Source organism: Hymenobacter cavernae, assembly GCF_014641455.1.
GTDB lineage: Bacteria > Bacteroidota > Bacteroidia > Cytophagales > Hymenobacteraceae > Hymenobacter > Hymenobacter cavernae.
This window is the reverse complement of sequence record NZ_BMHT01000002.1, coordinates 567,619-625,289: the sequence shown is the minus strand read 5'-3', so window position 1 is coordinate 625,289 and position 57,671 is coordinate 567,619. Positions and strand designations below refer to the sequence as shown.

Sequence of the window (57,671 nt, the reverse complement as noted above, 5' to 3'; positions counted from 1 at the left end):
CGGGGTACTTCGAGGAGCCCACGATGGACGGGAAGAACTCGTCGCGTTGCAGAAACTGGAGGTCGGCGCCCACGTTGGTGCGAAAGCGCAGGCCCGTAACAGGCTCCAGCTCAGCGTAGAAGGTGGCCGTGCCCCGGTTGCGATTGTTCTTGAGATTGGGTCGCAAGGCAGCCGTCACCGGGTTTTCCTCGCCGTAGTTATCGGCACTCGTAAACTCGTAGAAGCTGCCGTCGGGGTTACGGGCCGGGGCCACGGGCGGCGCTTGCACCGCGAGCTGAATGACACCGGAAAACTCGTTGTTTTCGTTGTTCAGCGGCCGCTCATCCTGGTGGGTGAGGGCTAGGGTGTTGCCAATCTTGAGGGCTTTGCTGAGCTGCACTTCCCCGTTGGCCCGCAGCGTAAAACGCTGAAACGTAGAGCCGATGATGGTACCGTCCTGCTGGAAATAGCCGGCGCTAACGGCATAGCGCGCTTTCTCGCTGCCGCCCGTGGCCGATATGGCGTAGTTCTGAATTTTAGCAGGCCGAAAAATCTCGCCCAGCCAGTCGGTGCCCTCCCCCAGCGACTCGGGGTTGGCATACTTCGGAATCAAAGCCAGGCCGCCGGCGGTGCGGGCTTCGTTGTTGAGCTGGGCAAACTGCTGGGCGTTGAGCAGCGGAATCTGCCGCCACACGTTCTGCGTGCCGCGGTACACGTCCAGGTTCACGGTTGCCACGCCGGCTTTGCCTCGTTTTGTGGTAATAATAACGACGCCATTGGCAGCGCGCAGCCCGTAGATGGCCGTGGCGGAGGCATCTTTCAGCACGTCAATGCTCTCAATATCATTGGGATTGATGGTGCTCAGCTCATTGCCGGTTGCCACGCCGTTAGCATCCACGGCCGTGGGCAGCGGAAAGCCATCTACCACGAAAAGCGGGCTATTGTTGCCGGCCGACGTGATGCCCCGCACCCGCACGGACGTACCGCCCGTGCCACCGGGCGCCCCCGAGTTGGACACAATCTGTACCCCGGCCGCTCGCCCCTGAATGGCCTGGGCTGCATCAGGTACTGGCTGCGCGGTAATTTCCCGGGCCGAAACCGACGCCACGGCACCCGTTACGCTCTGGCGTTCCTGCGTGCCGTAGCCCACCACCACTACTTCCTTCAGCGCCTGGGTGTCTTCAGTCAGGGTTATGTTGAGCGTGGTTGTGGCGTTTGTCACGGGCACCTCACGCCGCGTATAGCCTACCGAGCTAAAAACCAGCGTACTACCCTCGGGAGCAGTCAGGCTGAAGTTGCCGCTGCCGTCGGTGCTGGTACCTTGAGTACTGCCCTTCACGACCACCGTAACGCCCGGCAGCCCCTCCCCCGATTTTTGCGTCACCCGCCCCGAAACCCGCACATCCGCGACGTTCGTCAGGCTGGCTGTTGCGGGCAGGATTCGGGTGCGCGGCTCCACCACAATCGATGTCGCATACGTTTGCGAGCTACTTACGCTAAGCAGCACCGCACTTCCCAGAAGAAGTTGTGTGTAAGAAGTTGAAAGCATAGAGTTTAGGATTGAAGTGGGACAGCATGTAGAGAAACGACAGTGTAAGAGAGAATTAGCAGCAAAAGCCAGCCTAGCTCCCAAGGGGCGGCATTACGGGACCAAAAGCAGAAATCGGTAATTGATGAGCAGTAGCGCGGAAATCGGTTCCACGACGAAGCAGAGGCGAGTTCTGCCTAGTACTTTATCTATAGCCGGCAGCACTATGCTGCGGAGGAAAGGAACCGGACATCAACGGCGCAGTGATTCAACTCCTTGTTTTTCAGGAGTTATCCATGCTTTCAGAATGATGTAGCTGGCAACTAAAACGCACTAGCTCCTGATAGGCAGATCTGGTGCGGCAAACAGGTTGTGCGGGGCCCTACAAGAGGAAATAATGCGTAAACCAATCTTTACTGACGTTCCTTCCGAGGATTGAACCCCGCAACGCCGTAGCTAACTATGGAAGGTAATCTGACCCATCAGCTGTTGAGCCGAGAGCCGCTAAGGTGCTTGTCCTGGCTTTACCTGGTATGTAAACCTAGGTGGTGTATGCCGTGGGACTATATAGACGCCCTGCAAAAAGCTAATAAGCAAGCGGCTAATGCAGAGCAGGAAGCAGTGGACTGAGCAAACAGGAAGTGGTGTTCAGCGCGGCAACGCAGGTATTGCGTATTGTTTACGCAATAAATGTAGAGGATTTTTTCTAATACGTGTATCTTACGCAATAAAAATTTTTGGCCCATGAACACCACGGAAGAGGTTTTGGACTTTGTGCACCACGGACACGAGCGCTACCTACCGCATTTATCCATCGACTGCGTCATTTTTGGCTACCATGAGCACCAGTTGAAAATCCTGCTCATCCGCCACCATCAGCACGATAGATGGAGCCTGCCGGGTGGCTACATTGGGCGACACGAAACCCTGACCGAAGCAGCTAATCGGATTCTGGCCGAGAAAACGCAGCTCAGCAATCTGTTTCTGGAGCAGTTCTATGTGTTTGGCGACAGCCCCACCCGCATGAACAGGATTGAAACCCAGCAAACCCACAACACGACCTACGCCAAAGTGGGCGTAACGATTGGCGAAAACCACTGGCTTTCGGAGCGCACGCTCTCCATCGGCTACTACGCCTTAGTAGATTACCTGAACGTGGTCGTAAAGCCTGAGTATCTGGTAGATGAGTATTGCTGGTGGGACGCCTCCGAGCTGCCGGAGCTGGAATACGACCACAACGAAATCATCAGCAAAGCCTTCCTGACACTGCGCGCCCAGATTTATCAGCAGCCCGTGGGCTACAACCTGCTGCCCAAGAAGTTCACGCTCCCCGAGATTCACGCCCTGTATGAATCCATTCTGGACCGGCAGTTTGACCGCCGGAATTTTCGCAAGAAGCTGCTCGCCCTCGGCATGATCCGGCAGTTGCCGGAACAGCGGAAGATCGGTCCGCACCGCTCGCCCTTCCTGTATGAGTTTGATCTGGAGGGCTACCGCAGAGCGGTGGAAGATCTGTCGGTACGCGCTTTTTAACCTAGGTATTCACCTCACCCCCAGCTCCTCTCCTCAGGAGAGGGGAGCCAGCCGAATTGTTTATTACACATTACAATCACTAAAATAAACCTTTAAACTCCGTTAGGCTCCCCTCTCCTGGGGAGAGGGGCCGAGGGTGAGGTCCACGCGCCAGGGGCAGGAGCGCTACTCCATCTTCACCGAAACCGCACTGCCCGAATACTGCACCGTTTTGCCCGGCGCGGCACCTAGGTTCCAGGCGACGGGCCTGGCCTGACTCACCCATACCACGTTGAATGTGCGCCGGGTCATCATGCCGGGGAAAGAGCCTTTCCGCTCGCCGATGGTCAGCGTTTTGGCTTTCTCATCGTAGGTCAGCGGGATGGTAGCGAAGGCGCCTTTCTCGTAGTTATAGTTCACATTCTCATCCTCATACAGCGTGAACTGCCCATCCTTGCCGGTGTAAACGTAGAGTGTAATCGGGTCGGTGGGCTTCTCGGTGGTGTATTGGATGGCGGGGCCGAAGGGCAGAATGGAGCCTTCGCGCACGTACAGCGGCATGCGTTCCAGCGGCGCATCGGCCGTGATGGTCTGGCCGCCCTTCTGGTACTGGCCCGAGTAGAAGTCGAACCAGCCGGTGCCCGCGGGCAGGTAGAGCGAGCGGCTGCGGGCGTGGTAGTCCGTCACCGGGTTCACCAGCAAGCTAGGTCCGAACAGGAACTGATTGCTGATGTTGCGCACGGCCGCGTCCTGCCCGAAATCCATCACCAGCCCGCGCATGATGGTGCCGTTCTGGTGGTGCGTTTGCCCGGCCAGCGAGTAGATGTAGGGCATCAGGCGGTAGCGCAGCTGGTCGTAGTAGAGCATGCTCTGGTAGGCCGGGCTGCCTTCGGGCGCAATGTTAAACATCTCACGGTAAGGAAATTGGCCGTGCACCCGAAACAGCGGGCAGAACGCGCCATACTGGTACCAGCGCGTGTTCAGCTCACGCCATTCTTCCTGATCCGAGGTCACCATGGGAGTTTTCTCATAGCGATGCTCCACGGCAAAGCCGCCGATGTCGGAGGTCCAGTACGGAATACCGGACATGGAGAAGTTCAGCCCGGCCGGAATCTGGTTCTTGAAGTCTTCCCAGCGCGAGCCAATATCGCCGCTCCAGATGGCCGCCGCGTAGCGCTGCGAACCCGCGTAGCCCGAGCGCGTGAGCAGAAACACCCGCTGATCGGGCCGGGTGCCGCGCTGGCCTTCGTAGATGCCTTTCGCATTTTGCAGCGGAAATCCGTTGAAGTACAGCGTGGAGGAACCTAGGTAGGTCGGCGTCATCAACTCCTTGCGCGTCTGTACGTTGGTATTGGAGTAGATGTCGGGCTCGGAAGCGTCCATCCACCACGCGTCGATGCCTTTGCTGAAGAGCTTGGTGTTGATCAGGTTCCAGAACGCCTGCCGGGCCTGCGGGTTGAAGGCGTCGTAAAAAGTAGACGTGTAGCCCTGGGCAATCCAGTCGCGGGTGCGGTTGGCGATGTTGCGCTTGTAGAGGTAGCCTTTGGTCAGGAAGTCATTGTAGGCCGGAATGCCCTCGTAAAACTTCGGCCACACCGAAATCATGAAGTGCAGGTTCTGCTCATGCAGGGTTTTGATCATGCCTTCCGGGTTAGCGAAGCGGACGGGGTCAAACTCCTGGCTGCCCCACTCCGCCTGCTTCCAATACGACCAGTCGAGCACGATATTATCAATGGGAATCTGGCGCTTGCGAAACTCGGCGGCCGTGGTCAGTAGCTCGTCCTGCGTTTTGTACCGCTCCCGGCTCTGCCAGAAGCCCATGGCCCACTTCGGCGCGATGGGTGCCGGCCCCGTGATGGTGCGGTAGCCGCTGATTACCTCGTCGGACGAGCTGCCCTGCACGAAGTAGTAGTTCAGGTCGCGGCCCGCTTCGGAGCGAAATCCATACTGCTGCTGACTGGCACCCACCAACGGGCTCAGCCACTTCAAACCTAGGTACGACTCGCCGCCGTCGGGGTCCCATTCGAGCTTGAGGCTGTACTTGCGGCCTTTCTCCATCGGGAGTGGCACCACCGATGTGCCGGGGTTCCAGGCCTGGCGCCACTTGTTAACTACTTCTTTCCCATCAATGTAGAGTTTGGCGTAGCCGGCATTCTTGAGCAGAAAGTGGTGCAGCCCCGTCGTTTCCGACTCAATGCTGCCTTCCCAGGTTCCCAGCACATCACCTAGCTTCACGGTGGCCGGGAAGTTCTTCTGATCTTCCAGAAACTCGTAGTTAATCACCGACTCCGGGCGCTGCACTACGACTTGGCCGGGGTTCTTCTTATTGACGTAGGTAGCCGTCAGCCAGCCTTGCTCGCCAGTTTTGGCGTAAAGCTTCAGCGTGGCAAGCGGCTCATAATCACGCGTATCGCCGACTTTCGTAATAGAATAATTATCCCAGAGCACGCCGTAGTTTTTGCTCGACAGCAGAAACGGCACCCCCACGTCGGTGTTGTTCTGAGCCAGCTCAACCTGTTGGCCTTTGTAGTTCATCACTCCGTTCTGGTGCTGACCTAGGCCGTACAGCGCCTCATCGGCGGGCGACTCGAACAGCTGCTCTACCGCATACAGCGGCTGTCCATCAGCGACGGTGCGCGTGAAGGTTTTGCCCCCAAAGCTAGGTTCGCGCAAGAGCACCTGGCCTTTGGCATCGGTGAAGGTAATGGCGCCGGTTTGCAGCGAAATGGTAGCCGTGAGCGTGGCGGTGCTGACAACCGCCTCACCTTTCCTGCTCTTATACTGCCACTTAGCGGAAGTCGGCGCTTGTTCCACCGCCATCAGGCTTTTCATGGTCGATACGGTATCGAGCGGGCTGGCCTGCACGTGCAGGATCTTTTTCCCAACGACTTGCAGCCGGATCGTGCGGGCTTTCTGCTCCTCGGCCGGTGGCAGATGAATCAGGATACCGTCACCTAGCTTTTCTACCCTCGCCCGTTGTGCCTGGGCCTGAGTAGCGGCCGCTAAAGCAAACAGACCCACAATAACACTACTACCCGTCCGGTATCGTTTCAACATAGGATTGCAAACGTTGGCTAGCGGCAAAGGAAACCATTTTCGCCAAACAACTGCTGGTAATGCTGTTACCTCGTAGCTTCCGTTGCAAACCAGATAGGCCGCGAGCCCCAGCGGGGCGGCACCCGTCCTTGGAACCTAGGTGTCGCCCCGCTGGGGCCAGGTTATGTTACTGCCTTGATTTTTAACACTATATTCCCTGCTAGGGCTTAATTCATCTACGGCAATTTGGGCTACTTAATGGCTTTGTAGACCTCCTGCGCCAGAATGGCGTCGCCTTCCGAGGTGGGGTGAATGCCATCGGGGGCCAGGTCGTCGTGGCCGAGCATGGGCGTGTAGAGGTCAATGACCTGCACGTGCGTCTTCTTCGCAACTGCTTCTATCAGCGGAATTATCTCATTCTTAATGATTTCTGGATTGATACTGAAATTCGTCCGGTACGCTGGCATGGGCTTGCAGATGTAAACCTTCGGGTGCGACGGCAGCTTCTTGAACGACTTCACAAAAGCCACATAGTCCTTCTTGAACTCGGTTTTGTGCTGCCAGTTCTGCGGCTTCGAGTCGTTGGTACCTAGCTTGATTACCACGATGTTAGGCTGCCATTGCAACACCTGCTGGTACTTAGCTTCTTTCCAGTATGGCCGGTCGCCCTGCTTCAGCAGCGTGCGGCCACTCACGCCGTAGTTCTGCACCTCGTAGGTGTCGCCGAGTAGCGCTTGCAGCTGCACAGGGTAGGTTCTGCCGTCCTTCAGCCCGTAGCCTTCGGTGATGCTGTTGCCGACGCACGCCACTTTGATTTTGGACTGGGCAAAACCTAGGTCGGCCACGAGGGCTAGCAGAAGGCTTAGAAGCCAGGTTTTTAGAACGTACGGGCGCATGGCTGTGGTGAGAGGTGAGGTAGTAATGTAGCAAAACTAGTTTGCTCAACGTTAAATACTCACCATCTCACCCTCACCATTTCACCTCTCACCACCGCCATGCCACTCCACCGCTTATTAGACCAGAAGCTGAGCAAGATTTATGAGCCTTCGTCGCGGATCGACGACGTTTTCAAGGGCTACGACATCACCTTTCTCACCAATGAGTTAGGCGAGCCCATGACCCTGTTTTTTGGGAAGAGACGCCCCGATGGCGCTATCGCCGGCGAGCGGTATACACGCACCATCAAGCGCCAGCCAGGCAGCATGGCCGTGGCGCACAGCCACTGGGATTTGCAGGGCAAAGTCACGCGGGGCTAGGTGCCGGCCGGGGCTCGCTGAAAATTCGGTTGACTTACTGCGTAGGATAACCTACTATAGCTCAACGCTAAAGCTAGCCCCGGAGCGGTTCCGCCGCCAAGCTCTCGTTCTATCCGCACACTTCTTTTAGCCCCTCTCCTATGACTGCCCTCGAAACGTACGTTGAGCGTATTCCCACGACCATCTACCCCGATTCGGAGCTGGCTTCCGTTGCCGTCGCACGCGACATCGTGCAGCTCATGCAACAGCGCCAGGCGGAAGGTCGGCCGTGCGTGCTAGGTCTGGCCACGGGCTCCACGCCCACGCGCCTCTACGAAGAGCTGGTGCGCCTGCACCAGGAGGAAGGCGTTAGCTTTCAGAACGTTATTACGTTCAACCTCGACGAATACTACCCGATGGCGCCCGATTCGCTGCAAAGCTACGTGCGCTTCATGCACGAGTATTTGTTCGACCACATCGACATCAGGCCGGAGAACGTGCACATTCCCGACGGAACCGTGTCGGCCGGCGAAGTAGCCGACTTTGGGCGGCGCTACGAGCAGCAGATTGTGGCGGTTGGCGGCATCGATTTGCAGATTCTAGGTATCGGGCGCACCGGCCACATTGGCTTCAACGAGCCGGGCTCGGGGCCGGCCTCGCGCACCCGCCTCATCACCCTCGACCAGATTACGCGCACCGATGCGGCCTCCGACTTTTTCGGGGAGGAAAACGTGCCGCGCCGCGCCATCACGATGGGCGTGGGCACCATTCTGGAAGCCCGCGCAATCGTGCTGCTCGCCTGGGGCGAGGGCAAAGCGGCCGTGGTGAAACGTATGGTGGAAGGCGCCATGACCGATTCAGTGCCAGCTACTTACCTGCAAAAACACCCGCATGTGCGCGTGATTCTGGACGAAGCCGCCGCTGCCGAGCTGACGCAGCGCAAAACGCCCTGGCTGGCCAGCTTGCCCTGCGCCTGGCAGAATGAAGCCCTGGAGCGCAAGGCCGTGACGTGGCTGGCCCGCCACGTCGAGAAGCCCATTCTGAAGCTCACGGAAGAAGACTACAACGAGCACGGACTATCGGCGCTCCTGGCAGAGGCAGGCTCGGCTTACGAAATCAACATCAAGATTTTCAACCAGTTGCAGCACACCATCACGGGTTGGCCGGGTGGCAAGCCCAATGCCGATGACACCCACCGGCCGGAGCGGGCTAGCCCCTTCCCGAAGCGGGTGCTGATCTTCAGCCCTCACCCCGACGACGATGTAATCAGCATGGGCGGCACGCTGCTGCGGCTCGTCGACCAAGGGCACGACGTGCATGTGGCGTACCAGACCTCGGGCAACATTGCCGTGTTTGATGACGAGGCCATCCGGTTCGCGGAGTTTGCGTCTTCCTATGAGCAAGCCTTTCAGCTTCAGGGCGCTCCGACGGAGTCGTTGTATCAGCGTGTGGTTGAGTCGTTGCAGCAGAAGGCGCCGGGGCAGGTCGATTCGCCTGATGTGCAGCTTATTAAGGGGCTGATTCGGCAGGGCGAAGCTAGGTCTGCCTGTCGCTATGCCGGCCTCCCAGACGACCACGCCCATTTTATGAACCTCCCCTTTTATGAGACAGGCCGCGTGCGCAAAAAGCCACTGGGCGAGGAAGATATTAAGCTGACGATGGAGCTGCTCAATCAGCTTCAGCCCCATCAGATTTACGCCGCCGGCGACCTGAGCGACCCGCACGGCACGCACCGCGTATGCCTGGCAGCCATCATGCAGGCCGTGCAGCGCCTGAAAGCGCAAGACACTGATTGGCTGAAGGATTGCTGGGTGTGGCTCTACCGCGGGGCGTGGCAGGAATGGGGCATCGAGCAGATCGAAATGGCCGTGCCGCTCTCCCCGCAGGAGCTGACGCGCAAGCGCCGCGCCATCTTCAAGCACCAGTCGCAGAAGGATCGCCCGCTGTTTCCCGGCGCCGACCAGCGCGAGTTCTGGCAGCGCGCCGAGGAGCGCAACCGCACCACCGCCCGCCTCTACGACCACCTAGGTCTGCCGGAGTACGAAGCCATCGAAGCCTTCGTGCGCTGGCAGTATTAGGTGAGATGGTGAGCTAGTGAGGTGGTGAGATGGTGATTCCATGCTCTACTTGCGTAGATAGCATCTAAAACTCACCATTTCACCACCTCACTAGCTCACCACTCCGTGCGTTACCTGCTTACCAACTGCACTATCTACACCGGCAATAGTGTGCTGCACAACCACTCCGTGCTGGTTAATGGATCTACGATTGAAAGCGTGCTGCCGGCCGTGGCCGAGCCGGCCGAAATACCCCGCCACGACTGCCGGGGCGGCATTTTAAGTCCGGGCTTCATTGATTTGCAGCTGTATGGCGGGGGCGGCAGCCTCTTCTCCGTCGACCCATCGACGGCAGCTTTGGCGAGCATTCGGGCGCATACGCTACGACACGGTACCACGAGCTTTCTACCCACCATGCCCACCAACTCGGCGGCGATGATGCAAGCGGCCATAGCGGCAGTCCGAGAAGCACAGCCCACGATGCCGGGTCTGCTCGGCCTGCATCTGGAAGGGCCATATATCAACCCCATCAAGAAAGGCGCGCACCAGGAGGAGTTTATTCAAACTCCAACGTCTGAGGCGATTAGTGAGCTACTGACCGAGGCCAAGGGGATTCTGCGCATGATGACCCTAGCTCCGGAAGTGACGCCGCCTGAGGTGATAACGTTGCTGCGCGCGGCCGGCGTGGTGCGCTCGGCTGGCCACTCCAATGCCACCTACGAGCAAGGCAGCGAAGCCTTTCGGCTGGGTTTCAACGCCGCCACGCACTTATTCAACGCCATGTCGCAGCTCGGCAGTCGGGAACCCGGCCTAGTGGGCGCCATCTACGACGCGGATTCGGCCCGCGCCAGCATCATTGCCGATGGTGTGCACTGCGCCTTCGCGGCCGTACGCATTAGCAAGAAAGTAATGGGTGAGCGGCTGTACCTGATTACGGATGCCGTCGACAGCTCAACAGAAGGCGCGTACCGCTTTCGTCGCCAAGAGAACTACTTCGTGGATGAGCAGGGCACGCTCGCCGGCTCGGCGCTGACCATGCCCCAGGCAGTGCGCAACTGCGTGGAGCATGTTGGTATTCCGTTGGCGGAGAGCTTGCGCATGGCCACGCTGTACCCGGCCCAGGTGCTAGGTCTCGACGACGACCTAGGTCAGATTCACCCTGGGTATCAGGCTGATCTGTGTTTGATGAATGAGCAGTTTGAAGTGCAGGCGACGGTGCTGAAAGGCGAGTTGAACTGGTACTGAGCAGGGTGTAGCGCGAAGCCTGTGCTTCGCATATCGTTGAACGATAATCGTTGCTACCAACCTAGGTGCAAGTCGTTCAACGATACGCGAAGCGGGAGCTTCGCGCTACACTCTAACTGCATTGAGCTTACTATGCTTGTTGCTGTAGCTGAAGTAGATAGCCAGCCCAATAATCAGCCAGCCGAAGAACAGGATCCAGTTGCTGATACCGAGCTGGGTCATCAGGTACAGGTTGGTGAGCAGACCTAGCACCGGCAGCAACGACAAGCGCTTGGTGAACGACACCACCGCCAGCCCCACGCAGAACAGCAGGAACACGATCATTGGAATGAGGTGCCGAAACTGGTCGTAGTGGCCGCTGGTCAGGGCTTGCCAGAACTCATTGATTGCTGGTCGATTATAGTTCAGCAGCAGCACGCCGCCTACCAGCAGGATCAGGGGCACCAGAAAGCGCCCATTCACGTACGGCACCTTGAAGCGGGCATCCGACCGGCCATACGGGTCGATAACGAGGATGCCGCCGCACACCAGCGCGAAGGCGAACAGCGTGCCGATGCTAGTCAGGTCGATAACGAGGTCCATGTTGAGCAGCAAGGCCGGCACGCCCACGAAGAAGCCCGTGACGATGGTGCTGAACGAGGGCGTGTGAAACTTCGGGTGCACCCTGGCAAACACGGGCGGCAGCAATCCGTCGCGGCTCATCGTCAGCCAGATGCGCGGCTGACCGATTTGGAACACGAGCAGCACCGACGTCATGGCGAATACGGCCGACACGGCCACCACGCCCGCCAGCCAATCGACGCCCACTTTCTTGAACACGAACGACAGCGGGTCGCCGACACCTAGCTCTTTGTAGCTCACCATGCCGGTGAGTACCAGCGTGATAATGACGTATAGCACGGTGCAAATCACCAGGGCGTAAATCATGGCGCGGGGCAGGTCGCGCTGCGGATTCTTGCATTCCTCGGCCGTGGTGCTGATGGCGTCGAAGCCGATGTAGGCGAAGAACACGGCCGACACGCCTTTGAGCACTCCCCCTACACCATTGGGAGCGAAAGGCGTCCAGTTGGCTGATTTCACGTAGAAAGCGCCCACCGCAATAACGACGGCTACTACGGCTAGCTTCAACAAAACCAGCAGGTTAGAAGCGGTTTTCGATTCTTTGATGCCGATGTACACCAGGGCCGTGACGAGCACCGTAATGCAGAACGCGGGCAGGTCGCAGACCAGCTTGAAGTCGCCGAACAGCGCCGGGGCGCTGTTCCAGACGCGGTAGGCGTCGAGTTGCGCCGGTGAAGCTTCCGATAGCGGCTGCCGCGCCTGCATCATATCGAGCACCTCGTGGTAGCCTTTGTAGGCGCTTTGGGTACCTAGGGTCAGATAATCAGGAATATGCAGCCCGATGCCGTCGAGCAAGCCAGTGAAGTAGTCGGACCAGGAAATAGCCACCACGATGTTGCCGACGGCATATTCCATGATGAGCGCCCAGCCGATAATCCAGGCAACCAGCTCGCCGAAGGAAGCATAGGCATACGTATAAGCCGAGCCGCTGACGGGAATGGTAGCCGCGAACTGCGCGTAGCACAAGGCTGAAAACGCGCAGGCCACGGCCGTGAATACGAATAGCAGCGACACGGCCGGTCCGCCGTCGTGGGAGGCGTTGCCAATGGTGCTGAAGATACCCGCGCCGATAACGGCCGCAATGCCGAGGGCCGTAAGGTCGCGCACGGTGAGGTGTCGGGCCAGGCCTGCGTGCCCGTGACCATCGGCATCGGCGGGCGGGTTGGACTGAAGCTGAGCAATGCTTTTACGGCGAAATAAGGTGCTGGCGCGCGAGGGAGGCAGTGGAGTAGACAACGTAGTAATAGGTTTTGCGAGGGCAAAAGATACAGAATAATGCGCCGCGGCTGCATCATGGGCCCTGTAGGAACGCGCCACTGCGCGTTCAACGCGTGTCTTCTTGCGCTGGGATAATCGGGCTGCACTGCTTCTTGCCCGCGTAAATTCACCCAACCTAGGTTGCGCAGCGCCGAACGCGCCGCGGTGCATCTCAACATTTTTTCGGAGCCGTGTGGAATTCCGGCAGGAGCGGCATCTACCTGTAAACGCTCTAACCCGCCGCTGCTTATGCCTAGCTTTTCCGTTCCCAATCCTTGCGCCCAGTCATGGGCCCACATGATACCGGCAACGCACGGCCGCTACTGCGGCGCCTGCGAAAAAGTAGTCATCGATTTCAGCCAGATGACTGACGATGAGTTGACTGACTTCCTAGCCGCTCGCTCCTCGGAGCGCGTGTGTGGGCGGTTCCGGCCGGACCAGCTGCGTCAGCCGCAGCCCGCTCCGATGGCAGTTCCGCCTTCCTGGGCCCGGTGGCTGGCCGCGGCAGCAGTCGTGCTGAGCAGCTGCGAGATGCCGCCGCCCCTGGTTGGAGAACTGAACGTGCAGCAAGCTCCTCCGAGTTCAGAATTCTTCATCGTGCGCGGCCACGTAACCGACCGGGACACCCACGAACCGCTCGCAAAAGCCTACATCACCTGCCTGCAAGACACCACGCATCAGGTGCGCTCCGAACCCGATGGCAGCTTCGAGCTGCTGCTGCCTATGCAGCTGATGGGCAGCAAGCTAATGGTTGAAGTAGATAATACATATTATTCATCCTATATAGTAACCAGCGCTCCAAAATTAGAGGTCACCTTAGGCCCGCAACTCATGGGCGCCATTCTAGAAGACAGCTCAGATGCTGATGCTGAGTCATCTTCCGCACAGCAACATATGCTCATACTCGGAACACCATCGGTAAAGAATTAACACCTGCTATAACTCGCTATACTTCACAAGCTTCCTGCCTCCTCTCCTATGCCGCACCCTAGCTTTTCCGTACCTAGCCCCTGCACGCAATCGTGGGACGCCATGACCCCGACGGCGCACGGCCGACACTGCGCCGCCTGCGCGAAAGTGGTAGTAGACTTTACCCGCTTCACCGATGCTGAGCTGCTGGCATGGCTGCGGCAGCAAGCGGGGCAATCGGCGTGCGGGCGATTTCGCGCTGATCAGCTTGGGCGTGCGCTGCGGCCGGCAGCATTTGCCACGCAGCCGAAGCGTTGGCGCACTTGGCTGGCGGCGGTAGTGGCGGTTTGGGGTTTGCGGGAGGCAGCGGCAACGGCAGCCAAGGCGCAGGTGCCTACGGAGCAGCGCGAACCGGAAGGAACACCTATTTCGATAGCCGACTGGGCCAGAAAGCCGGTGGTAATCCGCGGCGTGGTGTCGGATTCTACCTCACATGAGCTGCTGCCGGGCGTTACGGTTCTGCTCGGTGGTACCAACCTAGGGGCTTCTACTGATACAGCCGGGCAGTTCGAACTGGTTATTCCGGCTGAGGCTTGGGCGGCTTCTAAGAAGCAGCTGACAGTGACCACAATTGGCTTTGTAAAAAAAGAAATACCATTATCCACTTCGCCTACACAGTCGTTTTCTGTTGCACTGGCAGCAGATGTAATGGGGTTGATGGGTGAGGTAGTAATAATTGACATAGACCGGCCCTGGTATAATCCGCGCAATTTATGGCAACGTTTGAAACGACCCTTTCGTCATTAACCTACTCCGCCCCGGTCGGACGCTTGGGGCGTCCGACCGGTTGCCGCCGGCACACGCCAGGCGCCTGATGATCGTTCTAAAGCCTCGTTCAACGGCAACCAGTCGGACGCCTAGGGCGTCGGACCGGCAGGCGTCTTCGCTCACCTACTTCCTCGATTTCACCTATGCCGCAACCTAGCTTTTCCATCCCGACGCCCTGCGCCCAGCCCTGGGACGCCATGACGCCTACCGCCATCGGGCGGCACTGCGCCGTGTGCGCCACCGAAGTCGTGGATTTCTCGCGCATGAGTGAGGCTGAAATCCTGGCGTTTCTGGCGCAGCCCCGCAGCAAGTCGGTGTGCGCCAATGCCCACGCCGCGCAGCTTCGGCCGGCGCAGCCTACTTCGCCGGTGGCACGCTGGTCGCGGTGGGTGCTGGCAGGACTGGCGTTCCTAGGTCTGCGGACGGAAACCACGCTAGCGGCAACGCCGCCGGTGCCGGTGGTCAGCCTGGAGCTAGCCGATGCCTCCAGGTATTTGATAAGCAGCACGCCAGCTCAGAAATCAGTAGTGCTGCAAGGCCGCGTGCTCGACGACTCAACCGGCCTAGGCGTGCCGGGTGCCTGGATTTTCATCGACAACACCAAGTACGGCGCCGTCACCGACGACGAAGGCCGCTTCTCACTCACACTGCCCGCTTCCTGGAAATCGGTGCAGAAAGGCAAGGTGAGCCTGCGGGTGCAGGCCAGCCCCTTCGAGTTCAAGCCGCGCACCGTTGCCGTGACGGTGCGGCCACGGCGGCAGCCGGCGCCACTGACGGTGCGGCTGCTGTCAGTGCCGGGGCGCGGGCAGATTATGGGCCGAATCAAGCAGGCAGGTCCGCCAATTGCGCCGCCGAAGTCGTAGAAGACAGGTATTCACCCCTAGCCTCTACTTCCCATGCGTGTTCCTTACCAGCAGCTCCAGCAGGAGTTCAAGCGCGTGCTGCTCAACCTAGGTTTTTCGGAAAAGAAAGCCGAGCGGTGCGCCACCATCTTCGCCCAAAACAGCCTCGACGGCGTGTACACCCACGGCCTGAACCGCTTCCCGACGTTTGTCGGTCATGTGCAGAAAGGTCTCGTCGACCCGCAGGCCGAGCCGGAATGCATCGAGCGCAACGGCCTCGTGGAGCGCTGGGACGGCAACCTAGGTCCGGGCATGGACAATGCCAGCCGGTGCATGGCGCGGGCCATCGAGCTGGCTGAGCAGCAGGGCATTGGCTGCGTCACCATCCGCAATACCAACCACTGGATGCGCGGCGGCACCTACGGCTGGCAGGCGGCCGAAGCGGGCTGCATCGGCATTTGCTTCACCAATACCATTGCCAACGTCACCCCCTGGGGCGGAACCGATGCGCGGCTGGGCAACAACCCGCTGGTGCTGGCCGTGCCACGCGCCGAAGGACCGATTGTGCTCGACATGGCTATTTCGCAGTACTCCTACGGCAAGCTTTCCTCCTACGCCACTGCCCACGAGCAGCTGCCCGTGCCCGGCGGCTACGACCAGGAAGGCAAGCTGACGACCGACCCCGCCACAGTGCTGGAATCGCAGCGCGGCCTGCCTATTGGTTTCTGGAAAGGCTCGGGTCTTTCTTTGCTGCTCGACGTGCTGCTGACGGCCCTGAGCGGTGGCCGTTCCACGGCCGAGATTACCAAAAGCGGGCAGGAATCCGGCGTGTCGCAATGCTTTATTGCCATCAAGCAGCCGCAGATCCACGCCGATCTGATCGAGGAAATTCTGCGCTACACCAAGAGCAGTCCGCCCGTGCCCGGCGAGGCAGTTTTTTACCCTGGTGAGAAGTCGCTGGCTACGCGCAAAGAGAACTTAGCGCAGGGTGTGCCGGTGCAGGACGACATTTGGGAGCAGGTGCTGAAGCTGTAGCGCAGTTGTATAACAAATTTTATATATAAACTAATACAAGACAAGCCTCGGGCTAGTGGTAGATTTTGACTCTACTTGTACAGTTGTATAAAGTGGTATTCTAAAGATACATTAGTTATCAGCTATGCCCTCTAAAAGGTATTTTTCCATCGCCTTGTTCTTTCTGCTCCTGTACGTTCTCACTACCATAGGTGTGCTGGTTGGTGTACCAGAATGGGGACACCAAGTCTGTACTGTAATTTTTGCAGGTGCTATGTTCTTAGGTGTTAGAAAGAAGAAGCAAGAACAAGCTTCCTCGTGATAGAGCCGTTCCTACTTGCCACTGTAGCCCATACCCGATTTGCTTAGGTGCTTCTACAGGCAATGCACGCAGGAGTGCGGAACGTATCTATTCTCTGGCAATAATCTACTTCGGTCACACAGCCACTATCAATTCTTCTATGGGTGCTAAACATGTCTGCTTTACTTGTCGGCAAGCCTTCAACGTGCCTTATGGTGCCGTTGGCCCGGTTAAGTGTCCACGCTGTGCAGGAGCTTTAACCATCTTGCCGCATCGCTTTCGTCCACCTAAGAAGCGAGAAGACGAGAAATGGAACGCTGCACAATACTTGGTGGAGCAGGGGTTCTGTTATGAGCATATCTCCCCAGCAGCAGAGCTCACGAAGCGCTCTGAAGCGCAGGCCAACTATGTGCCCTATCCAGAGAATCTACGGGAGGCTCGAGAGTTCGTCCAGCAGTACCGTGCCTTTGCCAAGAAGCCATAAAAGCAGACGGTATTTGCCACCTTTCCACCATGATGTCTCACTATCTCCTCTACAGAAGGTTGTAGCCTTTATTAAACGTCCTTCTTTAACTCCCCTAAAGGCCACAAACAGGCGCTCAGATTACCCACGCTTTTCACGCGTCGCAAGCGGGCGCAGTTCTCTCCGGGAGGGCTGCGCCCGTTCGTCGTTTTGGCAGGTTTCCGAACCGCTCAAAACCTAGGTCTGACCCGTTGTGCAGGCGAGAACAATATTAATTTATTGAGAATATATAGGCTTATGCGGAAACATAGAATACCTTCCGCCCGTCTTACTGCTCTGAATATCTGTCACAACCGCTTCACCACACTACCTAGCTATGATTCCAACGCCTACTTTCTCCTTCCAAGCAGCCCGTTCTTTTTGCCAGTTTGCGCACGTTCTGAGCGCAGGTGCATTCGTGCTGTTGGCGGGTGCCGCACACGCCCAAGCGCCGACCATCGTTGGCCTTTCGCCGGCGCGCAATGCCCGCTCGGCTCCGCGCGCTACCAACGTAGCGGTGAGCTTCAGCCAGGCTTTGAGCAACAACGCGGGTACCCTAGGTGCCCTGAAGGTTTTTAGTCTGCAAAGCGGCGGCAAGAAAGCGGGCACGGCCACGGTGAGCGGCAACACGCTCAGCTTCAACCCGAATATCGATTTTAAGCCCGGCGAGATGGTGTCGGCTACCGTCACTTCTGCCGCCCAGGGCACGAGCGGCGCGGCAGTTCCGGCGCACGTTTTTCAGTTTACCACGGCCACCAGTCCCAGCTCGGGAACGTTGGGTAGTGGCCCGGATGTAAACCTAGGTCATCCCTCCCAGGATGTAAGCCTGGGTGATGTCGACGGCGACGGCGACCTGGATTTATTGTCGGATTTCGGCACCTCGGCTCCTATTCCGGGCAACGTCAGCATCCGCCTGAACGATGGCAACGGCAACTTCTCGGGCAACCAGGAAGTGTTGGTTGGCACCAACCCGACAGCGGCCACCCTGGCCGACGTGGACAATGACGGCGACATGGACTTGCTCACGGCCAACAACGTAAATTCCAGCGTGAGCAGCACCGTGAGCGTGCGCCTGAACAACGGAACGGGTAGCTTCACGGCCCTCCCCGACGTGTCGGTGGGCACCTTCCCCAACGACCTAGCGGTGGGCGACCTGGATGGTGATGGCGACCTGGACTTCCTCACGGCCAACGGTGGTTCGAGCAGCACCAGAACAGTGAGTGTACGCCTCAATGATGGCGCCGGCAATTTCAGCGGCACCCAGCAAGTGATGGTAAGCGCCACTGCTTCCTCCGTGGTGGCCCGCGATGTAGATGGTGACGGTGACTTAGACATTCTCACCGCCAACGGCAATCATACCGTGAGTGTGCGCCTGAACAATGGCAATGCCAGCTTCAGCGGCAGCCAGGAGGTAGCCGTCAGCGGCTCTTACCAGGTGGCGACGGGCGATATTGATGCCGACGGCGACCTGGATTTTGTGACGGCCACGTTCGCCACGGGCGGCTCCATAAGCATCCGCCGGAATGATGGCGCGGGCAACTTCTCGGGTAACCAGGAAATAACCGCTTCCAGCGTTATCAACGTGGCGCTGAGCGACATGGATGGTGACAGTGACCTAGACCTTGTCACGGCTGACTACGGCCAAAATACGGTGAGCGTGCGCCTGAATGACGGCACCGGCACCTTTGGCAGCGCCCAAACGGTAGCCGTCGGGACGAACCCATACGACCTGGCCGTAGGCGACGTAAACGGCGACGGCAGTCTGGACATCCTGACGAAGCCGGTAAGCGGGCAGACGATTAACGTGCGTCTGAATCAGCCTATTAGCAATGCGTTAGCGGTGAGCTTCTTCGCACCTGCCCGCAATGCCCGCTCGGCCCCGCGCAGCACCGATGTCGTCGCAACCTTCAACCAGCCACTGAGCAACACCACCGGCACCCTAGGTTCCCTGAAGGTGTTCAGCGCCCAGGCCGGCGGTCGGAAAGCGGGCACATCGATTGTGAACGGCGGCATTCTGGCTTTCAACCCGACTGCTGACTTCAAGCCGGGCGAAACCGTGTTTTCCACCCTTACCACGGCCGCCCAAAGCGGCAGCGGCACGAGCCTGCCGAAGCCACAAGTCTTTCAATTTACTACGGCCACCAGCCGCAGCGCCGGCACGTTCGGCTCCGGTCCGGATGTAGCGGTGGGCGGCGCGCCTTCCAGCGTCGCGGCGGGTGATGTGGATGGCGACGGCGACCTGGATCTGCTCACGGCCCACGGCACGGGTGTAAGCGTGCGCCTCAACGATGGGGCCGGTAGTTTCACAGGCAATCAGGAACTTACCTTAACTGGTGGCGCGCCGCCGGTCATTGTGCTGGGCGACGTAGATGGCGACGGCGACCTGGATTTTGCGACCACCAACACCACCAGCAACTCGACCGCCAGCGTGAGCATCCGCCTCAATAATGGTGCGGGTACCTTTGGTGCAGCGGGCCCGGATGTGCCGACTGGCATCCGCTTCGGTAGCGGCAGCAACAACCTAGCTTTGCGGGACATCGACGGCGACGGTGACCTGGATTTGCTTGCTGCCTACCTGCTTAGCACCACGGGCAGCGACGGTGCAGTGGGCGTGTTCCGGAACAATGGCAGCGCCACCTTCACCCCGAGCCAGGCAATTTCCATCGGCAGTTCCCCTGCTGGAATAGGCGTAGGCGACATCGACAACGACGGCGACCTGGATCTGCTCGCCAGCAGCGCCAGCGCGGTGAACGTGCGCCTCAACGATGGCACCGGCACGTTCGCCACCACCGGCGAGCAGGTGTTTGGCAACCGCGCAGCGCTGCTCGGCGACTTGAATACGGATGGTTATCTGGACTTTATCACCTTCGACAACTCCAATAATCCCGGGCTTCGCCTGAACAATGGCAACGGCACCTTTAGCGTGTTCAGCGCCCTTTCGCGCCTGACCGGTATAACGGACCTAGCCCTGGGCGACGTAGACGGCGACGGCGACCTGGACCTGGTAGACGTACGGCCAGAGGCCAACGGCGCGGATGTCTACCTCAACAATGGCAACCTCTCCTTCACCGCTAAGCCGTTTTTACCCGTGGGCCTGGCACCTACCGGCGTCGCTCTCGGTGATGTGGATGCCGACGGCACCCTGGATCTGCTCGCGGCTGCCTACGGCAGCCGGGCCGCTAGTGTGCGCCTGAACAAAGTGATACTGGCCACTGCGCCAACGCAACTCACCGACGCAGTGAGTCTGTACCCAAACCCGGCGCACGGCAGCGTGCGCCTGCTGCTACCCGCCGAGCTGGCCAAGCAGCACCTGCAAGTGCGCGTAATAAATACTCTCGGGCAGGTGGTACTGACGCAAAACCTAGGTTCTCAAGCCGCGCCGGGGCTGCCGCTGCCGGGGCTGGCCGCTGGCCTTTACAGCTTGCAACTTTTTACTGCCCAAGGACTTATAACCAAGCGCCTGCTGGTTAACTAAGTACCTGCTCAGGAACTCTTGCTTGGCTTCTTACTTATTGCAAGGCCCAACCTAGGTTCAGTCTTTCCTTCTCCGGTTCGGGGGCGGGCAAGGCCCAACCTAGGTTAGCGGGCTTTAATCTGACTAAGCCCCGATGAAGCCTGCCGACTTATCGTTGGCTGCTCATCAGATAGGACTAATCATAATTAATATAACTATAATAATTAATAATAGTACGTAAGCAATTTATACTTTATGTTTGATCGTGGATTTTCTCTATAGCAATTCTGCTTTAAAACGGCGGTGGAGGTTGCCGCTAACCAACCTCGACGGTGTCACAACACCCACCAACCTAGGTTTCATTGCTTTTCTCCCTTACCCATCCTTACCCTAATTTTTTATGGATCAAACCAATACTCCGGGCTCCGTGAGTGCGCCTGGTAGTGGACCGCGCCGGCTCTTACGGGGCGGGCTGGTGCTGGCACTTTTGGCCCAGGCCGGTGCCGCCAGCGCGCAGGCGCCCACGGTTGTCTTTCTGACGCCGGGCCGCAACGCCCGCTCGGCGCCGCGCACGACCAATGTGCAGGCTACCTTCGACCAAGCGCTGGGCAACAATGCCTCTACCCAGCAGGCGCTGAAGGTGTTCAGCCAGCAGGCCGGCGGCAAAAAAGCCGGCGTGGCCACGGTCAGTGGTAACACGCTCAGCTTCAACCCCAACACCGATTTCAGAGCCGGTGAAACGGTGTTCACGACCTTTACCTCGGCAGCGCAAAATGCCGCCGGTGTTGGTGCCGTGCCGTACGTGGCGCGGTTCACCACGGCTACCACCCCGAGCCCCGGCACCTTCTCGGGCAGCACCGACCTAGGTGTGGGCCCCAGTCCGCAGCACGTGACCCTGGGCGACATCGATGGCGACGGCGACCTGGACCTGCTCACGGCCAACTACTCGGCTACCAGCAACAGCCCCGGCACCGTGAGCGTGCGCCTGAACAGCGGCAACGGCACCTACAGCGGCGGCACAGAAGTAAGCGTGGGCATCGGTCCGTATCAGGTGGTACTCGGCGACATTGACTCCGACGGCGACCTGGACCTGCTCACGGCCAATGCCAACTCTGGCACGGTCGGCAACGTGAGCGTGCGCCTGAACAATGGCAGCGGCACCTTCTCCGGCACAACGCAGGTCGCTGTGGGCACTAGTCCGCACGCCCTGACCCTGGGTGACGTGGACGGCGACGGCGACCTGGATTTACTAGCTGCCAACTACACTGCTGGCAGTTCTTCGACCACCAGCGCCGTGAGCGTGCGCCTCAACAATGGCAGCGGCGCGTTTGGTGCTGGCTCCGAGGTGAGCGTGGGTTCGCGCCCCGTAGACCTAGCTTTAGGCGACGCTGATGGCGACGGCGACCTGGACCTGTTCACGGCTAGCTCCAACGGCACCACCGTGAGCCTGCGCCTGAACGGCGGCAGCGGCACCTTCTCCGGCACCACGGAAATAAATGCTATAGGTACGCCGCACGCTTTGGCGCTGGGCGACATCGATGGCGACGAGGACCTGGACCTGCTGGCGACCAACACTTACGGCACTGCCGTAGCCGTGCGCATCAATAACGGACTAGGTTCCTTCTCCGCGCTACAGAACGCCTCGATCGGCCCTGGAGCCCGCAGCATTGCCCTGGCCGACGTAGATGGCGACGGTGACCTGGACTTCGTGACGGCCAACGCCGGCGCCAACTCGGGCAGCGCACTTGGTGGCACCACGGCCAGTATCCGCCTCAACAATGGCAGCGGCAACTTCTCGGGTACGCAGAACGTGACCGTCGGCACCCAACCGACCAGCGTAGCGCTGGGCGACCTAGATAACGACGGTGACCTGGACCTGGTGACGGCCAACATGGTGAGCAACACCGCCAGCGTGCGCCTCAACCAAGCCCTGCCCCTGCCCGTCATCACGAGCATCTCGCCGACCACGGCAGCACCGGGCGCGACGGTGGTTATTACGGGCAATTTCTTACCAAACAACAACTTAGCTACCGTTAGCAGCGTCACGTTCAATGGCGTGCCAGCTCCTGGCTTCGTGGTGAATTCAGCCACTCAAATCACCGTTACGGTACCCACGGGAGCCACTTCAGGTCCGGTGGTAGTCACTACCACGGTCGGGGCCAGCAACGGAGTGCCCTTCACCGTGGTGACGCCGTTGCTGATTACGAATCTTTCGCCCACGCGCAATGCCCGCTCGGCACCACGGAATACGCCCGTGGCCATCACCTTCAATCAAGCCCTAAACCCTGCTACTAACACCGGTACCGTACGCGTGTTCAGCCAGCAGGTCGGCGGCCGGAAAGCAGGCGCTACCACGGTGAGCGGAAACACCATTACTGTTACACCAAGTACTCCGTTCAAAGCGGGCGAAACGGTATTTACCAGCATCACGCGCAACTTGCAAAGCGCCGCCGGCGCTACCCTGCTGCCGCCCCACGTTTTCCAGTTCACCACCGCTACCAGCCCTAGCACCGGCACCTTCGGCACTGCCGCCGCCGTGTCAACGGGCCTTTCGCCGGTAGCTACTGCCACCGCCGACGTAGACGCGGATGGCGACCTCGACTTGCTCGTGGCCAACAGCGGAGCCAGCACCGTGAGCGTGCGCCTGAACAACGGCAACGGCACCTACAGCGGCGGCCGCGAAGTGAGCGTAGCGGGCAACGTGCTCGACCTAGCCGTAGGCGACATAGACGGCGACGGTGACCTGGATTTCGTAACCGCGCACGTCAGCGCGGGCACGGGCAACATCCTAAGCGTCCGCTTGAACGACGGAATCGGCAACTTTAGCCTTGGCGTGGATGCCAGCGTTTTCAGCACGCCGACCTCTATTGCGCTCGGCGACATCGACGGCGACGCTGACCTCGATTTGCTGGTCGGGGCCACCATTGGCGTAGGCACGGTGAACCTGCTACTCAACGATGGCACGGGCCGCTTCACTGAAAATTTCTCGCAGGCGGTTACCGCGCGCAACCCGACCGAACTGACCCTGGGTGACATTGATGGCGACGGCGACCTGGACCTGCTCGCTCTTTACGGGGCCGGCAACATCGTGAACGTCGCCCTGAACAATGGCAACGGCAGCTTTGCCAGTCCGCAGGGCGTTGCGGTGGGCAGCAGTCCTTCGCGGCTAGTCCTCGGCGACGTAGATGGCGACAACGATCTAGATATTATCACGGCCAGCGCCAGCACCAAAACCGTCGGCGTGCGCCTAAATAACGGCAGCGGAGCCTTCAGCAATGGCTCGACTCTCACCCTAGCCAATAGCCCGCTGGCTCTGCGCCTGGGCGACGTGGACGGCGACAGCGACCTGGATCTGCTGCTGACCTCCGGCAACGGCACCACCGGCGGGGTGAGCGTGCGCCTGAATAACGGCACCGGCACCTTCAGCGGCGCGCAGGAAGTCGTTGTGGGCAATCAGCCCGTGGACCTAGCTCTGGGTGATGTGGACGGCAACGGCACGCTGGACGTGGTGACGGCCAACACGGCGGCTAACACGGCCAGCGTATCACTCAACCTCAATCAGGCGGCCCCAGCCATCAGCAGCTTGTCGCCGGTGAGAGGCCCAGCGGGCACCCGCGTGGTTATCACGGGCACTAATTTTCTGAACGCCAGCAATGTAACCTTCAACAACACACCCGTTACCGGCATCATTTCGCAGTCGGCAACAGAGCTGGTGGTGTTAGTACCTGCCGGCGCTACCAGCGGCCCGGTAGTCGTCACGACGCCTGCTGGCGCCAGCAACGGCGTACTCTTCACCATTACGCCGCCTTTGCTGGTAACGGCCGTGGTGCCGGCGCGCAATGCCAGCGCTGCCCCGCGGACCACGCCGGTGGCCGTCACCTTCGATCAGGCGCTGAATACCGGCTCTGTCTCTTCGCAGGCGCTGAAAGTATTTGGGCAGCAATCGGGCCTGAAAGCGGGCAGCGTAGCGGCTAGCGGCAGCACCCTGACCTTTACGCCAGGCACCCGTTTCAAGCCGGGTGAAACGGTTTTCGCAACTGCTACCTCGACCGTGCAGAGCACGACGGGCATTCCGGCCAAACCGCACGTATTCCAGTTTACGGCGGCTACGGCAGCGGCTTCCGGCACTTTCGGCGGCGGCTCCGATTTATCGGTTGGCACTAACCCGGTAGCCATTGCCACCGGCGACGTGGACGGCGACGGTGACCTGGACCTGGCGGTGGCGAGCGGCTACAGCATCGTGAACGTGCGCCTGAACAACGGCAACGGCACCTACAGCGGCGGCCAAGATGTGAGCGTGGGACAGATTCCGCGCGACCTGATTTTCGGCGACGTGGATAACGACGGCGACCTGGACCTGCTGGTAGATGACGACCAGAACGCTACAATCAGTGTGCGCCTGAACAATGGCAGCGGCTTCTTCAGCGGCTCGCAGGAAGTGCCCGTGGGCAACAGCCCGCAGAGCCAGACCCTAGGTGATATCGACGGCGACGGCGACCTGGACCTGGTGACGGCCAATGCCAGCGGCACGGCGAGCGTGCGCTTTAATACGGGCGGCATTTTCAGCGGCACGCAGGAAGTAAGCCTGGGCGGCGCACCACTGCGCGTGACCCTAGGTGACGTAGACAGCGACGGCGACCTGGACTTACTCACGGCCAATAGCACCGGGGTAGTAAATGTGCGCCTCAACGACGGGGCGGGCACCTTTAGCGGCACTACCAACGTTCCCGTCAACGGTTACGCGTATTCGCTGGCTACCGGCGACATCGACAAGGACGGTGACCTGGATTTGGTAGTGGGCAACTTCTACGGCTCCGACGGCAGCAGCGCTACCAACACCGTGAGCGTGCGTTTGAACAATGGCGACGGCACGTTCAGCGGCAGCCAGGAGGTACTCATCGGTGCGTACGTTGCCAAAGTAGAGCTAGGCGACGTGGATGGTGACGGTGACCTGGATCTGCTGGCCGCCAACTTTCTGAATACAAGCGGCGCCGTGAGCGTGCGCACGAACAATGGCACCGGCACCTTCACCGGCGTGCAGGAAGTAGCGGTATTGCAGCCCTCCGGCCTGGCTATCGGCGATGTGGATGGCGATGGTGATCTGGATATTCTAACTTCCAGCAACGCTAGCAGCGGCGCTAGCATCCGCCTCAACCAAGCCGCGGCGGCACCTAGCATTACCGGCATTTCGCCGGCTATTAGCCCGGTGGGCAGCACGGTCGTCATCACAGGCACCAACTTCCTGAACACCACCAGCATCACCTTCAACGGGGTGGCCGCCACCAGCTTCGTGGTGAATTCGACTACGCAGATCAGCGTGACGGTGCCGGCCGGCGCGACTTCCGGTCCGGTGGTTGTCACGACGAACGTGGGCGTCAGCAACGGCTTCCAGTTCACGGTTGGGCCGCTGCTTTCCATTGTCACTTTCAACCCGGCGCGCAATGCCACAGCAGCTCCACGCACCACGCCGGTGGCGCTTACCTTCAACCGTGAGCTAAGCACCGGCGCGGCTACCCTAGGTGCCCTGAAAGTTTTCGGGACCCAATCAGGCGGCAAGAAGGCGGGTACGGCCAGCGTCAGCGGCAACACGCTCACCTTCACCCCTAGCTCCGGCTTCAAGCCCGGCGAAACCGTCTTCTCAACCGTGACGACGGGCGTTACCAGCAGCAGCAATCAGCCCTTCCTGGCACCGTACGTGTTTCAGTTCACCGCCGCTACGGCGCCCGCGTCCGGCATTTTCGGCGGAGCGCTTGAGGCCAGCGTGGGCACTAATCCGCAGAGCGTAGCCACCGGCGACGTGGATGGCGACGGCGACCTGGATATTCTTACCGCTAACAACCTGTATAACTCTCCGAACAGAAGCACCGTGAGCGTGCGTTTGAACAACGGTAGCGGCGTTTACACGGGCACGCAGGAAGTGGCTGTCGGGACGGGTCCTTACAGCGTGAAGCTAGCCGACGTGGATGGCGACGGCGACCTGGACTTCGTGACGGCCAACTCAAGCTCCGGGGAAAACAACACCATCAGCGTGCGGCTGAACAACGGCTCTGGCCTCTTCTCGGGCACGCAGAATATGAGCGTCGGCAACCTGCCCCACGACATTGCCCTGGGCGACGTAGACGGCGACGGCGACGTGGATCTGCTGATTGCCAACTACGTTACGTTCGGCCCGAACTACGCTACGAACAGCACGGTGAGCGTGCGCCTGAACAACGGCAGCGGTACGTTTGGCGCTACCGGCCAGGATGTTGTTGTGGGTCCGCGGCCGCTGCACCTAGCTCTGGGCGACGTCGACAACGACGGCGACCTAGACTTCGTGACGGCCAACAGCAGCGGCACCACCGCCAGCGTGCGCCTCAACAACGGAACGGGCACGTTCTCCGGCACCCAGGAGGTGACGGTGGGCTTCAACCCGCAGGACGTGGTGCTCGGCGACGTTGATAAGGACGGCGACCTGGACCTGCTCACGGCCGACTACTACAACTACAACAACCCAGCTAACAACTTCCTCAACAGCACCGTGAGCGTGCGCCTAAATAATGGCAGCGGTGTGTTCAGCGGTACGCAGCAGGTTTCGGTGGGGCAAGGCGCCAACACCCTAGCCCTGGGCGATGCTGACGGCGACGGCGACCTGGATCTGTTCGCCACGAACAACCAGACGAACAGCATTGGGGTGCGTCTGAACAATGGCCTAGGTATCTTCGGTGGCTCGCAACAAGTAGCAGTTGGCATCAACCCGGCCGGCATCAGCCTCGGCGACGTGGATGGCAACGGCACGCTGGACCTGCTGGTAGCCAACTACAACAGCAACAGCGTGAGCGTCCGCCTGAACCAGGCAGCTACCTCGCGCGTGCTGGCAACCAGCACCGCCGCACTGGCCGAGCAGATTAGCCTGTACCCGAACCCGGCACACACGTTCGTGCGGCTCCAGCTGCCCGGCGCCCTCAGCAAGCAAGCCTTGCGCGTGAGCCTGATCAATGCGCTGGGCCAGACGGTGCTCGAACGGCAGCTTACGGCCGCGCAAGCCGCCGATGGTCCGGAGCTGGACCTAGGTAAGCTGGCCACCGGCATCTACACGGTGCGGCTGCGCACGAGCGAAGGCGATGTTGCGAAGCGACTGGTAGTAGAGTAAAGAATGTAGCGCGAAGCTCAAGTTTCGCGTATCGTTGCAGTAATGCGCCGGTCCGATGCCCTAGGTGTCGGACCGGTTTTCGTTGTAGGCTGTTTGCACGACGTTATTCTCAAGCTGGTTCTGACGGCGACTGGGCCGACACCTAGAGCGGCGGACCGGCGCATTACTGCAACGATACGCGAGGCACAAGTTTGACTAACGTCTTCTTATGGTTCGCGCTACTGTTTTTTAGTCCTTCACCCGCTGATAACGCTCCTGCTCAAATACCTGGTCTTCAGGTTTCCAGAACGGAAACTCCAGCACCAGCACCTGTCCTTTGAGGCGGGCCAGCACCTCCCCGCTAAAGCCCGCTATTTGCCCACCGGTCGTGCGGGCGTACAGCGTATCCTGGCGCAGCCAATACTGCCCCTGCTCCGACATCTCACCCTGCGTAAGCTGCTTGATACTCAGCAAATAAGTACCATCGGCGCGAAACGTGAGCCGCTGCACCAGCTTACCTAGCTTCAGCTCCTGGTTGATTTCGCCGGCCGGATCATGATAAAGCTGCTCAATCTGCGTATCGGTCAGTGGGCGGCGCGCATCAAAGGCGAGTTGCTGCAACTGCCACGTACCGAGCAAGGCTTTGGGCACCGGCTGAGCAGCGGGCTGCTGAGCGCTTAGTTGCAAGGGTACTATTGCTAAGAAAAATCCACTGAGTAACAGACCATAGCGCCGCATACAACTACCTGTCTCCTAATGACATTCGGCGCACACGCCCGACAGCAGGTAGTCGCCGTGCTGGGCCTGAAAGCTAGCCGGTAGCGTCACGGCCGGAATGGCTACCTGGTTGAGGCAATAGATATGAGCGCAGCGCGTGCACTTGAAATGCACGTGGTTATCGGCGTGCTGTTGCTCGGTACAACCTAGGGAGCAGGCGGCGTAACGCACAATGTCTGATGCATCTATAACCCTGTGAATAAGACCTTTATCTTCAAACGAGCGCAAGGTCCGGTAGAGCGTAATGCGGTCGGTACCCGGGCCTAGGAGCTGCTCAATCTCGTGGCCCGACAGCGCGTAGTGCGCCTCCTTCAGCGCCCGCAATACGCCCAGTCGTACGGGCGTTTGGCGCAGGCCGTGGCGGGTAAGGGTTTGGGCAATGACGTCGGCGGGGGATTTTTCCATAACCAGTGGTACTGAAGCGCGGGTGGTACTGCTACGGGCAAATAAGCCATGGGCTTAGTCAAAGGTAGTGCTGCTTAGAACAAAACAGGTACGCTTTGCAGTTCACCTAGGGCCAGGCGGCAGCAAAATACCCGTCTGGTACTTCGGCTTTCTGCTGCCTGCTGCCCAAACTTTTCTTGCCCCAACCTCTTCTGTAAAGTATGAAGAACCTTTTGCTCGCTGTTTTCCTGCTTTTCTTTACCGCCGGCTGCGCCAGCCGTATGACTACTAAGTATGACGTTGCGGGGGAGAAAGCCGTTTTGCCCCAGGAAGAAGCACCACACGAACGTAATTCACTGGAATGGTGGTACCTGACGGGCCATTTGAAAGACAAGGGAACGGGCAAAAGCTACGGCGTGGAGTACGTGTTCTTCCACTTCAACCCCACCGGCAACAAAGACTACATGATGGTGAACGTGGCCGTGAGTGACCCGCAAACCCAGCAGTTCCGCTACGACTACAACTACGCCAAGCTACCTAGCTTTCTGCCCGCCAGCATGCCCGTGAACCTGGAACTGCGCAAGCAAACACAGCGCTGGACGCTCACTGGCCAGGAGGGCCGCTACCACCTACAAGCCCGCATGACCAGCCACCCCGGCACGGCCATCAACCTGATTACTAAGCCTTCGAAGCCCGTGCTGCTACACGGCGGCACCGGCTACGACCAGAACGTGGCCATGAACAAGGTAGGTTACTACTCCTACCCGCGCCTCACCGCCAGCGGTACCATCGAGATTGACGGCAAACCCCACCAGGTTGAAGGCGACATGTGGTACGACCGCCAGTGGAACTGCAACATGAGCGGCACCAAAGACGTGAGCTGGGACTGGTTTTCCATTCAGCTCGATGAGCCCCGCGAAGAGCTGATGCTCTACAACCTCGTGCACAAGCCCACCGGCAAAAAGCTTGGCGGCGGCTCCCACTTCTCCGCCAAAGCCGACAATACTCACCTAGGCACGTCTGATTTTCAGGTTGAAAACCTAGCTTACTGGACCAGCCCCACCTCCGGACTCCGCTACCCCAGCAAGTGGCGCGTGCGCGTGCCCAGCCAGGGCTACGACCTCATCGTGGAGCCACTCATCCCGAATCAGGAGTTACGCATTCATTTCTACGCCATCTTCAACCTCTACTACTGGGAGGGCATGTGCCGCGTAACGGGCACCCACAACGGCCAGCCCGTGACGGGCAACAGCTACGTGGAAATCACAAACCGCCGCGAGGTGAAGAAAGCCCGGCAAGTAGTGGAGCAGACCGCTGAGGTTACTTCTAAAGCTAAATAGCCCCAGTTGCGAAGTAGGCCGTTTGGCTTCCTCTTGCAGGCAGGCTAAAACCACAGCCGGAGCGACGCGGGAAACCTAGGTTACAGAATGCTTTGCTCCCACTTCAGCTCGCACTCCGAAATGGCCGTCAGCAGCACTAAGCCAACGCTTACCAGGCTGTGCCGCAATCCGCGCGGCGCTTGATAGTAGTTGCTCGCCATATCCTGCCGCACATACTGCTGAGTTTGTGTCAGCCAGTAGCGGTAGCCCTCATGGTAGGCCGGGTTACCGCTGGCGTAGTACAGCTGTCCGTACAAATGAGCAGTTCCGGCCGCGCCGGTGCAAAACGCGGAAGTAGAAACACGCGTTGCGCGTGCGTCTTTCCGCAACAACGTATTGAGGCCCACCAGCTCTGCTAGGTTAGCCAGCTCCTCGTCCTTGAATAGCGCGTGCGCTTCATACAAAAGCAAAGCCTGCCCTATGTCGCCGCTGCGCCAGGTAAGCTCCTGGCTGCTCTGAATTTCTTCGGCACCGGAGGCTACTACATCAGGGAACATGCCGTAAATGCCCTCGGAAAAATCCACCTCCCTCCGCGTAGCCAGAATAATCATTATCCTGGCTTTGATAGCAGCCTCTATAGCTTCTTCCTGAATACCTGCCTGATAAAGCCGAATTAGCTGCAAGGCCTCGCCGGCCAATCCATCGGCCAACCCTAGGTAGATTGGCCCCGAGTCACTGGCTAGCTCGTGCGCCGCTGGCAGCAGCAACGAGCCTTGCCCGGTGGCAGCGGAGGTTTTCCTCGCCTGGTGAAAAAGCGCGTGTAGCTCCTCGGCTATCATAGCATTTGGCAACCGCAGCTGAAAATACCGCAGCAACCGAAAAAAAATGCTTTTCTGGTCGGCGTGGCTCCCGGCAAGCAGCGCGTACGCCTTTGCCAGTAGCTGTGTATCCAGCGCCGCCAACAGTTCGCCTGCCAGAGGCAGCGATACTTTGCTGGCCGTGAACCAGGAATAAAGCTGCGCCGCAGCGGCGAGCTGTTCTATAAATTCAATTGACTGGGTAGGCCAGGAAGATTGCTTCAGGTGAAGCAGTACTTTTTCAAAATACATTTGGGCATGAGCAAAGTCCTGCTCACGCCCAAATGCCGTATAGGCCATATAGTAGTATAAGCTTAATTCATTAAGATTGAATAGAGAACTAACAATAGTCGTTTTACAAGAGATTACCTCATGAATATCCTGCCAGGATTTCACTATGCTTTGCTGCTCAGCATACGGAAGAAGTAACCGGTAATCTTTCATCTAAAAAGCAGTATAAAATAGAAATGCGCATTTAACAGAATAAAACATAGATTGAATTATGCCGACTTATTTTAAGTCGCAGCATGCTCTGTGATAACACTCGAAAGCTTAACTAAAAAGATTGCCCCCAGGTAAGCGTCATCAGGCTAGTATCCAAAAGTGTGTTCATTTTACCGTTGCTACATGAGCCTTGGCCAAATTTTACGACGGTCTTCTTTTGAAGCTTCAATTTGGCGGATGTAGTAGTCGTTTTCATAAGCGGCTGAGGAAGTTAAAGAGTATGTGTGGTTGTTTGTGGTTGGTGAAATAAAGGTAGAGAGGCCCGCCGAAGCCGGCTAGTATTTTACATCAACAGGCCTAATGGCAGTACCAACCGGCTTGTCGGGGGTGACAGGAATAGCAAGAGGGTAGCGGGGCGCAGGCTCCAAAGCGAGTATCTGGCGGTAAGAAGCGGTTGCCAGAGTCCGGAACCTAGGCTATGCCACGCAATCAAGTTACTAATTCGAACACCAAATCATAGTACTATAACCATGAATAATAGGCCTATAATAATCTTATCGGTTTTCTAGCTGCTTGATACAACCTATTTCAGCTTTCCGTGGATGGATGTACCTTGTGCGGGCAAGCCTAAGTCAGAAATTGCCAGCACCCTTTCCTGACCTAGGTTGGCTGGCAGCAGCAGCGGTTGCCCAATGCCGGCTGTCCTCAGTACTGCTCCTGCCTTTCGCTTGCCTGTTTTCGCCTTCAAATGCCAGGCTTTTATGACTATTGGTAAAAGACGTGTTGAATTAATTTCAAAGCATATTGCCGTCTGGTTGTTGTACATTTTATATGAGCATTCTATTCTTATTTTTTCTGGTCAGTTAGCAATTAACTATTGGGAAGTTATTTTAAACTTCACCTTATATAGCTTACTCTTCTACACCAATGCCAACCTGCTACTACCTAGGTTTTATGCCCGAAGCAAGTACATTCAGTATATATTAAGTCTGGTTATATTATCACTTTTGTTTGCTGCGCTTAAATACGCAATCAATGTTTCTATTTTACCGGCTTTAACCAACGAAGTTTTAAGAAGCGCACCGGCTAATAGCCTGTTCTGGGCGCAGGTAATTTATCGCGGTATTTATTTTATCTCCCTCAGCTTTGGCTATTGGTTTGCCACCAATACAATTCAGCTGGAACGACAGAAACGCGTTCAGGAACAGAAACTAAGGCTGGCCGAACAAAGCCTGATGCAGTCGGAGCTTACTTTTTTGAAAAGCCAGATTAATCCGCATTTCCTTTTTAACACGCTTAATTTTCTGTACGCGCAGGCCTACCCGCATTCCGAAGAAACAGCAAAAGGCATTCTGCTTTTGTCGGATATCATGCGCTATGCGCTTAAAGAGGAGGAGCACGACGGCAAAGTGATGCTGGAAAGCGAGATAAAGCACCTGAAGAACTATATTGACATCAACCAGCTGCGCTTCAACAACAAGCTCCAGATTCAGTACGAAGTCCTTGGCAGCGTACAGTTTATGATGATTCTGCCGCTCGTTCTGATTACCTTCGTCGAGAACTGCTTCAAGCACGGGGACCTGTTTGATCCGGACAATCCATTGGTTATTCAGCTGAAGATGACCGAGAACCGACTCTCGTTTTTCACCCGCAACAAGAAGCGCACGGGCCCCAAGGAAAAGACCACCGGTATTGGCCTGATTAACACCCAGAAACGGCTGGACCTAGCTTACCCGAACCGCTACTCGCTGGACGTACACGATGAGCAAGACTATTTCATGTATAAACTGGCCATTGACCTGTAACCTATGATTTCGTGCCTGATAGTAGACGATGAGCAAAGCGCCATTGACATTCTGAAAATGTTCATCGCGAAAACGCCTTTTCTGACGCTGGCCGCCAGCACCACCAATCCGCTGGAGGCGCTGGGCATTGTGCAGAGCCAGCCCATCGATCTGGTGTTTCTGGATATTCACATGCCGCAGCTCTCGGGCCTGGACTTCATGCGTCTGATCAAAGGCAAGTCGAAGGTGGTGCTCACCACGGCCTACAGTGAGTTTGCCGTGGAAGGCTTTGAGCTGGAGGTGCTCGATTATCTGCTGAAGCCCATTGCCTTCGAACGCTTCCTGAAAGCGGCGCAGAAGGCGCTGAACACGTTTGCGACGCCTTCGGCGCGCTGGCAGGCCCCGGCCGAAGAGAGCGACGACTACATTTTCGTGAAGACGGAAAACAAGGGCAAAATGGTTAAGATTGATTTCCAGGACATCATCTACGTCGAGGGGATGAAGAACTACCTGTCCATCAATACCCCGGACGAAAGCATTGTCTCGCTCTTGAATATCAAGGACTTGGAAGAGCGGCTGCCCGCCAAGAGCTTTATGCGGGTGCACAAGTCCTACATCGTGTCACTGAACAAGATCAAGGCCCTCGATGGCAACCAGATCCTGTTCAAAGACATAAAAGCCTACGTGCCGCTGGGCGAAACCTACCGGAATGCCTTCTTCGAAGCACTCCAGAAGAAGGTGATGAACGGCAAGAAGTGAAGCGGTTCTCATGCTGAACGGGTAGCTAGTCTTGGTAGCTCTTGCCCGATAGAATAAACTTAATAATAAACCTAGCCCCAGCGGGGCGGCACCCGTCGTCAGGACGTTAGTGTCGCCCCGCTGGGGCTAGGTCGTTTTTGCTGGCCAGGTTCTGCCAAGATGCCGCTCCACCGGGGCTGGCTTACCAGCACTGCAACGTGGACATCAACCAACTATGCCACCGCCGCTTGCGCCCCCTGCCGGGCTTTCTGCGACTGATAGTAGCGACACAGGAAGTCGTAGAGCACCAGCTCGTGCAGCCTGGCCTGGGCCGGAATAAGCCGGTTCAGCAGCATGTGCAGGTAGCTGCCCAGCAGCTGATTCTCAGCTATTTCGCCGTGGTTAGCGGTTAGCTGCCGGCGAATAGCGGTGGCAATTTCGCGGAGGCATTCGGGGGGCGGCGCGGCCGTCTGGAGTGCTTGCGTAATGGGCAGACGGAAGGCGCGGTACTTGGCATCCAGCTGGGTTTTCAGCTGCTTATCCATGCTGAACTCCCGCGCGAACGAGTCGCGCAGATGCTCCAGCAAGGCTAGCTTTTGCGGGAGCGTGTAGGCGAAGGCATCCAGCAGCTCTTCCATGGCACTGATGCCCCAGCGCCAGTACGCCATGTCGTCCAGCTCGGCAAAGGAATCCAGCTGCGCCAGCAGCGCGGTGCTCTGGTAGTGAAACAGGCTTTCCGACAGCTCAATGGTGTTTTTGCCGTAGCGCTCCAGCTCGCGGCGGTACGTATCGGTCTGGCTTTTCCAGATGTAGCCTTTGCTGAGGTAGGCACCTAGGTAGTCGTTGATGATCTGCACCACTTCGCCAATACGGCCCACCTGCGGCAAGTGAAACCGCACCCGCAAATGGTTGTCGGGGTCGGCGTAGCGGATAAAAAACCACTTGTCAACCAAGCCTTTATCCAACAGCTCCTCCGTGAGCGGATGCAGCACTTCGCGCAGGATTCGGTTAGCCATCTGCTGCCCACAATACCACTTGTAGTACAGCCACTCGGAGCCGAGCGCAAACTCGCGCTGCACACTGGCTGCACCGGCAGCCGGCGCGGCTGGCGCAGCCGCGTAGCAAGGCGCATTCCGCACCAGCAGGGCCAGCAGCTGCTGCGCATGCGGACGACCTAGGTTGTCGCGCACCGGACTTTCGGCCAGCTCAATCAGGTACTCGCGCAGCCTAATGGCCGGCCGTTGGCGGATGGTATCCAGCCAGACCTGCACGAGCAGCGGATTCTCGGCGTCGACCAGCAGTTCATGGTCGCCGTCGGAGAGGGTGAAAAGGCGCGGGAGCTGCCACTGCGCCCGAAACGCCTGAAAATGTGCCTCGAAATGAGTGGCCGGAGCGGTCAGCAAGTCCGCGAAGTCGGGTGCCGCCAGGTGCCAGGAAGCAGGCTGCAACACCACTTTTTGGTAGGTGAGCCGGGGGAAGAACTTTGCATCCGGCGACACGGCTTCCCAGCTGAACCCGACGTGCGCCTGCAAGCCCTGGGTCTGCAAATCACACAGAAACTGATAAACCGGCAGCGCCTGGTGGGTAAAGTTGTGGGCCGTGCTCAGGCGCGGCACCACGAGCTGGTTGGTTTTGCGCGACCGTAGCACCAGCTGCCCCTGCCGCACGGAGAGCAGCATATCCTGCATGGCTATCTGGCAGTCAGCGGGCAGCATCGATTGCGCCAGATACGGTATTTCGAAGCGCCGGAAAGACGGGCGCAGCAGGATATTGCCAACCCGGCTGGCGGGCAAGTGGCAGATTTCGGCGAAAACGACGGCCGGATTGTGTTGCTGCTCCTGCTCGGTAATATCCTGCACGATGCGCTCAATGCGCGGGTCGGCGTGGGCGAAGCGGCCGAGCAGGTTGACGGCGCTGGAGCCGCCCACGCTATCCAGCACGATCTGCTGGTCGTCGATAATCCGGAACATGATGCCCAGGGAAGGCGGCAGCGGCTGAGTTACCGGCGCAAAGGTGCGCACCTCCTCCGGCGTGATGTTGATGGCGTACTGCCGTTTCCGATCTGCCTCGCGCAGCTTTTGGTACAGAAACCGCTGTGCCTCACTTTGGTGCCAAGAGCGGCTGGCGGCCGTTTCCGTTAGGTACAGGTCGTCGACCAGGGGCGCGTAGCTGTTCTTGCCGTAGTCGGAATAAGCCAAGCCGCTTTCCGTATCGAGGGCTTCCAGCAGCGGCACCTCCCGCTCCTCGTAGCGCTCCTGAAAGCGTTGGCGGAAGTAGTCGAGGCGGGCGTTGCGGCTGGGGGGCGCCAGGTGCGTCAGGGCTTCTACGGCTTCCAGCAGCGTGGCTTGTAGCCGCTGATCGAGGCTGGCTGCCGTGTTGCTGGCGCCACAAACCAGATCCGTCTGAAACAGCTTGTCCGGCTCGATGGGCACCCCTAGGTTTTGCAGGGCAGCGGCAATGCGCAGGTAGCTCGCCGGCGCGTTGACCGGCTGCTGATCGAGGATTCGCAGCTGCTGCGCTACCTGACCCAGCAGGTGCAGCACGGCACTAATTTCGGCATCCGGCGCGTCGGCATTCAGGCGGGTCAGCACCGCTTGCATGTGGTGCAGAAACTCCGATCCGGTCACAGTCGGCTCCAGCTCACTCACCAGCACCTGCGCCTCAATCAGGGCCTGCACATACTCCGTAGCTTCTTCATTATCAAACTCTTCTTCCAGCAGCAACGCTACCAGCTCGCGTTGCGTCAGGCCCTGGCGGGCGACACCTAGCATCTTCGTCAGGTACGGCGACGCTTCTACGGAGCTGATCTGATGCACGCGCCGACCCTCCGCATAATAGTATTCGACGTAGCGCACCTCACTCCCGATGGTATATAAGCTCGTCTGGGGCCAGTAGCGCAGCAGCGGCCGGATAGCCTCGTGGCGGGCCAGCTGCTGCGCCAGTGCGCAGAGGTAGTGCATATCCAGGCGCGTATGGCGGTAGTTGGCCGCAGGCTCCAGCCGGATTTGGCTTTCAGCACCCCACCGCAGCACGGAGCACCCGGCGAATAAGCCAAAGGGCGTGCAGCGGCTCATCATGCGGGTATAATACCGCGTGAGCGTGCCGCGCAGCTTTGCCACTTTCTTGGGCTCCTTTAGTGCGCCGCTCTGCCACTTGCGGCACTCTTCGTACAGGCCCGGCGAAGCCAGAAACAGCGCTTCCACAAACCGCTCATCGTCGAGGGCCGCCAGGATGGTGTCTTCGGTAAAACCTAGGCTAAGTGCCTGGGCCGGCGTGCGTAAGATCAGATTAGGGTGAAAAGAGTAGAGTTGCTTCATGTATAAATCCGGATTATCGCTGGTGTAGCATAAAGCCCGAGGCGGCTGAGCAAACGTTCCGGTTTGCGGCAGCTAGCCGGGCCAGCCAGCCAGAAGCTAGGCTGCTGTAAAATGCCAAATTATTTTGAGATAATCCTACCCGATTCCGTCCCATTTCGGGCCTTTCCTCACGCGTAACGCTCTGCTAACGAACCAGCTTAGGCTGAGTAGCGCGGACTTTGTAGTCCGCGCGTAGGTCGTTCACGGCGCGGACTACAAAGTCCGCACTACACATACCCGAATCCGAGTGCTCCGCCTATGCCCATCTGCGCGCGGCGCCACGGTAATAAATAGGCTTTAAATAGGAGTTTACCCCGCTAATGCGCCCGTTGGTGTAATAGTTTTTATCTGCTTGAATGCTTTATGCTGCTTTATCTCAACGAACACGAAATATCCTTCTTCAACCAACCGCAACGACCTCTCCGGCTCCTCGCACTTAACTCTGTTATCCTATGATCACGACCATCGGCGACCGCAACATCACCCTGAAAGACTTCTACCAAATACTCTTTAAGGAGGAAGCACTCGACGTCAGCGCGGCGGCCATGCAGCGCGTCGGCGACTGTTTTGCCTTTCTGGCTGACTTTGCGAAGGACAAGCTGATTTATGGCATCAACACGGGCTTTGGCCCGATGGCTCAGTACCGGATTGATGAGCGGGAGCAGGAGCAGCTGCAATACAACCTGATCCGTAGCCACTGCGCCGGGCAGGGCAAACCGGTGGATACGCTCTTTGTGAAAGCGCTCATGATTGCCCGCCTGAACACGTTTTTGCAGGGCAAATCGGGGGTACACCCGGAGGTGGTGGTGCTGCTGAAGGAGTTCATCAACCGCGACATTTTCCCGGTGATCTTCGAGCACGGCAGCGTGGGCGCCAGCGGCGACCTGGTGCAGCTGGCGCACCTAGCCCTAAGCCTGATCGGGGAAGGCAAGGTGTGGCACGAAGGCCGGCAGGTAGACGCCGCCGATGTGCTGGCCGCCTACGACCTGGCTCCGCTGAGCATCCATCTGCGCGAAGGCTTGGCCCTGATGAACGGCACGTCGGCCATGACCGGCATCGGCGTGGTGAACCTGATTCATAGCCGCAACCTGCTGAACTGGAGCCTGCTGGCGTCCAGCCTGCTTTCGGAAATCGTGGAATCGTATGACGACCACTACTCGGCGGAGCTGAACGCGGCCAAGCACCACCCCGGCCAGCAGTACGTGGCCGCGCAGATGCGCACCATCCTGCACGACAGCGACTTAGTTCGTAAGCGTCACGAGCATCTTTACAAGAAAGTGACGGAAGCTGTGCTCGAAGACAAGGTGCAGGAGTTCTACTCGATTCGCTGCGTGCCGCAGATTCTGGGGCCGGTGTACGATACCATCACGAACGCCACCACGGTTGTGCTGCACGAGATTAACTCGGTGAGCGACAACCCCATTATTGATAAGGACCAGGGCAACGTGTACCACGGCGGCAATTTCCACGGCGACTATGTATCGCTGGAGATGGACAAGCTGAAAATCGGCATCACCAAGCTTTCGATGCTGGCCGAGCGGCAGCTCAACTTCCTGCTCAACAACAAGCTCAACCAGAAGCTGCCGCCCTTCGTGAACCTAGGTCGGCTGGGCATCAACCTCGGGATGCAGGGGGCACAGTTTGTGGCCACCTCCACGGTGGCCGAAAACCAGACGTTCTCGTTCCCGATGTACGTGCACAGCATCCCCAATAACAATGATAATCAGGACCTTGTGAGCATGGGCACCAACTCGGCCCAAATCACCAGCAAGGTTATCGAGAACACCTACCAGGTGCTGGCCGTGCAGCTGCTCACCACGCTGCAAGCCGTCGACTACCTAGGTTTTGAGGAGCGACTTTCGTCGGTGTCGCGAGGCGTGTACCAGCAGCTGCGCGCGTTGGTGCCGGCCTTCACCGAAGACGGCGTTATTGCCGATAAGATTCTGAAGATCAAAGAGTACATCCAGACCGAGCACTTGCAGCTGCCCACCGCGCCGGTGAGCCAGGCGGCCCATGCGCCCGCCGCCGTCACCGAAGCTGTTGCTTCCTAAGTCAAGCCGGACGGGCAACCTTATTTAGCGCAGCAGCACCATGAAGTACGCATTAGTGACCGGCGGCTCCCGGGGTATCGGTCGGGCGGTTTGCCTGAAAATGGCCGACTTAGGCTACAACGTTCTCATCAACTACGTAGCCAACCAGGCGTGCGCCGAGCAGGTGCAGGCGCTGGTCCGCGGCAAAGGCGTGGAGGCCGAAACCCTGCGCTTCGACGTGGGCAACGGCGAGGAAGTGGACCGGGTGCTGGGCGCGTGGCTGGCCGACAACCCCGGCAAGCACGTGGAAGTGCTGGTCAACAACGCCGGCATCCGCCAGGATGGGCTCCTGATGCTGATGACCAGCCCCGAGTGGCAGCACGTGATGGATGCCAGCGCGGGCGGTTTTTTCAACGTCACCCGCCTGATTGTCCGCGGCATGATCCGGCAGAAGTCTGGCCGCATCATCAGCATCGTGTCGTTGTCGGGGCTGAAAGGGCAGCTAGGTCAGACGAACTATTCGGCGGCAAAGGCGGCCGTTATCGGGGCCACTAAGGCGCTGGCCCAGGAAGTTGGCCGCAAACGCATCACGGTGAACGCCGTGGCGCCTGGCCTCATCCGCACCGAGATGATTCAGGGGCTGCGCGAGGAAGAGTACCTGCCGCTTATCCCGATGAACCGCTTCGGCGAGCCCGAAGAAGTAGCCGATCTGGTGGGCTTTCTGGCTTCGCCGCAGGCGTCCTACATCAGCGGGCAGATCATTTCCATTAACGGCGCGCAATACTAAGGAAAGCGGCGCCTCACCAGAACCGAACTCCTAGCTTCCAGCTCCCACCTCCTAGCTCCTTCCCCAAAATGCTCCAAACGACCAAACAGCTCACCGTCCGGTTTTGCGAAGTCGACGCGATGCACATCGTCTGGCACGGGCACTACGTGAAGTACCTGGAAGACGGGCGCGAGGAATTTGCCCGGCACTATGGCCTGGGCTACTACCTGCTAGAGCGGGCCGGTTACGGCATTCCCATCGTGGAAATGGAGCTTAGCTACAAGAAATCAGCGCGCTACGGCGACACGCTGGAGGTAGAAACCCGCTACGTGCCCAGCGCCACGCCCCGCATCTGTTTCGACTACCGCATCCGGCACGCGGACACCCGGCAGCTGATCTGCACGGCCCGCACCACCCAGGTTTTTACCAACGCGCAGCACCAGCTACAGCTGTTGCCGCCCCCGTGCTTCACCGAGTGGCAGCAGCATTGGCTGCCCTCTCTAGCTTCTCTCGTATGAAAAAAGTTCTACACGCCGCCAGCACCTGCATCACCCCGCTGGGCTTCACCACTGCCGCCACCTTCGACGCGGTGCAGACTGGCGAATCGGGTTTACGGCCTCACTGGTTTGATTTTTCGGATGAAAGCTTCTGCACCGCCACCATCGACGAAGCCCGGCTCGCGGCCGCTTTCGACAACCTAGGTTTCCCGGCCAACCCGTACAGCAAGCTCGAAAAGATGAGCATTCTGGCCGTAACGGGTGCTCTATCTCAAGTAGATACGCCCCTCACCGGCCCAGACACTTTGCTGGTGTACTGCTCGACCAAAGGTAATATCGGCCACCTGGCCGGCGGCACCAGCGCCGTTGTGCCGCCTACCTTGTACCTGAGCCAGTTGGCCCGCACAGTAGCGCAGGCCTGCGGCTTCGCCAACGAGCCGGTGGTTGTTTCCAACGCCTGCATCTCCAGCCTCCAGGGCGTGCTGATTGCCAAGCGTTTGCTTAGCGCCGGCCGCTACCGGCACGCGGTGGTAGTCGGGGCCGATGAGGTGTCGAAGTTTACGCTGGCCGGCTTTCACGCGTTCAATGCGCTGAGTCGCCAGCCCTGCCGGCCCTTCGATGCCACGCGCGAAGGCATCAACCTAGGTGACGCGGCCGTGGCCATGGTGCTGACCACCGTGCCCGGCGTGGGCAGCGGCGACGTGGAAGTCGTCACGGGGTTCAGCACCAACGATGCGCACCACATTTCGGCGCCTTCCCGCACCGGCGAAGGCTTGTACCAGGCCGTGACGAAAGTGCTGCGGCAGATGGGCGAAGGCACCGTCGACTTTATCGGGGCGCACGGCACGGCCACGCGCTACAACGACGAGATGGAAGCCCAGGCTTTTCACCGCGCCGGCCTGCACGACGTGCCGCTGCACAGCCTGAAGGGCTACTTCGGGCACACGCTCGGCGCGGCGGGTATTCTGGAAGCGGCCCTGGGTATCGAGTCGATGCGGCGCAACGAGCTGATTGCCTCGAAAGGCTACCAGACGTGCGGCACCTCGCTCCCCGTGCGGCCCATTGCGCGCCGCACCCGCGCCGAGCTGCGGCATTTCTTGAAAACTTCGTCCGGCTTCGGGGGCTGCAACGCGGCCGTCCTCTTCGCCAAAGCCGCCTAACAGTATGGAAACCAGCATCATTGCCAGCTGCGCCATTCGCGGCCACCAGATTTTCCTGAACGGCACGCTCCGCTACGAAGCGCCCGCCGCGGCCAGCCTCACGGAGTTTCTGGTTGGAGCCTACCGGCATTTCGGACTGAGCTACCCGAAGTTCTTCAAGATGGATGTGCTCTGCAAGCTAGCTTTTCTCACGGCCGAGCTGCTGCTGCCCGCCACGGGCATTCTGGACCGGCTGGATGCGGGCGGCATCGGCGTGGTGCTGGCAAATCGCTCGTCGAGCCTGCTCACCGACCTGGCGCACCAGCAAAGCATTCAGGAGGCTGACAACCACTTTCCTAGCCCGGCGGTGTTCGTGTACACGCTGCCCAACATTGCCATCGGCGAAATCAGCATCCGCCACCAGCTTTCCGGCGAAAACACGCTGTTTGTGGCCGATGCCTACTCGCCCGACACGCTGCAAGCCTACGTGGCGCAGCTGCTGGCCGAAGGCAGCTGCCAGGCCTGCCTGTGCGGCTGGCTCGAAGCCGGCCTGACTTCCCACGAAACGTTTTTCTACGTGGTCGAAAGCCACGAACCTAGCTCCACAACCCGACGGCCCCACCACGTGCCGGCGCTCGAAACCCTTTACGCTCAACCACTTTACTAACCCTTTATTCCTACTCCCATGTCAACTCTTACCGAACAACTCAAAAACCAGATCATCCAGGAACTGAACCTGGTCGACATCAACCCGGCCGACGTGAACCCCGACGCGCCCTTGTTCGACTACGACGGCCTAGGTCTGGACTCTATCGATGCGCTGGAGCTGACCGTAATCCTGAGCAAGCACTACGGCATCAAGGTGACGGACCCGGCCAAGATGAAGCAGGCGTTCTTCTCCCTGAATACGCTGGCCGACTTCATCACCGAGCACCAAGCCGCCGCCGTTGCCGCTTAACGGAAGCCGGGAGCGGGCGCCGCTCGCTCCCGCCCCACCGGGCCATGATTGAGCTGTGGTATACCACGTTCGGTACGGCCGCGCTGCCGCCCGCCGTGCTGGCCGCGTACCTAGGTTTGCTGCCACCAGCCTGGCAGCAGCGGGTACTCGCCTGCCGCCGACCGGCCCGCCAACAGGCTGCACTTTTCGGGGCGCTACTGCTTCAGCACGCGCTGCGCAGCCAAGAGCGCTCGTATTCGCTTGACAGCGTGCGGCGTACGCCCGACAACCGGCCCTATTTGGCCGGGGCAGAGCTTGATTTCAACGTGGCGCACTCGGGTGCATACGTGGTGTGTGCCCTCAGCACGACTTGCCGGGTAGGTGTCGATATTGAGCAGCACACGCGCACCAACATTGCCGGATTTCGGCCGCATTTCCGCCCCGCTGAGTGGAACGCGCTATCCACTACCGACCTGCCGGACGCCTTTTACAGACTCTGGACCCAGAAAGAAGCCGTGGCCAAAGCCGACGGTCGGGGCCTGAACATTCCGTTGCGCGACATCCGCATCCGGCAGCAGCGCGCCGAGCTGGCCGGCCAGTGCTGGCACCTTCAGGAAATCTGCCTGCCCGACGCGGCGGCCTACACCCTGCATGTGGCGGCCAACTATCCTTTGTCCGTGGGCCCGCCGCGCCGGGTCAGCTTCGAGGAGCCTCGTCCGGCTTAGTCGAAGAACAGCTATAACCCTTTGACTACTACAACTATGGAAGTATATGTAACCGGAATCGGTATGATTTCCGCGCTGGGCGCCAATGTGCCCACGGCCCTGGATGGCCTGAAGCTAGGTCGCTCTGGGTTGAGGCCGCTGCACCGGGTGGCTACGCGGCTGCAAGGCCGCTACGTGGCTGGCGAAGTAGCCTTCTCGGACAACGAGCTGGCCATGCGGGCCGCCTTGCCCGACGCCGACCTGACCCGCACCACGCTGCTGGGCTACCTGGCCGCCAGCGAAGCGTGGCAGCAGGCCGGCCTGGGTGCCGCCGACACCAACCGCACCGGGTTTATCTCCGCCTCCACGGTAGGGGGCACCGGCCACGCGGAGCAGCACTATCAGGACTTTCTTGATCAGAAGCCTACCCCGGCCTTTATCGATACCTATGATAATGGGGACAGCACGGAGTTTATCAGCCGCCGCCTGGGTATTCGCGACTTCGTGACGACCGTGAACACCGCCTGCGCTTCCTCCGCCAACGCCATTGTGCTGGGTACGCGCCTGATTCAGCAGGGCGTGCTGGACCGGGTGGTGGTAGGCGGCACCGATGCCCTGGCGCGCTTCACGCTCAATGGTTTCAACTCGCTGCTGCTGCTGGACCCCACGCCGTGCAAACCCTTTGATGCCCAGCGCAAAGGCATCAACCTAGGAGAAGGCGCCGCTTACCTGGTGCTGGAAAGCGAGGCTGTGGCCCGCCAGCGCGGCGCACGACCCTGGGCCCGGCTGAGTGGCTACGGCCTGACCAACGACGCCCATCATCAGACGGCTTCCTCGCCCAATGGCTACGGCTTGCAGCTAGCAATGCGCCAGGCCCTGCGCCGGGCCGACCTGGCTCCCGCCGCCATCGGCTACCTCAACGCCCACGGCACGGGCACTGCCAACAACGACGTGACCGAAGGGCAGGCCATCCGCGAAGTCTTTGCCGATGCGGTGCCGCCGTTCAGCTCCACCAAGCCCTTTACGGGCCACACGCTGGGGGCGGCGGGCGCCATCGAGGCGGTCATCTCGGTGCTGGCGCTCACGCACCGGCTCATCTGGCCCAACCTGAATTTCGAGGAGCCAATTGCCGACCACGGACTGGTGCCGGCGCAGGCGCTGCACGTAGCACCCGGTCTGCAACACGTGCTGTCTACGTCGGCCGCTATGGGTGGCTCCTGCTGCGCGCTGGTGTTCTCTAAACCTTAATCATTTAGCACCTAGGTCATTATGCACCCTCACGCCTACATCAACAGCATTCACAGCATCAGCCCCTACGCGTCGGACGCGCCTGCGCGCGCCGGTCTGCTGTCTGCCCTCGAACCCGCCTACGCGCCGGTGCTCAACCCCGCCGAGCTGCGGCGCACCCCGCGGCTGGTGAAAATGGGCCTCTATGCCGCTACCCGCTGCCTGGCCGATGCTGGTCTCGACCACATCGATGCCATCACGGTGGGGTCGGGCCTGGGAAGCTTTGATGGGTTCGAGAAATTCGAGACGTCGCTGCTGGCGCAGGCGGAGGATACCGTGCCCCCGACCCCTTTTATTCAGTCGCTCGACAACGCCGTGGCAGGGCAGCTAGCCCTTAAGCTTCAGTGCCACGGCTACAACATGACCTACACGCACCGCGGCTTTTCGTTCGAAACAGCCCTGCTCGATGGCCTGCTGCTCCTGACCGAGCCGGACGGCCCCGCCGACGTGCTGGTGGGTGGGCTGGATGAAACCACGCCCACGTATGCCGCGCTACTGCACCAGGCCGGGCACGTAAAAAACCCGGATAAGCTGGGCAAAGTCGAGCACAGCCGCACGCCCGGCGTGCTGCCCGGCGAGGGCGCCACGTTTCTGGTGCTGTCCTCGGCGCGCCGGCCGGGCACTCTCGCCACGGTGCGGGCGGTGCGGACGTTGTTCAGCCCGCGTACGGCGCTTGAGGTCGAGCAAACCGTAGCTGCGCTTCTGCGCGAGCAGCACCTGACTCCCGCCGACCTCGACCTGGTGCTGCTGGGCCACTCCGGCGACCACGCCCACGACCAGAAGCTGCGGGCCGTGGAAGCCAGCTTACCCGACACCCCGCGCGAATACTTCAAGAACTATTGTGGTGAATATCATACGGCAACGGCATTTGCCGTGTGGCTGGCCGTGCGCCGCTTTGCCGGGGCGGCGGCCGAACTATCAGAACGCACGCCTTATCCCAAAAACTGCTTGATTATCAATCAATACCGTGATGCCAACTACAGCTTTATCTTCCTCACCCAGGATTGAGGCCGCCCCTTGGCAGGTAGCGCCGCCCCGCCTGCTCCCGGCCTGGGCGGCCCGGCCCCTGGTAACGGCCGCTGAGGTGGAGGCCTACATCCCCCAGCGCCGGCCGTTCGCCCTGATCGACACGCTCTACCACTGCCAGCCCGACGAAGCCTGGGCCGGGCTGCGGGTGCGCCCCGATCATCTGATGGTGCACCTAGGTTATCTGAGCGAGGCCGGCATCCTGGAGAGCATGGCGCAGGCGGTGGCTCTAAAGGCAGGCTACGAAGCCCGGCAGCAAGGCATTGCCCCGCGGGTCGGCTTCATTGCGGCGCTCAAGGCGGTGTACATCCACACGCTGGCGCCGGTGGGCTGCACGCTGCTCACGCACGCCGAAATTGTGCTACAGGCCCCAGATGTGCTGGTCGTGAAAACCACGAGCGGCTACAACGCAACCCTGGTGGCGCACTGCGAGATGCGCTTGTTTCTGGAGCCGGAGCCTGCGCCGAACCTAGGTCTTGATTCTTTCCTGCATCCTTCAGCCGCCGTTGAGTATGCGCACTAACGACTACCAGCTGCTAGGCTCGTTCTTTACCCTCGCCGACGCTGAGGCACCTGAGCCCAACCGCCTACGGCTGCAAGTGCAGCTCAATGCACACCACGCGCTGTTTGCCGGGCATTTTCCCGGTCAGCCAGTCGTGCCGGGCGTGTGCGTGCTGGGCCTGGTCAAGGACGTGCTTCAGCAGCACCTGGCCAAAGAGCTGCTCCTGCGCACCTGCTCCAACAGTAAATTTCTGCGTCCCATCGACCCCATCACGATGCCCGCGCTAACCCTGACGGTGGGCTATACCCAGCGCGACTTCCTGCTTGATTTCGCGGCCAGCATCCAGCACGAGCACCAGCTGCTTTGCCGCGTAGCGGGCAGCTTCCAATCTGATTTTCTCTAGGCAAACGCCGGCAGGCGTGGCGTAGCGCTCCTCCCAGGTTTCTCTTTTCCCCTACCTAGGTCGCCGGCAAAACCGCGACCAGCGGGCCGGCGTGTGCCTTGCGCTTTACAAACCTGGCCGCCCCGGCCGGCCGCTGGCCTGTAACCTTCCGGCCGCTTGCTCCCAGTCAGCAGGCTAGGTTCTGCGCGCCCCTTCATCACCGCTTTAACTCCTCACATCTAACAGATTATCAGTGCCATGTCTATACCAGCCATTGAATCCCAGTCGAGCGCCGCTATTAAGGAGTTTCAGGAAGGCAAGCTTCGGGAGCTGCTGCACTACCTGGCGGCGCACTCGCCCTTTTACCAGCGCGCCTTTGCGCAGGCCGGCGTCAGCGTCGCGGCTATTCAGCGGCTGGAAGACCTGGTAAAGCTGCCCGTTACGACGAAGCACGACCTGCACCGCCACCCCAGCGACTTCCTCTGCGTCGATCCGGCGCGCATTGTCGACTACGTCTGCACTTCCGGCACGCTGGGGCAGCCCGTCACCTTTGGCCTGACCGACAATGACCTCGACCGGCTGGCCTACAACGAGTACCTCTCGCTGGGCTGCGCCGGCGGTGGCCCCGGCGAGCTGTACCAGCTCACGACCACCCTCGACAAGCGCTTTATGGCCGGCCTGGCGTATTTTCTGGGGGCCCGTCGCCTCGGGGCCGGCATCATCCGGGTGGGCAGCGGCGTGCCCGAGATGCAGTGGGACACCATTCAGCGCCTGCGGCCCACGGCCATTATTGCGGTACCTAGCTTTGTGCTCAAGCTGATAGAATACGCTGAGGAACATGAACTTGACTACGCAGCCAGCAGCGTGCGGAAGGTTATCTGCATCGGGGAAAACATCCGCAACCCCGATTTTTCGCTGAACACCCTAGGCCAGCGCATTCACAGCAAGTGGGATATTGCCCTGCACTCCACCTACGCGTCTACCGAGATGGGCACCTCCTTCACGGAGTGCGCAGCGGGTCAGGGCGGCCATCATCACCCCGAGCTGCTCATCGTGGAAGTGCTCGATGCCCACAACCACCCCGTGCCCGATGGGGAGCCGGGCGAGCTAACAATTACCACGCTCGGCGTGGAAGGCATGCCCCTGCTGCGCTTCAAAACCGGCGACGTCTGTGCCATGCACCGCACGCCCTGCGCCTGCGGCCGCACCACCACCCGCCTGAGCCCTGTGCTTGGGCGTAAGCAGCACTTAGTCAAGTACAAAGGCACGACGTTGTACCCGCAGCTCATTCATGATGCGCTGCACGAGGTATCCTTCGTGAAGAACTTCCAGGTCGAGAGCTACACCAACGACATCGGCACCGACGAGCTGCTGCTCCACATCGGCTGCCACGAGCTGCCCGAACACGCCAAGGCGCACCTGCGCGAACACCTGCGCGCCAAGCTGCGCATTGCTCCTTCCCTGGTATTCAAGCCGGTAGCCGAAGTGGAGCGCCTGCTTTTTGCCGGCGACAGCCGCAAACCGCGCACGTTTCTGGACCGCCGCGCCGCCTGACGGCCCCGCCGCAAAACCTAGGTTGGTACTGCGAAAACCAGAAGAAAAGGAGCAAAACACCCGGCTAATACCGGGAATCGGGGGGTTGGTGTAATAAACTATCAAACGAGAATTCATATCCCCAATTTTCCATCATCAACAACGGCAGCAGCGGATTAACCCTCTTATAGACAGCGCCTTACCTAGCCTGCCGCCACTCTCGATTCCTGTCCTTCTTATCCTCACAACCACCAGCTACCAGCACCCATGAAGATAAAACTTCTACTGATTCCTGCCTTCGGTCTGGTTGCCCTCACCAGGGAAGTAGCACTCGGGCAAAGCAGCATCAGCGGCATTGTCACTGACCTGAATGCCAAGCCACTCGCTAACGTCGCCATTGCCATCGACGGCACCTACGACGGAACGTTCTCCAACAAAGACGGCTCCTTTTCCTTTCAAACCACTGAGAAAGGCAGCCAGGTGCTGGTATCGAAGCTCGAAGGCTATCAGGATGCTGTGCAGGTAGTCGACATCAAGGACGCTAACTCAACCATCACCTGCAAGGTTATCTTCACGGTGAAAGCCCTGAGCCTGAGCAATGTAGTAGTGCGGGCCCGCAAGTTTGAGAACGACGACAAGATCAAAGCCGTCACGCTCAGCTCCACCGACGTGCTGACGACGGCCATGGACGGCAACGTGGTTTCGGCGCTCAAAACCATGCCGGGCGCCCAGCAGGTAGGCGAAAGCAGCGGCCTGTTTGTGCGCGGCGGCACAGGCGACGAGAGCAAGATGTTCATGGACGGCCTGCTGGTCAACAACTTCACCTACAGCAGCCCCGCCAACCAAGCCTCGCGCAGCCGCTTTGCGCCGGGCCTGTTCAAGGGCGCTTTCTTCAGCAGCGGCGGCTACTCGGCCCTCTACGGCGAGGCGCTTTCCGCGGCGCTCATCCTGGAATCGCAGGATATGCCCGCTAACAGCAACGCCGACTTCGGCATCTCGCCGCTGTCCATTGAAGGGGGCGTGCAGATCCTGTCGGAAGGCAAAAAGACGCTGGTCGGCACGTTCGCCAAGTACACCGATCTGAGCCTGGTGTTCAGCCTGGTAAAGCCGACTATCCGGTTTACCACCGCGCCCAAATACCTGGATGGCAGCTTTTTCGTGAAGCGCAAAGTGGGCGAGAAAGGATTCCTGAAATTCTACAGCAGCCTTGGCGAAAGTAACCTGCGCCTGCGCCAGTCCGACCCCGACTACTTGACGGTCAACGACTTAGTAGGGCTGCGCAACACCAATCTGTACACCAACCTGACGTATAATCAGGAGCTGCCCAAGGGCTGGAAGCTCTACCTAGGTTCTTCGCTGAACTACAACCTCGACCGGTTCAGTCTGAAGCTCCAGCCCAAGACCTCACCCGAGTCGGTCTACGATTCGCTGAGCCGCGACAACACGAGTCTGCTGCAATTCCGCACCGTCCTGTCGAAGCGCGTGCTCAACAACGGCCGGGTGCAGTGGGGCGGCGAGCTGTTCCGCGGCCGCGAAGGCTACGCATCGGACCGCACCAGCCTGGGCCAGCTCCAGGACACGTACGGAGCCGGGTTTGTGGAGCTGGAAACCGCCATCGTGGGCAACCTTTCGGGCCGCGCCGGGGTGCGCCTGGAAAAAAGCGCCTTGCTGGAAACGACCAAGCTGGCCCCGCGCACCTCGCTCAACTACACCTTCGCCGATAAAAGCCAGCTGATGGCATCGTACGGCACCTTCTACCAAAAGCCCGGCAAATATTATCTGCTTACCGGCCCTAAATTAACCTACAACCGCGCCGACCATTATATTCTGACCTATCAGAAAATGGATAATTACCACAGCTTTAGAACAGAGCTGTATTATAAAAAATACAACGATTTAATTAAAACAACACCGCATATTTCTAATGATGGCTACGGGTACGCCAGAGGTTTGGAATTATTCTGGCGCGATAAAAAAACCATCCGCGGCTTTGATTATTGGGTGAGCTATTCTTTCCTGGATACCAAGCGCAATTACCTGGATTATCCTTTGTTGGCGCAACCTAGCTTCGCCGCCAACCACACGCTTTCGGTTGTTGCCAAACGCTATTTCGCAGGTCCAAGAATTAACCTGAGCGCCTCCTACGCCTTCGCCACTGGCCGGCCTTACTACAACCCCAACCTGTCGGACGACGAGTTCATGCGGGACCGGACGATCAACTTCAACAACCTAGGTCTGAGCATCTGCTACCTGCCCAAAATCGGCAACTCCTTCTCGGTTATTGCTCTCACGTTCAGCAATGTACTCGGCAATCAGCAAGTGTTTGGCTATACCTACTCCCGCCTCGAACCAACCCAGCGCATGCCCATTACCCCGACCAACAACCCGTTCGTCTTCCTGGGCCTGTTCATGAATTTCGGCGTCGACAGAACGAACGACATCATCGATAAAAACCTCTAATCATTTCTTCTGACACCATCAAAAAACAAAAGCTATGAAAAAGTTCTTTCTCCTCCTGGCCCTGGGTAGCAGCACCGTCAGCTTCGCCCAATCGAGCAAGTTCCAAAGCGCAATTGAGCAAAACCTAGCGCAGCTCGACACCGCCAGCACGGCCGCCGGTTTTCAAAAAATAGGCGCAACGTTCGAGCGCATTGCCAACGCGGAAAAAAGCCAGTGGCTGCCTTATTATTACGCCAGCTACTGCGGCTTGAAAGCAGTTAAGTTCGAGCGCGATTTAAATCAGATTGATGCGAAGCTCGATAAAATTGAGATCCTGACCCAGCAGGCAAATACGCTTAGCCCGAATAACTCGGAAATCTACTGCCTGAACGCCCTGATTTCCTTCGCCCGGATCAACGTGGACTTTATGGCCCGCGGCCCCGAGTACAGCGCACTGGCTAATAAGGCCCTCCAGACGGCCAAGCAGCTCAACCCAGCCAACCCGCGCGCTTACCTGCTGTTCGGCCAGAGCAAGTACTCTACGCCGCCCCAGTTCGGGGGCGACCGAAAGCTAGCCTGCCAGTACTTCGAAAAAGCCAACTCCTTATTCGCCAACGCGCCGGCCTCCTCCATCGAGCCGCACTGGGGCAAGTCAGAAGCCGTCCGCTACCAAGGTCTTTGCCAGTCCGAAGTATCTGTCGCGAAGTAGTTCACAGACAGCTGACGCTCCAGGCCAGACTACCTAGGTCTGCCCAACAATAAGACTCCTGCCGGCCCGGCTTCTTACAGGCCGCGGCTTCTGGAACTATCACTTTACGGGGACGCCGAAAACCGACCAGAGTAGGCATTCAAACAACCAACCTTTTTCACTTTTCTCATCATGGTACACGAAAACAACACCCCCGCTACCCAAGACCAGAACGAGCAGGAGCTCACCAACGGTCTGTTCGTGCTCGAACTGGAAGAGCGCCTGGAAATGGTGCAAACCGCGGCTGCTTCAGCTCCCGTGATCAGCTGCTGCCTCGACGGCTAAGCCTGAACCTAGGTCTAGCACCAGCTTGCACACACAATTACGGGGCCGCCGAAAACCGCTTAGAGTAGGCACTATCCATTCTTTTCAACCTTTTCACCTTCAACTTATAACATGAAAAACCAAACTACGCCCGCCACACAAGAGCAAAACGAGCAGGAGCTCACCAACGGCCTGTTCGTCCTGGAGCTGGAAGAGCGCCTGGAAATGGTGCAGACCGCGGCCGCCAGCGCACCGGTTATCAGCTGCTGCCTCGACGGCTAGGCTTGAACCTAGGCCTAGGCCACTACTAACGTGACAGAAAGCAATAGGGGGAATGCAGAGTGAGCGTCAGATTCCGAGACGATAGTCTACCTACGTTCGATGCACTTCATTTGCGCTAGCTCTCATTCCCCCTGTTCTTTTTATAATCCCATCAAACCAAGCACCTCAACTAACAGCACTATGGACTACATCGACGCAGCACGCCTGAACTCGCTCAAGGTAGTGCAGGTATCGGATGATACGTTTGCCCTCGATTGCAATGACAAACTTTACTACATCGGGGCGGTGCTGTTCAGGATCATTCAGCACCTGCAAGCCGGCAAGACTTTCCCCGAAATTCAGGAGCTGATAGCAGCGGAATACCGCCTCGTTTTATCACGCGAGAAGTTCGATCAGATCGTCGGCGACACGCTTGAAAAAGTACTTGCCACTGCCGACGCTTCCGACACCGCCAAGCAGTCGTATGTCTATGGCCAGGTGACGCTTATCCGGGAACACACCCTAGCCAAGCTGACCAAGAACCTAGAGTTTCTGTTCCGCCGAGTGGTAGCCGTGCCACTGCTGGCTCTATCCCTTCTCACCACCGGTCTCTTCTTGTGGGCCCTCTACCGCACACACCTTCTGGATACCACCATTTCGGCCGGCAATAGTTTGGCCGTGATGCTAGGTTCTTACCTGTTCTTTGCCCTGGTGGGCTTATTTCACGAACTGGGCCACGCTACTGCCGCCGCCCGCTACAAGATTACGCCGAAGGAAGTCGGCTTCGGATTTTACCTGGTGTTGCCGGTTTTGTACACCGACATCAGCAAAGTATGGATATTAGATAAGTACAAACGTGTACAAGTTAACCTGGCGGGTATCTACTTCCAGCTCCTGGTTAATCTGCTTCTCTACCTGGCTTATACTATGAGCCTGCGCTGGAACGGGCCGCACGGCGCGGCCACCTACCTGATTATCTCCTTCTTCCTGGCCAACGCAACGCTGGCGCTGTACTCGCTGAACCCCTTCTTTCGCAACGATGGCTACTGGGTTTGCAGCGACTACTTTGCCGTGCCTAACCTGGCCGCCGCCGCGCAGGACTACCCGCGCAAATGCTGGAACTACGTGCGCAGCAAGGGCCAGATGCCGTTTCGGGGGCCGGGCCTCACCCTGGGTAGCGAGCTGCTCCTGCTGGCCTACTCAGTTGGTCGCTTGTGCCTGGTTTCCTGGCTTTCGTACCTGGGCTACTCCGGCTTCTACCACAGCTTCCAGGAAACCATGCAGCGCCTCCACCACGAAGGCCAGTTTGCCAACGAAACTCCCTGGGAATACGGCTTTTATCTGCTAAAGCTAGGTTTATTCTGCGTGCTGTTCCTGGTGTTGGCTTATCGCACCATCAAGCCGGCCGCGGTGCGCCTGCTCGCCCGCCTGGGCTGGCTGGCCCCGACTGCGGAACCCACGGCCGTGGCGGTATCCTCCTAGCCATAAGAAGACATGGAGACGGAAGACGTTAGACCTGAGATCTAGGCAACCAGACTTGATTTATCAGCTAGCCAGAGCCTTTTCTCAACTCCCAAGTCTACCAGCTCAGTTCTCCTATCTAATCTGACATCTCACGCCTTTACTCCTATGATTACGACTATCGAAGAATACCGGCAAGCCACCACCAAACTGCGCGATTCGGTCAGGCAGCTCGGCGAAACGCTGGAAGATGATATTGAGCAGATGACGGAGTTTCTGCGCTACCGGGCGGCCAAGCACCGCTTCTTTCCGCAGCACCCCGTCGACGACCTGGCTTTTTTCCTGGATGCCCAGTACAACATTCAGCTGAGCGCGCAGCTGGAGCCTAGCATGGATCGGGCACTCTTGCTGAGCCAGGCGACGGTGGAAGGCGACACGGCTTTCGTGCAGCAGCTTGGGCAGCAGCCTTTTATCTTCTGCACGTTTCACTTTGGCTCCTACCAGATGGTGGGCGCGCTGCTGCGCCAGTTCGGCATTGAGTTCTCGGTGCTGACGCTCAAGCAAGGCGTCACGTCGGAGATGCTCCACCACGCGGCCGTCGACGACCCGCTTGATGTGCTCCACGCCGACTCCCCGAGTATCCTGCTCGAAATGCACAGCACGCTGCAAGCCGGCAAAAGCATCATGGTCTTTATTGATGGCAACCCCGAAGCCATCAGCGAGGCCGACAGCGCCGCTTATGCGCGCGTCAACTTACTGGGTCACAAGCTACTGGCGAAGAAGGGCATTGCCAGTCTGGCCCACGCTACCGGGGTGCCCATTCTGCCGATTGTGTCGTACCGCACCGGACCAGAGCAGGTGCGGGTGTTCTTCGGCTCGCCCATAAAGCCCGACCGGAGCGTGCCGCGCGCCACCTACGTGCAGCAGACCCTGCAAGCCTGCTACGGGCAGCTGGAGCACTACCTGGCTACCCGGCCCGAGCAGTGGCTGTACTGGCGCATGATTCACAACTACGTCGATCTGAGCAACGGCCACTCGGGCGGGGCGGCACTGCCGACGGCCAACCTAGGTTCGCCCACGCACTACGTCTTCAACCAGGAGCGCTACGAGCTTTTTGCGGCCCGTAAGTACGCCTACCTGTTTGATCGATTCACGCAGGAGGCCTTCACGATTTCGCCCAAGCTGCTGGCCTACTTACGCCACCTCACCACGCACCCGGAGGCCGTAGCCAGCGCCGCCGTGCGCATCAACGCGACGCTGCTGCACGATCTGCTGAGCAAGCAGATCCTGCGGGGCGTGAGCCGGGAGGACGCGCCATGATCCTGGTGCTGAGCTACGATGCCTACGAGCAGGGCACCGACCCCGTCATTAGCTGGCTGCTGCACTACGAAGTGCCCTTCGTAAAAGTGTCTCTGCACGACCTGATAAACCACCGGGCCAGCTACCACATCGACCTGAAGAATCGGGATGTAGTCATCAATGGACTGAGCGTAAGAGACACGATTACAACCATTTGGCACCGTCGCTTTCTGGGCGCTGGCCGCACGCTGAGTTTCCCCGTCGGCAGCCACGCCGAGCAGCTAGGTTTCGAGATTCGCACGGAGCTCCAGGATCTGGTGAGCTATCTGGAGCTACTGTTCCGCGACAAAACCTGGCTGACCGCGTTTCACCAGATCAAAATCAACAAGCTGGAGCTGCTGGACGTGGCGAGCCAATGCGGCCTGCGCGTGCCCCACACCCAGATCATCAATAACCGCCACGACCTGCTGGCGTTTTACCTCCTGCTTGATGGCCAGCTCATCAGCAAGCCCATTGCCGACGTGCGCGGCAGCTACTGCCACGACGACGGCTCGACCTACGTGCTGCTGACCACGACCATCGACGCGGCCCGCATTGCGGCGCTGCCCGAGCATTTCTTCCCGTCACTGTTCCAGGAGAAAGTGGCGGTCGAGTTTGAAATCCGGGTGTTCTATCTCGACGGTCGCTTTTTCCCGACGGCCATGCTGCTCAGCGGCCCAGAGCGCCACATCGACAAGAAGCTGGATAGTGCCTCCGAGCGGGTGCACTACGTGCCCTACCAGCTGCCGCCGGAAATCGAGGAGCAGCTCACCCGGCTCATGCACAGCATCGGGCTGAACACCGGCTCCATCGACCTGCTCAAGACCCTGGGGGGCGAGTACGTCTTCATCGAAGTCAACCCAGTGGGGCAGTACCTGGCCGAGTCCGTGTTCTGCCACTACGCCCTCGACAAAGAAATAGCCGAATGGCTCATTAACCACGAACCAGCATGAAAGTAATTGGCACGGGCTCCATATTCTCCGAAGAAGTGCTGGCCGCACTGCCTATCGGCTACCGCTTTATGGTTCAGGTACATACCGCGTCTTTCGGCGAGCACTACACCGGCCAGCGCTTCAGCCAAAGTGCCCGGCATCAAGCCCGGAACTACCGCTGCCTGGCGCCCACCAAGCCAGTATCCGGCATTATCGTCCAGCATTACGTAGCCGACCCCAGCGATGAGCAGTAAGCCCTATTTCTGTCTGTACGCGCACGACATTGCCGTGCAGGGCGCCACCCGCAGCGCCATCTACGACTTACAGCACCAGCATATTACGTTCATTCCGAATGTTTTATACAAGGTTCTTCTGCACCTGAAGCAGCACCCCTGGCGGGAAACGCAGCAGGTATTCGCGCCGGGCAATCCGCAACTTTTCGACCAGTACCTGCACTTTTTGTTGCAGAAGGACCTAGGTTTTTACATCGATGCGCCGGCCAGCTTCCCGCCCCTGAGCCTGGCCTGGCACTCGCCCCACCATGTGCAGAATGCCGTAGTCAGCTACGCGTTTGCGCACTACAGCCTGCCCGACGTATTGGCGCAGCTGGATGCACTGCACTGCCGCCACCTGGAGCTGCGCCTGAACCTAGGTTGCCGTGGTGCCTGGCCGGAGGTAGTGGCCTTGTTTCAGCAGCTGGAAACGATGGTTTTCTCGTCGGTAACGCTGCTGCTGGCCTACTCGGAAAACGTGCCCGACGAGCCGCAGCTTGGTGCCTTTTACGAGCAGTTTGCTAAGATTCAGCACATTCTGGTCCATCGTGCGCCCTACAGCCGACCCGGCGGCACGCACCCCGGCCAGATTGCCTTCACCGAGCGCGACCTGTGCGCCGATCAGCCGAAGGACTGCTACATTGTTAACAGCGAGTTTTTTACGGAAGCTCTTCAGTTTAACCCGTACTACAACCGCAAGGTGTGCGTCAGCGCGGAAGGCTACGTTAAGAACTGCCTGCTGCGGCCCGAGCACTTTGCCAACGTGCGGGACACGCGCCTGGCCACGGTGCTGGCCCGCCCCGATTTTCAGGAGCTATGGCACGCCGCTCCTGACCAAACCGCGGGCCTGCAAGCCTCCGAGCTGCGCTACGCCCTTTTCTCGGCCGCTTATCTGGTGCGGGATTCGGCTTCGGGGTTATTCACCCGTGAGCCGCAACTGACCGCCGCCGAACCTAGGTTGCTGGCCGCGGTGGCCTAGCGCTTGGCTTGGCTGCTTCTCAAGAACCCGCTTCTGGTATCGTTTTCCTCGCTCATGACCACCTACTCCAACACCCGCGTAAAGCTGGCTTCGCGCCCGGTGGGCGTTCCGCAGCCCGAAAACTTTGCCTTCGACACAGTCGAGATTCCACCTTTAGCGCCTGGGCAGGTGCTGGTCAAAACCAGCTTCATCTCCATGGACCCGGCCATGCGCGGTTGGATGAACGGCAGCAAAAGCTACATGGCGCCGCTGGCGCTGGGAGAAGTTTTCCGGGCCCTGGGCGCGGGGCAGATTGTGGAGTCGCGGCACCCGGCCTTCGCCGTGGGCGACTACATCACCGGCGACCTGAAAGCGCAGCAGTTTGTGCTGCGTGACGGCCAAGCGGCCCTGGACGTGACCAACCCCGCCACTTACCTGCTGAAAGTAGACCCGACGCTGGCCAGCCTCGAAACGCACCTCTCAACCTTGGGTATGCCGGGCCTCACGGCCTACTTTGGCCTGCTACACACGGGCCAGCCCCAGGCGGGCGAAACCGTGGTAGTGTCGGGAGCGGCGGGCGCAGTGGGCAGCGTAGTGGGGCAAATAGCGAAGCTCAAGGGCTGCCGCGTGGTGGGCCTGGTGGGTAGCCAGGAGAAGATTGACTACTGCCTCCACGACCTAGGTTTCGACGCCTGCCTCGACTACAAAGACCCCTACGTGCGGGCGGCGCTACGCACGGCCTGCCCCCAGGGCATCGACGTATATTTCGACAACGTAGGAGGCGACCTGCTCGACTACGCGCTGGAGCGGCTCCGGCTGCGGGCGCGCGTGGTGCTGTGCGGGGCCATTTCGCAGTACAACAACACCACGCCCATCAAGGGCCCCACGAATTATCTGTCGCTGCTCGTCAATCGGGCGCGCATGGAAGGCATTGTGGTGCTGGATAACGTTGCGCACTTCCCGGAAGCCACCCGCGAGATGGCCGGCTGGCTGCGCCAAGGCCAGCTGCACACCCCCAAAACGCAGGTCGAGCAGGGCCTGCACAATTTTCTGCCGGCGCTGCTCAAGCTGTTTTCGGGCGAAAACTTCGGCAAGCTGCTGTTGG

General features: G+C 59.2%; 44 protein-coding genes (2 of these 44 only partly in view). 36 read left to right on the top strand and 8 right to left on the bottom strand.

Features of this window, described 5'->3' with window-relative positions:
* Positions 1–1,528: the beginning of a SusC/RagA family TonB-linked outer membrane protein gene (locus tag IEX74_RS07015; protein ID WP_188812481.1), read on the bottom strand. Its footprint begins 1,658 nt before the window's first position; 1,528 of the gene's 3,186 nt are visible here — the first part of the coding sequence; it begins with the start codon at positions 1,526–1,528; its stop codon lies beyond the left edge, outside the window.
* A 723-nt stretch (positions 1,529–2,251) separates the two neighbouring features.
* On the opposite strand from IEX74_RS07015, the gene IEX74_RS07010 reads away from it, so the two are divergent.
* Positions 2,252–3,040: an NUDIX hydrolase gene (locus IEX74_RS07010; protein ID WP_188812479.1), complete on the top strand. Its 789-nt coding sequence runs from the start codon at positions 2,252–2,254 to the stop codon at positions 3,038–3,040.
* 165 nt (positions 3,041–3,205) lie between these two features.
* Here the strand turns inward: IEX74_RS07010 and IEX74_RS07005 are convergent, their stop codons facing one another.
* Complete coding sequence (locus IEX74_RS07005; RefSeq protein ID WP_188812477.1) at positions 3,206–6,076, bottom strand: glycoside hydrolase family 31 protein; 2,871 nt, start codon at positions 6,074–6,076, stop codon at positions 3,206–3,208.
* Positions 6,077–6,306: 230 nt separating this feature from the next.
* On the bottom strand, positions 6,307–6,951 hold the full coding sequence (locus tag IEX74_RS07000) for a GDSL-type esterase/lipase family protein (RefSeq protein WP_188812475.1): 645 nt from the start codon (positions 6,949–6,951) through the stop codon (positions 6,307–6,309).
* A gap of 99 nt (positions 6,952–7,050) precedes the next feature.
* Here IEX74_RS07000 and IEX74_RS06995 point away from each other — a divergent pair, with 99 nt between their 5' ends.
* From IEX74_RS06995 to nagA, 3 genes are all read left to right on the top strand, one after another.
* Complete coding sequence (locus IEX74_RS06995; protein WP_188812473.1) at positions 7,051–7,311, top strand: hypothetical protein; 261 nt, start codon at positions 7,051–7,053, stop codon at positions 7,309–7,311.
* 140 nt (positions 7,312–7,451) lie between these two features.
* Positions 7,452–9,368 carry a glucosamine-6-phosphate deaminase gene (gene nagB / locus IEX74_RS06990; protein ID WP_188812471.1) on the top strand — a complete coding sequence of 639 codons (1,917 nt, stop codon included), beginning with the start codon at positions 7,452–7,454 and terminating at the stop codon, positions 9,366–9,368.
* A gap of 105 nt (positions 9,369–9,473) precedes the next feature.
* Positions 9,474–10,592 (top strand): N-acetylglucosamine-6-phosphate deacetylase, encoded by a 1,119-nt coding sequence (gene nagA, locus IEX74_RS06985; protein ID WP_188812469.1) that lies wholly within the window; start codon positions 9,474–9,476, stop codon positions 10,590–10,592.
* A gap of 105 nt (positions 10,593–10,697) precedes the next feature.
* Here the strand turns inward: nagA and IEX74_RS06980 are convergent, their stop codons facing one another.
* The gene (locus IEX74_RS06980; protein WP_229755143.1) at positions 10,698–12,449 is read right to left on the bottom strand and encodes an amino acid permease; all 1,752 of its coding nucleotides are present in this window, start codon (positions 12,447–12,449) and stop codon (positions 10,698–10,700) included.
* 270 nt (positions 12,450–12,719) lie between these two features.
* On the opposite strand from IEX74_RS06980, the gene IEX74_RS06975 reads away from it, so the two are divergent.
* The 7 genes from IEX74_RS06975 to IEX74_RS06945 all read left to right on the top strand — a co-directional run bounded on the left by IEX74_RS06975 (position 12,720) and on the right by IEX74_RS06945 (position 27,452).
* Positions 12,720–13,400: a hypothetical protein gene (locus IEX74_RS06975; RefSeq protein WP_188812466.1), complete on the top strand. Its 681-nt coding sequence runs from the start codon at positions 12,720–12,722 to the stop codon at positions 13,398–13,400.
* Positions 13,401–13,448: 48 nt separating this feature from the next.
* The gene (locus IEX74_RS06970) at positions 13,449–14,186 is read left to right on the top strand and encodes a carboxypeptidase-like regulatory domain-containing protein (RefSeq protein WP_188812464.1); all 738 of its coding nucleotides are present in this window, start codon (positions 13,449–13,451) and stop codon (positions 14,184–14,186) included.
* Between the two features lie 164 nt (positions 14,187–14,350).
* A complete protein-coding gene (locus IEX74_RS06965) occupies positions 14,351–15,070 on the top strand; it encodes a carboxypeptidase-like regulatory domain-containing protein (protein ID WP_188812462.1) in 720 nt (239 codons plus the stop codon).
* A gap of 33 nt (positions 15,071–15,103) precedes the next feature.
* Complete coding sequence (yiaK, locus tag IEX74_RS06960; protein WP_188812460.1) at positions 15,104–16,084, top strand: 3-dehydro-L-gulonate 2-dehydrogenase; 981 nt, start codon at positions 15,104–15,106, stop codon at positions 16,082–16,084.
* 440 nt (positions 16,085–16,524) lie between these two features.
* Complete coding sequence (locus IEX74_RS06955) at positions 16,525–16,848, top strand: hypothetical protein (protein WP_188812458.1); 324 nt, start codon at positions 16,525–16,527, stop codon at positions 16,846–16,848.
* A 355-nt stretch (positions 16,849–17,203) separates the two neighbouring features.
* Positions 17,204–20,341: an FG-GAP-like repeat-containing protein gene (locus IEX74_RS06950; protein ID WP_188812455.1), complete on the top strand. Its 3,138-nt coding sequence runs from the start codon at positions 17,204–17,206 to the stop codon at positions 20,339–20,341.
* A gap of 379 nt (positions 20,342–20,720) precedes the next feature.
* Positions 20,721–27,452: an FG-GAP-like repeat-containing protein gene (locus IEX74_RS06945; protein ID WP_188812453.1), complete on the top strand. Its 6,732-nt coding sequence runs from the start codon at positions 20,721–20,723 to the stop codon at positions 27,450–27,452.
* Positions 27,453–27,680: 228 nt separating this feature from the next.
* On the opposite strand, the gene IEX74_RS06940 is transcribed toward IEX74_RS06945, so the two are convergent.
* On the bottom strand, positions 27,681–28,118 hold the full coding sequence (locus IEX74_RS06940) for a hypothetical protein (RefSeq protein ID WP_188812452.1): 438 nt from the start codon (positions 28,116–28,118) through the stop codon (positions 27,681–27,683).
* Between the two features lie 66 nt (positions 28,119–28,184).
* Positions 28,185–28,613, bottom strand: coding sequence for a Fur family transcriptional regulator (locus IEX74_RS06935; RefSeq protein WP_188812450.1), 429 nt, complete (start codon positions 28,611–28,613; stop codon positions 28,185–28,187).
* A 200-nt stretch (positions 28,614–28,813) separates the two neighbouring features.
* Between IEX74_RS06935 and IEX74_RS06930 the strand changes: the two genes are divergently transcribed.
* Positions 28,814–29,932 carry a lipocalin-like domain-containing protein gene (locus tag IEX74_RS06930; RefSeq protein WP_188812448.1) on the top strand — a complete coding sequence of 373 codons (1,119 nt, stop codon included), beginning with the start codon at positions 28,814–28,816 and terminating at the stop codon, positions 29,930–29,932.
* A gap of 80 nt (positions 29,933–30,012) precedes the next feature.
* Here the strand turns inward: IEX74_RS06930 and IEX74_RS06925 are convergent, their stop codons facing one another.
* Positions 30,013–31,068, bottom strand: a complete 1,056-nt coding sequence (locus tag IEX74_RS06925; RefSeq protein ID WP_188812446.1) for a lanthionine synthetase LanC family protein — start codon at positions 31,066–31,068, stop codon at positions 30,013–30,015.
* Between the two features lie 809 nt (positions 31,069–31,877).
* Here IEX74_RS06925 and IEX74_RS06920 point away from each other — a divergent pair.
* Together IEX74_RS06920 and IEX74_RS06915 are read left to right on the top strand one after the other, a co-directional pair.
* Entirely contained in the window at positions 31,878–33,017 is a 1,140-nt protein-coding gene (locus IEX74_RS06920; RefSeq protein ID WP_188812444.1) for a sensor histidine kinase, read from the top strand.
* A 3-nt stretch (positions 33,018–33,020) separates the two neighbouring features.
* A complete protein-coding gene (locus IEX74_RS06915) occupies positions 33,021–33,755 on the top strand; it encodes a LytR/AlgR family response regulator transcription factor (RefSeq protein WP_188812442.1) in 735 nt (244 codons plus the stop codon).
* Between the two features lie 212 nt (positions 33,756–33,967).
* On the opposite strand, the gene IEX74_RS06910 is transcribed toward IEX74_RS06915, so the two are convergent.
* Positions 33,968–37,051, bottom strand: a complete 3,084-nt coding sequence (locus IEX74_RS06910) for a lantibiotic dehydratase (RefSeq protein ID WP_188812440.1) — start codon at positions 37,049–37,051, stop codon at positions 33,968–33,970.
* A gap of 491 nt (positions 37,052–37,542) precedes the next feature.
* Here IEX74_RS06910 and flxA point away from each other — a divergent pair, with 491 nt between their 5' ends.
* The 22 genes from flxA to IEX74_RS06800 form a co-directional block, all read left to right on the top strand.
* Positions 37,543–39,141 (top strand): flexirubin biosynthesis tyrosine ammonia-lyase FlxA, encoded by a 1,599-nt coding sequence (gene flxA, locus IEX74_RS06905; protein ID WP_188812439.1) that lies wholly within the window; start codon positions 37,543–37,545, stop codon positions 39,139–39,141.
* Between the two features lie 40 nt (positions 39,142–39,181).
* Entirely contained in the window at positions 39,182–39,907 is a 726-nt protein-coding gene (gene flxB, locus IEX74_RS06900) for a flexirubin biosynthesis SDR family reductase FlxB (RefSeq protein ID WP_188812437.1), read from the top strand.
* Between the two features lie 68 nt (positions 39,908–39,975).
* The gene (locus tag IEX74_RS06895) at positions 39,976–40,404 is read left to right on the top strand and encodes an acyl-CoA thioesterase (protein ID WP_188812435.1); all 429 of its coding nucleotides are present in this window, start codon (positions 39,976–39,978) and stop codon (positions 40,402–40,404) included.
* Positions 40,401–41,543, top strand: coding sequence for a beta-ketoacyl-[acyl-carrier-protein] synthase family protein (locus tag IEX74_RS06890; RefSeq protein ID WP_188812433.1), 1,143 nt, complete (start codon positions 40,401–40,403; stop codon positions 41,541–41,543). The genes IEX74_RS06895 and IEX74_RS06890 overlap by 4 nt, the downstream gene beginning before the upstream one ends.
* 4 nt (positions 41,544–41,547) lie before the next feature.
* A complete protein-coding gene (locus IEX74_RS06885) occupies positions 41,548–42,189 on the top strand; it encodes a beta-ketoacyl synthase N-terminal-like domain-containing protein (protein ID WP_188812431.1) in 642 nt (213 codons plus the stop codon).
* A gap of 18 nt (positions 42,190–42,207) precedes the next feature.
* On the top strand, positions 42,208–42,480 hold the full coding sequence (locus IEX74_RS06880) for a phosphopantetheine-binding protein (protein WP_188812430.1): 273 nt from the start codon (positions 42,208–42,210) through the stop codon (positions 42,478–42,480).
* A 44-nt stretch (positions 42,481–42,524) separates the two neighbouring features.
* Positions 42,525–43,184, top strand: a complete 660-nt coding sequence (locus tag IEX74_RS06875; RefSeq protein WP_188812428.1) for a 4'-phosphopantetheinyl transferase family protein — start codon at positions 42,525–42,527, stop codon at positions 43,182–43,184.
* Positions 43,185–43,220: 36 nt separating this feature from the next.
* Complete coding sequence (locus IEX74_RS06870) at positions 43,221–44,411, top strand: beta-ketoacyl-[acyl-carrier-protein] synthase family protein (RefSeq protein WP_188812426.1); 1,191 nt, start codon at positions 43,221–43,223, stop codon at positions 44,409–44,411.
* Positions 44,412–44,432: 21 nt separating this feature from the next.
* Positions 44,433–45,458: a beta-ketoacyl synthase N-terminal-like domain-containing protein gene (locus IEX74_RS06865; RefSeq protein ID WP_188812424.1), complete on the top strand. Its 1,026-nt coding sequence runs from the start codon at positions 44,433–44,435 to the stop codon at positions 45,456–45,458.
* Positions 45,421–45,999, top strand: coding sequence for a hotdog family protein (locus IEX74_RS06860; RefSeq protein ID WP_188812422.1), 579 nt, complete (start codon positions 45,421–45,423; stop codon positions 45,997–45,999). Before IEX74_RS06865 ends, IEX74_RS06860 begins: the two co-directional genes overlap by 38 nt.
* A complete protein-coding gene (locus IEX74_RS06855; RefSeq protein WP_188812420.1) occupies positions 45,989–46,381 on the top strand; it encodes an ApeI family dehydratase in 393 nt (130 codons plus the stop codon). Before IEX74_RS06860 ends, IEX74_RS06855 begins: the two co-directional genes overlap by 11 nt.
* Before the next feature lie 237 nt (positions 46,382–46,618).
* A complete protein-coding gene (gene flxY / locus IEX74_RS06850; RefSeq protein ID WP_229755142.1) occupies positions 46,619–47,914 on the top strand; it encodes a flexirubin biosynthesis putative acyl-CoA ligase FlxY in 1,296 nt (431 codons plus the stop codon).
* A gap of 246 nt (positions 47,915–48,160) precedes the next feature.
* Positions 48,161–50,353 carry a TonB-dependent receptor gene (locus IEX74_RS06845; protein ID WP_188812418.1) on the top strand — a complete coding sequence of 731 codons (2,193 nt, stop codon included), beginning with the start codon at positions 48,161–48,163 and terminating at the stop codon, positions 50,351–50,353.
* 34 nt (positions 50,354–50,387) lie between these two features.
* The gene (locus IEX74_RS06840) at positions 50,388–51,041 is read left to right on the top strand and encodes a tetratricopeptide repeat protein (RefSeq protein ID WP_188812416.1); all 654 of its coding nucleotides are present in this window, start codon (positions 50,388–50,390) and stop codon (positions 51,039–51,041) included.
* Between the two features lie 171 nt (positions 51,042–51,212).
* Positions 51,213–51,365 (top strand): hypothetical protein, encoded by a 153-nt coding sequence (locus IEX74_RS06835; RefSeq protein ID WP_188812414.1) that lies wholly within the window; start codon positions 51,213–51,215, stop codon positions 51,363–51,365.
* Between the two features lie 111 nt (positions 51,366–51,476).
* Positions 51,477–51,626 (top strand): hypothetical protein, encoded by a 150-nt coding sequence (locus IEX74_RS06830; protein WP_188812412.1) that lies wholly within the window; start codon positions 51,477–51,479, stop codon positions 51,624–51,626.
* A gap of 180 nt (positions 51,627–51,806) precedes the next feature.
* Positions 51,807–53,087, top strand: coding sequence for a zinc metalloprotease (locus tag IEX74_RS06825; protein ID WP_188812410.1), 1,281 nt, complete (start codon positions 51,807–51,809; stop codon positions 53,085–53,087).
* A gap of 147 nt (positions 53,088–53,234) precedes the next feature.
* Complete coding sequence (locus tag IEX74_RS06820; protein ID WP_188812408.1) at positions 53,235–54,386, top strand: lysophospholipid acyltransferase family protein; 1,152 nt, start codon at positions 53,235–53,237, stop codon at positions 54,384–54,386.
* Positions 54,383–55,357 (top strand): ATP-grasp domain-containing protein, encoded by a 975-nt coding sequence (locus tag IEX74_RS06815; RefSeq protein WP_188812406.1) that lies wholly within the window; start codon positions 54,383–54,385, stop codon positions 55,355–55,357. Before IEX74_RS06820 ends, IEX74_RS06815 begins: the two co-directional genes overlap by 4 nt.
* Positions 55,354–55,590, top strand: a complete 237-nt coding sequence (locus IEX74_RS06810) for a hypothetical protein (protein ID WP_188812404.1) — start codon at positions 55,354–55,356, stop codon at positions 55,588–55,590. Before IEX74_RS06815 ends, IEX74_RS06810 begins: the two co-directional genes overlap by 4 nt.
* Entirely contained in the window at positions 55,580–56,587 is a 1,008-nt protein-coding gene (locus IEX74_RS06805) for a hypothetical protein (RefSeq protein WP_188812402.1), read from the top strand. Before IEX74_RS06810 ends, IEX74_RS06805 begins: the two co-directional genes overlap by 11 nt.
* Before the next feature lie 54 nt (positions 56,588–56,641).
* Positions 56,642–57,671 carry the 5' portion of an NADP-dependent oxidoreductase gene (locus IEX74_RS06800; RefSeq protein ID WP_188812401.1) on the top strand. It continues 8 nt past the right edge of the window, so only the first 1,030 of its 1,038 coding nucleotides appear in the window; the start codon lies at positions 56,642–56,644; its stop codon lies beyond the right edge, outside the window.

Excerpts from the sequence above, each read along its gene's own strand:
- IEX74_RS06845 (WP_188812418.1), top strand. The coding sequence starts at position 48,161 with ATGAAGATAAAACTTCTACTGATTCCTGCCTTCGGTCTGGTTGCCCTC.
- IEX74_RS06825 (WP_188812410.1), top strand. The coding sequence starts at position 51,807 with ATGGACTACATCGACGCAGCACGCCTGAACTCGCTCAAGGTAGTGCAG.
- flxY (WP_229755142.1), top strand. The coding sequence starts at position 46,619 with ATGTCTATACCAGCCATTGAATCCCAGTCGAGCGCCGCTATTAAGGAG.
- IEX74_RS06860 (WP_188812422.1), top strand. The coding sequence starts at position 45,421 with ATGCCAACTACAGCTTTATCTTCCTCACCCAGGATTGAGGCCGCCCCT.
- IEX74_RS06965 (WP_188812462.1), top strand. The coding sequence starts at position 14,351 with ATGCCGCAACCTAGCTTTTCCATCCCGACGCCCTGCGCCCAGCCCTGG.
- IEX74_RS06830 (WP_188812412.1), top strand. The coding sequence starts at position 51,477 with ATGAAAAACCAAACTACGCCCGCCACACAAGAGCAAAACGAGCAGGAG.
- IEX74_RS06885 (WP_188812431.1), top strand. The coding sequence starts at position 41,548 with ATGGAAACCAGCATCATTGCCAGCTGCGCCATTCGCGGCCACCAGATT.
- IEX74_RS06820 (WP_188812408.1), top strand. The coding sequence starts at position 53,235 with ATGATTACGACTATCGAAGAATACCGGCAAGCCACCACCAAACTGCGC.
- IEX74_RS06955 (WP_188812458.1), top strand. The coding sequence starts at position 16,525 with ATGGGTGCTAAACATGTCTGCTTTACTTGTCGGCAAGCCTTCAACGTG.
- IEX74_RS06880 (WP_188812430.1), top strand. The coding sequence starts at position 42,208 with ATGTCAACTCTTACCGAACAACTCAAAAACCAGATCATCCAGGAACTG.
- IEX74_RS06925 (WP_188812446.1), bottom strand. The coding sequence starts at position 31,068 with ATGGCCTATACGGCATTTGGGCGTGAGCAGGACTTTGCTCATGCCCAA.
- IEX74_RS06805 (WP_188812402.1), top strand. The coding sequence starts at position 55,580 with ATGAGCAGTAAGCCCTATTTCTGTCTGTACGCGCACGACATTGCCGTG.
- IEX74_RS07010 (WP_188812479.1), top strand. The coding sequence starts at position 2,252 with ATGAACACCACGGAAGAGGTTTTGGACTTTGTGCACCACGGACACGAG.
- IEX74_RS06875 (WP_188812428.1), top strand. The coding sequence starts at position 42,525 with ATGATTGAGCTGTGGTATACCACGTTCGGTACGGCCGCGCTGCCGCCC.
- IEX74_RS06935 (WP_188812450.1), bottom strand. The coding sequence starts at position 28,613 with ATGGAAAAATCCCCCGCCGACGTCATTGCCCAAACCCTTACCCGCCAC.
- yiaK (WP_188812460.1), top strand. The coding sequence starts at position 15,104 with ATGCGTGTTCCTTACCAGCAGCTCCAGCAGGAGTTCAAGCGCGTGCTG.
- IEX74_RS06855 (WP_188812420.1), top strand. The coding sequence starts at position 45,989 with ATGCGCACTAACGACTACCAGCTGCTAGGCTCGTTCTTTACCCTCGCC.
- IEX74_RS06930 (WP_188812448.1), top strand. The coding sequence starts at position 28,814 with ATGAAGAACCTTTTGCTCGCTGTTTTCCTGCTTTTCTTTACCGCCGGC.
- IEX74_RS06810 (WP_188812404.1), top strand. The coding sequence starts at position 55,354 with ATGAAAGTAATTGGCACGGGCTCCATATTCTCCGAAGAAGTGCTGGCC.
- IEX74_RS06975 (WP_188812466.1), top strand. The coding sequence starts at position 12,720 with ATGCCTAGCTTTTCCGTTCCCAATCCTTGCGCCCAGTCATGGGCCCAC.
- IEX74_RS06890 (WP_188812433.1), top strand. The coding sequence starts at position 40,401 with ATGAAAAAAGTTCTACACGCCGCCAGCACCTGCATCACCCCGCTGGGC.
- nagB (WP_188812471.1), top strand. The coding sequence starts at position 7,452 with ATGACTGCCCTCGAAACGTACGTTGAGCGTATTCCCACGACCATCTAC.
- IEX74_RS06815 (WP_188812406.1), top strand. The coding sequence starts at position 54,383 with ATGATCCTGGTGCTGAGCTACGATGCCTACGAGCAGGGCACCGACCCC.
- IEX74_RS06870 (WP_188812426.1), top strand. The coding sequence starts at position 43,221 with ATGGAAGTATATGTAACCGGAATCGGTATGATTTCCGCGCTGGGCGCC.
- IEX74_RS06840 (WP_188812416.1), top strand. The coding sequence starts at position 50,388 with ATGAAAAAGTTCTTTCTCCTCCTGGCCCTGGGTAGCAGCACCGTCAGC.
- IEX74_RS07005 (WP_188812477.1), bottom strand. The coding sequence starts at position 6,076 with ATGTTGAAACGATACCGGACGGGTAGTAGTGTTATTGTGGGTCTGTTT.
- IEX74_RS06865 (WP_188812424.1), top strand. The coding sequence starts at position 44,433 with ATGCACCCTCACGCCTACATCAACAGCATTCACAGCATCAGCCCCTAC.
- IEX74_RS06995 (WP_188812473.1), top strand. The coding sequence starts at position 7,051 with ATGCCACTCCACCGCTTATTAGACCAGAAGCTGAGCAAGATTTATGAG.
- IEX74_RS06970 (WP_188812464.1), top strand. The coding sequence starts at position 13,449 with ATGCCGCACCCTAGCTTTTCCGTACCTAGCCCCTGCACGCAATCGTGG.
- IEX74_RS06910 (WP_188812440.1), bottom strand. The coding sequence starts at position 37,051 with ATGAAGCAACTCTACTCTTTTCACCCTAATCTGATCTTACGCACGCCG.
- IEX74_RS06945 (WP_188812453.1), top strand. The coding sequence starts at position 20,721 with ATGGATCAAACCAATACTCCGGGCTCCGTGAGTGCGCCTGGTAGTGGA.
- IEX74_RS06915 (WP_188812442.1), top strand. The coding sequence starts at position 33,021 with ATGATTTCGTGCCTGATAGTAGACGATGAGCAAAGCGCCATTGACATT.
- flxA (WP_188812439.1), top strand. The coding sequence starts at position 37,543 with ATGATCACGACCATCGGCGACCGCAACATCACCCTGAAAGACTTCTAC.
- IEX74_RS06835 (WP_188812414.1), top strand. The coding sequence starts at position 51,213 with ATGGTACACGAAAACAACACCCCCGCTACCCAAGACCAGAACGAGCAG.
- flxB (WP_188812437.1), top strand. The coding sequence starts at position 39,182 with ATGAAGTACGCATTAGTGACCGGCGGCTCCCGGGGTATCGGTCGGGCG.
- IEX74_RS06950 (WP_188812455.1), top strand. The coding sequence starts at position 17,204 with ATGATTCCAACGCCTACTTTCTCCTTCCAAGCAGCCCGTTCTTTTTGC.
- IEX74_RS07000 (WP_188812475.1), bottom strand. The coding sequence starts at position 6,951 with ATGCGCCCGTACGTTCTAAAAACCTGGCTTCTAAGCCTTCTGCTAGCC.
- IEX74_RS06895 (WP_188812435.1), top strand. The coding sequence starts at position 39,976 with ATGCTCCAAACGACCAAACAGCTCACCGTCCGGTTTTGCGAAGTCGAC.